Annotated in this window: 46 protein-coding genes and 1 riboswitch (2 of these 47 running past the window's edge); of the genes, 29 read left to right on the top strand and 17 right to left on the bottom strand. The window is 64.3% G+C overall.

Annotated features, from left to right (window positions below; genetic code table 11):
- Both aguA and IEX85_RS10225 read right to left on the bottom strand, forming a co-directional pair.
- Positions 1 to 177, bottom strand: partial view of an agmatine deiminase gene (gene aguA / locus IEX85_RS10220; RefSeq protein WP_188860477.1) — the start only. The gene continues 918 nt to the left of window position 1, outside the view; only the first 177 of its 1,095 coding nucleotides appear in the window; its start codon is at positions 175 to 177; the stop codon falls past the left edge of the window.
- Between the two features lie 86 nt (positions 178 to 263).
- On the bottom strand, positions 264 to 1,661 hold the full coding sequence (locus IEX85_RS10225) for an aminotransferase (RefSeq protein WP_188860478.1): 1,398 nt from the start codon (positions 1,659 to 1,661) through the stop codon (positions 264 to 266).
- Positions 1,662 to 1,935: 274 nt separating this feature from the next.
- On the opposite strand from IEX85_RS10225, the gene IEX85_RS10230 reads away from it, so the two are divergent.
- Positions 1,936 to 2,745, top strand: coding sequence for a response regulator transcription factor (locus IEX85_RS10230; RefSeq protein ID WP_188860479.1), 810 nt, complete (start codon positions 1,936 to 1,938; stop codon positions 2,743 to 2,745).
- 275 nt (positions 2,746 to 3,020) lie between these two features.
- On the opposite strand, the gene IEX85_RS10235 is transcribed toward IEX85_RS10230, so the two are convergent.
- The gene (locus IEX85_RS10235; protein ID WP_188860480.1) at positions 3,021 to 4,514 is read right to left on the bottom strand and encodes an aldehyde dehydrogenase; all 1,494 of its coding nucleotides are present in this window, start codon (positions 4,512 to 4,514) and stop codon (positions 3,021 to 3,023) included.
- A 416-nt stretch (positions 4,515 to 4,930) separates the two neighbouring features.
- On the opposite strand from IEX85_RS10235, the gene IEX85_RS10240 reads away from it, so the two are divergent.
- Positions 4,931 to 6,166, top strand: coding sequence for a M20 family metallo-hydrolase (locus tag IEX85_RS10240; protein ID WP_188860481.1), 1,236 nt, complete (start codon positions 4,931 to 4,933; stop codon positions 6,164 to 6,166).
- A 159-nt stretch (positions 6,167 to 6,325) separates the two neighbouring features.
- On the top strand, positions 6,326 to 7,066 hold the full coding sequence (locus tag IEX85_RS10245) for a sulfite exporter TauE/SafE family protein (RefSeq protein ID WP_188860482.1): 741 nt from the start codon (positions 6,326 to 6,328) through the stop codon (positions 7,064 to 7,066).
- Between the two features lie 19 nt (positions 7,067 to 7,085).
- On the opposite strand, the gene IEX85_RS10250 is transcribed toward IEX85_RS10245, so the two are convergent.
- On the bottom strand, positions 7,086 to 7,640 hold the full coding sequence (locus IEX85_RS10250; protein ID WP_188860483.1) for a glutathione peroxidase: 555 nt from the start codon (positions 7,638 to 7,640) through the stop codon (positions 7,086 to 7,088).
- Between the two features lie 117 nt (positions 7,641 to 7,757).
- Here IEX85_RS10250 and IEX85_RS10255 point away from each other — a divergent pair, with 117 nt between their 5' ends.
- Complete coding sequence (locus tag IEX85_RS10255) at positions 7,758 to 8,093, top strand: DUF2956 domain-containing protein (RefSeq protein WP_188860484.1); 336 nt, start codon at positions 7,758 to 7,760, stop codon at positions 8,091 to 8,093.
- A 186-nt stretch (positions 8,094 to 8,279) separates the two neighbouring features.
- On the opposite strand, the gene IEX85_RS10260 is transcribed toward IEX85_RS10255, so the two are convergent.
- The 8 genes from IEX85_RS10260 to fadB form a co-directional block, all read right to left on the bottom strand.
- Positions 8,280 to 9,737, bottom strand: coding sequence for a cobyric acid synthase (locus IEX85_RS10260; protein WP_188860485.1), 1,458 nt, complete (start codon positions 9,735 to 9,737; stop codon positions 8,280 to 8,282).
- On the bottom strand, positions 9,734 to 10,717 hold the full coding sequence (gene cobD / locus IEX85_RS10265; protein WP_188860486.1) for a threonine-phosphate decarboxylase CobD: 984 nt from the start codon (positions 10,715 to 10,717) through the stop codon (positions 9,734 to 9,736). The genes IEX85_RS10260 and cobD overlap by 4 nt, the downstream gene beginning before the upstream one ends.
- On the bottom strand, positions 10,710 to 11,633 hold the full coding sequence (cbiB, locus tag IEX85_RS10270) for an adenosylcobinamide-phosphate synthase CbiB (RefSeq protein WP_188860487.1): 924 nt from the start codon (positions 11,631 to 11,633) through the stop codon (positions 10,710 to 10,712). The genes cobD and cbiB overlap by 8 nt, the downstream gene beginning before the upstream one ends.
- Positions 11,630 to 12,280, bottom strand: a complete 651-nt coding sequence (gene bluB / locus IEX85_RS10275; RefSeq protein WP_188860488.1) for a 5,6-dimethylbenzimidazole synthase — start codon at positions 12,278 to 12,280, stop codon at positions 11,630 to 11,632. Before bluB ends, cbiB begins: the two co-directional genes overlap by 4 nt.
- Before the next feature lie 54 nt (positions 12,281 to 12,334).
- Positions 12,335 to 12,931, bottom strand: a complete 597-nt coding sequence (gene cobO / locus IEX85_RS10280) for a cob(I)yrinic acid a,c-diamide adenosyltransferase (RefSeq protein ID WP_188860489.1) — start codon at positions 12,929 to 12,931, stop codon at positions 12,335 to 12,337.
- Complete coding sequence (locus IEX85_RS10285; protein ID WP_188860490.1) at positions 12,928 to 13,515, bottom strand: hypothetical protein; 588 nt, start codon at positions 13,513 to 13,515, stop codon at positions 12,928 to 12,930. Before IEX85_RS10285 ends, cobO begins: the two co-directional genes overlap by 4 nt.
- A 12-nt stretch (positions 13,516 to 13,527) precedes the next feature.
- Positions 13,528 to 15,312 carry a TonB-dependent vitamin B12 receptor gene (gene btuB, locus IEX85_RS10290; protein ID WP_188860491.1) on the bottom strand — a complete coding sequence of 595 codons (1,785 nt, stop codon included), beginning with the start codon at positions 15,310 to 15,312 and terminating at the stop codon, positions 13,528 to 13,530.
- A 118-nt stretch (positions 15,313 to 15,430) separates the two neighbouring features.
- A riboswitch (cobalamin riboswitch) is annotated at positions 15,431 to 15,688 on the bottom strand.
- A 178-nt stretch (positions 15,689 to 15,866) separates the two neighbouring features.
- A complete protein-coding gene (gene fadB, locus IEX85_RS10295; protein WP_188860492.1) occupies positions 15,867 to 17,990 on the bottom strand; it encodes a fatty acid oxidation complex subunit alpha FadB in 2,124 nt (707 codons plus the stop codon).
- 206 nt (positions 17,991 to 18,196) lie between these two features.
- Between fadB and IEX85_RS10300 the strand changes: the two genes are divergently transcribed.
- The 5 genes from IEX85_RS10300 to IEX85_RS10320 all read left to right on the top strand — a co-directional run bounded on the left by IEX85_RS10300 (position 18,197) and on the right by IEX85_RS10320 (position 24,324).
- A complete protein-coding gene (locus tag IEX85_RS10300) occupies positions 18,197 to 19,210 on the top strand; it encodes an AraC family transcriptional regulator (protein WP_188860493.1) in 1,014 nt (337 codons plus the stop codon).
- 100 nt (positions 19,211 to 19,310) lie between these two features.
- The gene (locus IEX85_RS10305; protein ID WP_188860494.1) at positions 19,311 to 20,579 is read left to right on the top strand and encodes an imelysin family protein; all 1,269 of its coding nucleotides are present in this window, start codon (positions 19,311 to 19,313) and stop codon (positions 20,577 to 20,579) included.
- 75 nt (positions 20,580 to 20,654) lie between these two features.
- On the top strand, positions 20,655 to 22,124 hold the full coding sequence (locus IEX85_RS10310) for a di-heme oxidoreductase family protein (protein ID WP_188860495.1): 1,470 nt from the start codon (positions 20,655 to 20,657) through the stop codon (positions 22,122 to 22,124).
- Positions 22,121 to 23,182 carry an imelysin family protein gene (locus IEX85_RS10315; RefSeq protein ID WP_188860496.1) on the top strand — a complete coding sequence of 354 codons (1,062 nt, stop codon included), beginning with the start codon at positions 22,121 to 22,123 and terminating at the stop codon, positions 23,180 to 23,182. The genes IEX85_RS10310 and IEX85_RS10315 overlap by 4 nt, the downstream gene beginning before the upstream one ends.
- A 32-nt stretch (positions 23,183 to 23,214) precedes the next feature.
- Positions 23,215 to 24,324: a DUF1513 domain-containing protein gene (locus tag IEX85_RS10320; protein WP_188860497.1), complete on the top strand. Its 1,110-nt coding sequence runs from the start codon at positions 23,215 to 23,217 to the stop codon at positions 24,322 to 24,324.
- Between the two features lie 34 nt (positions 24,325 to 24,358).
- On the opposite strand, the gene IEX85_RS10325 is transcribed toward IEX85_RS10320, so the two are convergent.
- Positions 24,359 to 27,154: a hypothetical protein gene (locus tag IEX85_RS10325; RefSeq protein ID WP_188860498.1), complete on the bottom strand. Its 2,796-nt coding sequence runs from the start codon at positions 27,152 to 27,154 to the stop codon at positions 24,359 to 24,361.
- 227 nt (positions 27,155 to 27,381) lie between these two features.
- Here IEX85_RS10325 and IEX85_RS10330 point away from each other — a divergent pair, with 227 nt between their 5' ends.
- The 9 genes from IEX85_RS10330 to IEX85_RS10370 all read left to right on the top strand — a co-directional run bounded on the left by IEX85_RS10330 (position 27,382) and on the right by IEX85_RS10370 (position 34,229).
- Positions 27,382 to 27,594 carry a DUF3820 family protein gene (locus IEX85_RS10330; RefSeq protein WP_188860499.1) on the top strand — a complete coding sequence of 71 codons (213 nt, stop codon included), beginning with the start codon at positions 27,382 to 27,384 and terminating at the stop codon, positions 27,592 to 27,594.
- A 70-nt stretch (positions 27,595 to 27,664) separates the two neighbouring features.
- Complete coding sequence (locus IEX85_RS10335) at positions 27,665 to 28,000, top strand: putative quinol monooxygenase (protein WP_188860500.1); 336 nt, start codon at positions 27,665 to 27,667, stop codon at positions 27,998 to 28,000.
- 38 nt (positions 28,001 to 28,038) lie between these two features.
- Positions 28,039 to 28,404: a glyoxalase superfamily protein gene (locus IEX85_RS10340; RefSeq protein WP_188860501.1), complete on the top strand. Its 366-nt coding sequence runs from the start codon at positions 28,039 to 28,041 to the stop codon at positions 28,402 to 28,404.
- A 77-nt stretch (positions 28,405 to 28,481) separates the two neighbouring features.
- Entirely contained in the window at positions 28,482 to 29,141 is a 660-nt protein-coding gene (locus IEX85_RS10345) for a class I SAM-dependent methyltransferase (protein WP_229721870.1), read from the top strand.
- Between the two features lie 138 nt (positions 29,142 to 29,279).
- Positions 29,280 to 29,693, top strand: a complete 414-nt coding sequence (locus IEX85_RS10350; protein ID WP_188860503.1) for a lysozyme inhibitor LprI family protein — start codon at positions 29,280 to 29,282, stop codon at positions 29,691 to 29,693.
- 206 nt (positions 29,694 to 29,899) lie between these two features.
- Positions 29,900 to 31,852, top strand: coding sequence for a putative bifunctional diguanylate cyclase/phosphodiesterase (locus IEX85_RS10355; RefSeq protein WP_188860504.1), 1,953 nt, complete (start codon positions 29,900 to 29,902; stop codon positions 31,850 to 31,852).
- Between the two features lie 511 nt (positions 31,853 to 32,363).
- Positions 32,364 to 33,410, top strand: a complete 1,047-nt coding sequence (locus IEX85_RS10360; protein WP_188860505.1) for a sensor domain-containing diguanylate cyclase — start codon at positions 32,364 to 32,366, stop codon at positions 33,408 to 33,410.
- Between the two features lie 78 nt (positions 33,411 to 33,488).
- Complete coding sequence (locus IEX85_RS24230; protein WP_373290906.1) at positions 33,489 to 33,596, top strand: helix-turn-helix domain-containing protein; 108 nt, start codon at positions 33,489 to 33,491, stop codon at positions 33,594 to 33,596.
- Between the two features lie 48 nt (positions 33,597 to 33,644).
- Positions 33,645 to 34,229 (top strand): GNAT family N-acetyltransferase, encoded by a 585-nt coding sequence (locus IEX85_RS10370; RefSeq protein WP_188860506.1) that lies wholly within the window; start codon positions 33,645 to 33,647, stop codon positions 34,227 to 34,229.
- A gap of 76 nt (positions 34,230 to 34,305) precedes the next feature.
- Here the strand turns inward: IEX85_RS10370 and IEX85_RS10375 are convergent, their stop codons facing one another.
- Complete coding sequence (locus IEX85_RS10375; RefSeq protein ID WP_188860507.1) at positions 34,306 to 34,833, bottom strand: hypothetical protein; 528 nt, start codon at positions 34,831 to 34,833, stop codon at positions 34,306 to 34,308.
- 229 nt (positions 34,834 to 35,062) lie between these two features.
- Here IEX85_RS10375 and IEX85_RS10380 point away from each other — a divergent pair, with 229 nt between their 5' ends.
- The 7 genes from IEX85_RS10380 to IEX85_RS10410 all read left to right on the top strand — a co-directional run bounded on the left by IEX85_RS10380 (position 35,063) and on the right by IEX85_RS10410 (position 49,754).
- A complete protein-coding gene (locus IEX85_RS10380; protein WP_188860508.1) occupies positions 35,063 to 35,848 on the top strand; it encodes an efflux RND transporter periplasmic adaptor subunit in 786 nt (261 codons plus the stop codon).
- Positions 35,845 to 37,164, top strand: a complete 1,320-nt coding sequence (locus IEX85_RS10385; RefSeq protein WP_188860509.1) for an efflux RND transporter periplasmic adaptor subunit — start codon at positions 35,845 to 35,847, stop codon at positions 37,162 to 37,164. The genes IEX85_RS10380 and IEX85_RS10385 overlap by 4 nt, the downstream gene beginning before the upstream one ends.
- Entirely contained in the window at positions 37,165 to 39,261 is a 2,097-nt protein-coding gene (locus IEX85_RS10390; protein WP_188860510.1) for a site-2 protease family protein, read from the top strand.
- 198 nt (positions 39,262 to 39,459) lie between these two features.
- Positions 39,460 to 40,011: a GNAT family N-acetyltransferase gene (locus IEX85_RS10395; protein WP_229721871.1), complete on the top strand. Its 552-nt coding sequence runs from the start codon at positions 39,460 to 39,462 to the stop codon at positions 40,009 to 40,011.
- A gap of 26 nt (positions 40,012 to 40,037) precedes the next feature.
- Complete coding sequence (locus tag IEX85_RS10400; RefSeq protein WP_188860511.1) at positions 40,038 to 40,604, top strand: phage tail protein; 567 nt, start codon at positions 40,038 to 40,040, stop codon at positions 40,602 to 40,604.
- 105 nt (positions 40,605 to 40,709) lie between these two features.
- Positions 40,710 to 48,077, top strand: coding sequence for a DUF4347 domain-containing protein (locus IEX85_RS10405; protein ID WP_188860512.1), 7,368 nt, complete (start codon positions 40,710 to 40,712; stop codon positions 48,075 to 48,077).
- 180 nt (positions 48,078 to 48,257) lie between these two features.
- Positions 48,258 to 49,754, top strand: a complete 1,497-nt coding sequence (locus tag IEX85_RS10410) for a TolC family protein (RefSeq protein WP_188860513.1) — start codon at positions 48,258 to 48,260, stop codon at positions 49,752 to 49,754.
- A 38-nt stretch (positions 49,755 to 49,792) separates the two neighbouring features.
- Here IEX85_RS10410 and IEX85_RS10415 read toward each other — a convergent pair whose 3' ends face one another.
- Positions 49,793 to 52,303, bottom strand: coding sequence for an ABC transporter permease (locus tag IEX85_RS10415; RefSeq protein ID WP_188860514.1), 2,511 nt, complete (start codon positions 52,301 to 52,303; stop codon positions 49,793 to 49,795).
- Positions 52,287 to 52,973 carry an ABC transporter ATP-binding protein gene (locus tag IEX85_RS10420; protein ID WP_188860515.1) on the bottom strand — a complete coding sequence of 229 codons (687 nt, stop codon included), beginning with the start codon at positions 52,971 to 52,973 and terminating at the stop codon, positions 52,287 to 52,289. Before IEX85_RS10420 ends, IEX85_RS10415 begins: the two co-directional genes overlap by 17 nt.
- Before the next feature lie 185 nt (positions 52,974 to 53,158).
- Between IEX85_RS10420 and IEX85_RS10425 the strand changes: the two genes are divergently transcribed.
- Complete coding sequence (locus IEX85_RS10425; protein ID WP_188860516.1) at positions 53,159 to 53,623, top strand: phosphate-starvation-inducible PsiE family protein; 465 nt, start codon at positions 53,159 to 53,161, stop codon at positions 53,621 to 53,623.
- Between the two features lie 10 nt (positions 53,624 to 53,633).
- The gene (locus tag IEX85_RS10430) at positions 53,634 to 54,257 is read left to right on the top strand and encodes a MarC family protein (protein WP_188860517.1); all 624 of its coding nucleotides are present in this window, start codon (positions 53,634 to 53,636) and stop codon (positions 54,255 to 54,257) included.
- Between the two features lie 52 nt (positions 54,258 to 54,309).
- Here the strand turns inward: IEX85_RS10430 and IEX85_RS10435 are convergent, their stop codons facing one another.
- The gene (locus IEX85_RS10435; protein WP_188860518.1) at positions 54,310 to 55,485 is read right to left on the bottom strand and encodes a cytochrome-c peroxidase; all 1,176 of its coding nucleotides are present in this window, start codon (positions 55,483 to 55,485) and stop codon (positions 54,310 to 54,312) included.
- 260 nt (positions 55,486 to 55,745) lie between these two features.
- Between IEX85_RS10435 and rsxC the strand changes: the two genes are divergently transcribed.
- Both rsxC and IEX85_RS10445 read left to right on the top strand, forming a co-directional pair.
- Complete coding sequence (gene rsxC / locus IEX85_RS10440) at positions 55,746 to 57,095, top strand: electron transport complex subunit RsxC (RefSeq protein WP_188860519.1); 1,350 nt, start codon at positions 55,746 to 55,748, stop codon at positions 57,093 to 57,095.
- Positions 57,092 to 57,671: the 5' portion of an RnfABCDGE type electron transport complex subunit D gene (locus IEX85_RS10445; protein ID WP_188860520.1), read on the top strand. It continues 365 nt past the right edge of the window; only the first 580 of its 945 coding nucleotides appear in the window; the start codon lies at positions 57,092 to 57,094; the stop codon falls past the right edge of the window. Before rsxC ends, IEX85_RS10445 begins: the two co-directional genes overlap by 4 nt.

Below are 57,671 nucleotides of genomic sequence, written 5' to 3' on the forward strand. Positions count from 1 at the left end.
CTCGCTGCGCGAAATCGCCTCGGCGACCGCCACGAAGGCGCGCTGGGCAGGCTTGGCGCCGAGACGCCAAACATCGCCGCGCTGCGGCCACAGCATCCAGCAGGCCTCATGGGGTTCGAACTCGCCCGGCATCCGGAAACCGGCGGCTTTCGGGCTATGACTGTTATTGTCGATCATTGCTTGGACCCTGTTCGTCACTTTCACTATAGATGCAGGCGCTGGCGACCGGGTGATCATTGCCCAGCCGCCGACCGCCCAGGCCCTCATGCCTGGGGCTGGTAAAGTCCGTCTTCGATCAGCGACTCGACGGTGGCCAGGATGCTCTGGCGCAGGATGCCGACCACCTGGTCGACGGTCTCGCGAGTCCAGATCAGCGGCGGCGACAGCACGTTCAGGTGTGCGATCGGGCGCACGATCAGACCACGCTTCTGGCACTGCTCGGCGATACGCTTGCCGACGTTGGCCTCGAGCGGAAGCAGTTCCTTGGTGTCCTTGTCGGCAACGCTCTCGATGCACATCATGAAGTGGCTGCCGCGCACATCACCGACGATCGGCAAATCCTTCAGCGTGGCCAGCTGCTGCTCGAGGTAGGGACCGACGTCGCGCACGTTCTGGCAGATGCCTTCACGCTCCATGATCTCGATATTCTTCAGGGCGGCTGCGCAGGCGACCGGGTGACCGGAGTAGGTGAAACCGGTGCTGAAGACAGCGCCTTCACGCTGAGGCTTGCTGATCACTTCATAGATCTCGTCGCTCAGCAGGGTAGCGCCCAGCGGGATATAGCCCGATGTCAGACCCTTGGCGCAGTTGATGATGTCCGGCTGCACGCCGAAGACATCCTCGGACGCGAAGAAATGACCGAGGCGACCGAAGGCGGTGACGACCTCGTCGGAGATGAACAGCATGCCGTACTTCTTGCAGACCTCGTACATGCGGCGGTGGTAGCCTTCCGGCGCCACCAGCACGCCACCGGCCCCCATGATCGGCTCGGCGATAAAGGCGGCGACCTTCTCTTCGCCACCCAGCTCGCTGATGCTGTTTTCGAAATCTTCGACCAGGTAATCGCAGTACTCGGCTTCGGTCATGCCGGCCGGACGACGGTAGCAGTTGGCTTCCTTGACGTGGTGCACGAACTGATGCGCGGTATCGAAGCCCCAGTTGTTGCTCTCGATGCCGGTCAGGGTCGCGGACACGTAGGTGGTGCCGTGGTAACCGTTGTTACGCGAGATGATGATCTTCTTGTCCTGCTTGCCCAGCTGGTTGAAGTAGTAGTGGACAATACGGATGGTGGTGTCATTGGCCACCGAACCGCCGCAGCTGTAAAAGACGTGATTCAGGTTGGACGGGGCCAGCTCCGCCAGCTTGGCGGCGAGCTGAGTTGCCGGCACGTTGGACAGGTTGTTGAACGGCGAGTAGTAGGCCATCTTTTCGGCCTGCTCGGCCATGACCTGCCCCATTTCCTTGCGGCCGTGGCCGATATTCACACACCAGAGTCCGGCGATGCCGTCGAGATATTTATTGCCCTTGCCATCGAAAACATATTCGCCGTTGCTTTCGGTGATAATGTCGCAGCCCTCTTCCTGAAAGACCGAGAAATCGGTAAAGGGATGAACGAAATGAGCTTTATCCTGTTCCCAGAGCTTGTTGATATCCCAAGACATAATGTGCCTCTCCGGTTGTGCGTTATTAGGGTGATTCCGATCCGGCGCCGCCGTCGGCGACACCCCGTTTCATGTCACCTAAAGTACTACCGGGGTCGAAAACCCATCTATACCCCCGAAGGGATAGCAACTGGATTTTTTTGGCATTTCTTGGAAATACATTAATAAATATCTAATATTCAATAAGTTAGGACAAAGACTCCAGCCCGATATGTGCTAAGGTTAAGGAACCTTAAAATAGTTTCCGTCCCAGAACCTCGACGAAGACTCACATATGAACAAAGTCGGCCTCGGCATTTCACCCTCGGAGAGCTGGCACAGGGACCTTGCCAAGCTGATCGAACATATCCGGATGCGGAACTTTCCGGATATTCTCAACGAAACCCTCAGACATCTTACGAGTTTCAATACCAGTCTCATTGCCACCTACAAACACAGCTACAAGCCGATCGTGGTACTCAGTACACACTCCCAGCGGCTCGGCCCGACGCTGACGAAATACATCAACGAGGTATACATTCTCGATCCGCTGTTCAACGCCATCCAGCAGGGTCTTGGCGCCGGCGTGCACCGGCTGCGCGAGATCGCGCCGGACTCCTTCGAGAGCACCGAGTACTATCGCTCCTGCTATCACGAGTTCGACCTGGTGGACGAGATTATCCTGGTGATTCCGCTCGACAACGACGTCGTGTTCACCATCTCGCTCGGACGCAAGTCCAATCTCGGCACCATCACGCGCGCCGAGCGCAATACGCTCAACAGCGTGTTCCCGGTCATCAGCGCGCTGGTGCACCAGTTCTGGCTCGCCCAGTCCTCCGAATACGTCCACGACGAGCAGGCCCACAACTCGATGGAGCACGCGCTTTCGACCTTCGGCAGCGGCGTCCTGACCAGGCGCGAACAGGAGATCACCGGCCTGATCCTGCAGGGCCACTCGTCGAAGTCGATCGCTCAGTTGCTGGATATCAGCGCCGGTACCGTCAAGGTGCACCGCAAGAACATCCACGCCCGGCTCAACACCTCGACCCAGTCAGAGCTGTTTTCGATGTTTCTCAATCACCTCAACAATCTGGCGAGCGGTTGAGCGCCGGACGGGTGACGGGTCACCGCCAGGGATGGCGGCAGTGCTGGCAACGCAGGAGCAGTTGTCAGTGGACGGGTGACGGGTGACGGGTGACGGGTGACGGGTGACGGGTGACGGGTGACGGGTGACGGGTGACGGGGAATTGTAGGAGCCCACTGCGTGGGCGCAAACCCCGTGCCAACGAGATTCGCCCACAGAGTGAGCTCCTACGAAAAGCACAAAATAGGGCGCTGCCACCGGCAGCGCCCTATTTTACGTGCAGGGAATGTCGGTGATTACAACCGGAACCAGATGGTCTTGAGCTCGGTGTATTTTTCGAGCGCGTGCAGCGACTTGTCGCGGCCGTTGCCGGAGCCCTTGACGCCGCCGAAGGCTACGGTCTGATCACCGTCACCCCAACCGTTGACCCACACCATTCCGCTCTGGATCTTGCGGCTGACGCGGTGTGCGCGTTTCAGGTTGGAGGTCCAGACACTGGCACCGAGGCCATACTTGCTGTCGTTGGCCAGGCGGATCGCTTCCTCTTCGGTCTCGAACTCGCAGACCGCCAGCACCGGACCGAAGATCTCCTCGCGCACCATCGTCATGTCGTTATTGGCGCCGGTGATGATGGTCGGCTGGGCGAAATAGCCCTCACCTTCGCGGTGCTGCCTCACGCCCCCGATGAGCAGCTCGCCACCCTCGTCGAGGCCGGACTGTACGTATCGGTTGACGGTATCGAGCTGAGTGCCGTCCACCATCGGTCCCATGGTCGTCGCCGGATCGAGCGGATCGCCGGGCTGGAATGCCTTCGCCGCCTCGGCAAGCGCCGCCAGAAACTCGTCCTTGATGCCCTTTTGCAGATACAGGCGCGATGCCGCGATACAGACCTCGCCCTGATTGCCGAAGATCGCCACCGCCGCGTTGGCCGCCGCTTCCTTGATATCGTCGCAGTCATCGAACACGATGTTCGGCGACTTGCCGCCCGCCTCGAGCCAGACCCGCTTGAGATTGGACTGACCGGCGTATTCCATCAGCATACCGGCGACACGGGTGGACCCTGTGAACACCAGCACGTCCACATCCATGTGCAGCGCCAGCGCCTTGCCAGCGGTGTGACCGAAGCCCGGCAGCACGTTGAGGACACCATCCGGCAGACCGGCCTGCTGCGCAAGCTCCGCCAGGCGCAATGCGCTCAGCGGCGACTTCTCGGACGGCTTCAGTACCACCGAGTTACCGGCAGCCAGCGCCGGCGCCAGCTTCCAGGTCGCCATCATCAGCGGGTAGTTCCAGGGCACGATGGCGCCGATCACGCCGATCGGCTCGCGCGTCATCAGTGCCAGCGCGTCGTTACCGGTCGGTGCGATCTCGCCGTAGACCTTGTCCACCGCTTCGGCGGTCCAGCGCCAGCAGCCGATGCTCGAGGGGATATCGAGGCCGCTGGTTTCGCTGATCGACTTGCCCATATCCAGGGTATCGAGCAGCGCGAACTCGTCCTGGTGCTGCTCCAGCAGTTCAGCCAGCTTCAACAGTACCTGCTTGCGCTCTGCCGGCGAGCGTTCGGACCAGACGCCACTGTCGAAGGTCTGGCGAGCACTGGCGACCGCAATATCGACATCGGCGCTATCGCATGACGCCACCTCAGCCAGCGTCGCTTCGGTGGCCGGATTGACACAGACAAAGGTTTCCCCACTCTGAGCGTCCTGGAAGCGGCCATTGATCCAGGCCTGGTTACGGAACGTCAGCGCCCCCGCCAGGGCCTTCCAGTCGTCGTAGTTATGCTTCGCCATAGTCGTTTCCTGTTCGGATTACCAGTGATTCACTACCAGTCTACGCCTTGCACCCGGCGTGCTGTATATCCCGCAAGAGGTATTTTTACCGGCTGTTGCTTGCGAGCCGGGCGCGGCCTACTCCCACGGGTATATGGTGCAAACACCGATCTGACCCGACAATTTTCTGCGCTTTTTTGCATTCCACTCAGATGGCTCGCCGCCCCGAAAAGGGCGGCTTTTTTTATGGACGTTGCGCTGAAAAGGCCGCAGATCTATAACCAAGGTCTGGGCAAAAGGGCGACCGTATAAAAGGGATTCGAGTTATCGAAGCTATCCCCTTGAGGGTATATCGACCGCCGACCGGGCCTTTTATATTGATCGAAAACCACAGCGACCGACCCGCTGATAAGACAGAATCCGAGCGAGGAGACGCCATGCCTGTAAAAAACATCAATGCCCAGCGTATCTGGAATACCCTGATGGAGATGGGTGAAATCGGCGCCACCGAAGCCGGCGGCAGCTGCCGGCTGGCATTGACCGAACTGGACCGCCAGGGGCGCGACCTGTTCGTGCAGTGGTGCCGCGATGCCGGCTGCGAAATCGGCATCGACCGGATCGGTAACATCTACGCGCGCCGTCCCGGTACCGACCCGGACGCGCTGCCGATCAGCACCGGCAGCCACCTCGACACCCAGCCCACCGGCGGCAAATTCGACGGCATTTACGGCTGCCTCGCGGGCCTTGAAGTCATTCGCACCCTAAACGATGAAGGCATCGAGACCCGCCGTCCGGTCGAGGTTGTGATCTGGACCAACGAGGAAGGCTCCCGTTTCGCACCGGCCATGGTCGCCTCCGGCGTCTACAGCGGTAAGTTCACACTGGACTACGCACTCAACCAGACCGACGCCCAGGGCATCCGTCTTGGCGACGCCCTCAAGACCATTGGCTATGATGGCGACATCGAAGTGGGCGCACGCAGGTTCGCCAAGTTTTTCGAACTGCATATCGAGCAGGGACCGGTGCTGGAGCGCGAAGACGAGGAAGTGGGTGTGGTCACCGGCGTGCTGGGCATGCGCTGGTACGACGTCAAGGTCAAGGGCGTTTCCGCCCATGCAGGCCCGACCCCGATGAGCTACCGCAAGGACGCCCTCGGCGCCGCAGCGCGTATGATTACCGCCATGATCGACCTGGCGTCCGAGCGCGCCGACGAGGACGGTCGCTGCACCGTGGGAGAACTGCATATCCCGAAAGGCTCGCGCAACGTCATCCCCGGCGATCTCAACTTCACCCTGGATCTGCGTAACGCTACCCTCGACGGTCTCGAAGCGATCGAGCGTGACGCCATGGCACTGATCGACCGCATCGCCGCCGAAACCGGCGTCGAAGTCGCCGTCGAACGCATCTGGGACTCCCCGCCGATCGCCTTTGACGCCGAGTGCGTCGCGGCCGTCGAGAAAGTCGTCGCCAAAAGCGGTTACAGCTATCGCCGCATGACCAGTGGCGCCGGCCACGATGCCGTCAACATATCCCAGGTCGCCCCGACCTCGATGATTTTCGTACCATCCGTCGGCGGCATCAGCCACAACGAGGCCGAGTACTCGACCCCGGAACAGATCGCCGCCGGCGCGCAGATTCTGTTCGAAGTGATGCGCGACGAGGCACTTGCCTGATCCACACCAGTAGGAGCGGCGCCCCGCCGCGAACCGCTCCGGCATGGCGTCAAACCGATTCGGCGCGAGGCGCGACGCCTGCGGGTTCTCATTGCCTGCAGTCAGTGCCGGGGTTAGGCTATCGCCGCCCACGCCACCGTCTCACGCAAGGATGCCGCCATGTCTGTTCTCGACTATGCCCTGCTGATCGTCGCCGGTTATCTCGCAGGTGTGCTTAATACCATCGCCGGCGGAGGCAGCTTTCTCACCTTCCCGGCGCTGGTTTATGCGGGGATTCCACCGATTGCCGCCAACGCCACCAGCGCCGTAGCCGTGCTGCCGGGCTATCTTAGCGGCGCTCTGGGATTTCGCCGTGAAATCGCGACCCAGGGCCGCGCTGAACTGCTGCGCTACAGCCTTATCGGGCTGGCCGGGGGCGTCCTCGGCGCGCTGCTGCTGCTGGTGACGCCGGCGGACGTTTTCGACGCCGTGGTTCCGCTATTGCTGCTGGGAGCAACGCTGCTGTTCGCCTTCGGCAACCGGCTGATTTCGGCTCTGCGCCGCGCAGGCCATCCCCTCCCGATGGCGCCGGGCCTGATGGCGGTCGCGGTTTACGGCGGCTACTTCAACGGCGGACTCGGTATCATGCTGCTGGCGCAGTTCTCCGCCGCCGGCATGCAGCAGCTGAACCTGATGAACGGCCTGAAAAACCTGCTGTCGTTCGTGCTGTCGTCGATATCCGTCGCCACCTTTGCCTTCGCCGGAATCGTCGAATGGAACGAAGCCCTGGTGATGATGGTGGCGGCAACCGCCGGCGGTTACAGCGGTGCCGCAATCGCCCGCGCACTTCCCGCACGCGTGGTACGCGCTATCGTGATCGCCGTGGGCCTGATCATGACGCTGGTCTTTCTGCTTCGGTAGCAGGCCAATCGATGCAGCGCTAAGGCTGGTCTACGTCGGCCAATAACTGCCGGATCCTGTCCATCAGCTCGGGATCGTCAGGCTCGGTGCGGCTGCCGAAAGCCGCGACGAAATTTCCGTCACGGTCGATCAGGTACTTGTAGAAGTTCCATCGCGGCGGGCTGTCGCTGGCCGCCACCAGATCGCGCCAGAAGGGCGAAATCTCCTCGCCGCGCACCACCGTCTTGGCGAACATCGGAAACTGCACGCTGTAGGTCGAGCGGCAGAAATCCTTGATCTCGGCCTCGGTTCCCGGCTCCTGACCGGCGAAGTCATTGGATGGAAAGCCCAGCACCACCAGCCCGCTCGTCCCGTATTCATCGTAGAGTGCTTCGAGGCCTTCGTACTGATCGGTAAAGCCGCACTTGCTGGCGGTGTTGACCACCAGCAGCACCTTACCGCTGTAGGCCTCGCAAAGGTTGACGGTCTCTTCCCCCGCAAGCTTTCGCAGATCGTGATCGAGCAGCGCCGGGCATCCGGCCATCAGCGGCCCGCTGATCAGTCCCATCAGCAAGCCCGTAAAGAGTGCATGCATTATCCAACCCCCCGGTTAGCCTCAATTCACGTACGCCAGTTTACTGCAGTTTGGACCATTTTGACGCCGCACCGGACGATCGGGATAATCAAGCGAACCTCAGCGCAAGAGCAGAACATGGTCCGATATTCCAAACAGCAGTCCCCTTCCGCGGAAACCCAGGACGAGGCGATGAAAATCGCGCGGGCCAACCAGCGTCCGGGGCAGACCAAGGAACAGACAAAGCTCATCGCCCAGGGCATACAGAAGGGCATCGCCGAGTACAAGAAGCAGCAGAAAGCCAAGTCCCGCGAGGCAGACAAGCAGCGCAAACAGGCCGCACGGCACGACAGTGACGACGCGGCCCCGGATGCACTGGAAGCACCGCAGTTGCGGCCGAGCCCCCTGCCCTGGATCCTGCTTATCCTGTCCTGGCTGCTGTTCGGAGCTTATTTTATTGTCCGGCCGTTCTGACCCGGCTGCGGTGAATCGATCCAGGATCAGGGATTGTTCGCAGGGAGGTCCCGCTCCTACGCAAGCCGCCGGTGCCAAAACGGTTCGCCTGTAGGAGCCCGCTCCGCGGGCGAACATTCTCCGGTGCCTCACGGGTTCGCCCACGGAGTGGGCTCCTACCAAAGAAAAGAAGCCGCGCTGCCCGGGTTAGTCCAACCCCAGCAACCGGTCGATGGCGGCCAGGTCCAGGTGCTGCTCCAGGGTATCCGCCAGGCGATCGATACCCGCCTCCCGCAGTGCGTCGTAGTCCGGCGTTGCGGCATCCATCAGCCCCGCCCAGCACAGCAGGCTGTCGCAGGCGACACTGCTGTCGAACAGGCCGTGCAGATACGTCCCCATCACCTGGCCATCCTCACTGACGGCACCATCGGGCCCCTGCTCCAGCTTCAGCGCGGGGCGCGTCAGGGCTGCCCCCTCGGTGACACCTGCGTGGATCTCGTATCCCCTGACCGGCGTCCCGTCCAACGCCAGCACACCCGCGACGTTGCGCAGCTGCTTGTGCGGCTCCAGCCGGGTTTCCAGTGCCAGCAGTCCCAGCCCGTCGCAGCTGCCTGGCGCGCCTTCGACGCCGTGCGGGTCGTGCAGCCGGTTGCCCAGCATCTGGTAACCGCCGCAGACACCGATGAGTTTGCCGCCATAGCGCAGATGGCGACGGATATGTGCCTCCCAGCCCTGATCGCGCAGCCAGGCCAGATCGCTGCGCACAGACTTCGACCCCGGCAGCACGATCAGATCGGCAGGCCCGGGGGTGGCGCCGGGTCCGATGTATTCGAACTCGATCCTGGGATGCAGGCGCAGCGGGTCGAAGTCGGTGTGGTTGCTGATATGGGGCAGCGCCGGTACCTGCACGCGGAAAGATGCCGCGGGCTTCGGTTGCGCCTCGCGCGGCAGCGCGTCTTCGGCTTCGAGGTGCAGCCCGTGCAGATAGGGCAGCACGCCGAGCACCGGCTTGCCGGTGCGGGCCTCGAGCCAGTCGAGGCCGGACTGCAGCAGCGCGATATCGCCGCGAAAGCGATTGATAACGAACCCCGCGACCCGATCACGCTCGGACTCGCTCAGCAGCTCCAGGGTACCGACCAGATGCGCGAAGACACCGCCACGGTCGATATCGGCGATCAGGATCACCGGGCAGTCGACCGCCTCGGCAAACCCCATATTGGCGATATCGCGATCGCGCAGGTTAATTTCCGCCGGCGAGCCCGCGCCCTCGACGATCACCGCCTGGTATTGCCGACACAGGCGCGCGTGGGACTCGAGCACCGCCGTCATCGCCACCCGCTTGTAGTCGTGATAGAAAGCCGCTTCCATATTGGCCACCGCCCGGCCATGAATGATGACCTGGGCGCCGGTATCGCTGTTGGGTTTCAGCAACACCGGATTCATGTCGGTATGGGGCGCCAGTCCGCAGGCCTGCGCCTGCACAGCCTGGGCCCGCCCGATTTCGCCACCATCGACCGTGACGGCGCTGTTGAGCGCCATGTTCTGCGGCTTGAACGGCGCCACCTGCAGGCCGCGCCGCGCCAGCACCCGGCACAGTCCTGCGACCAGGGTGCTTTTGCCGGCGTCGGAGGTGGTGCCCTGCACCATCAGGGTGGTTGCTGTCATCCTGCTATATTCCTCAGTGCGTTTTGCAGCCGGCACCAGCCGGTCTCGTCGGGCGGCAGACCGAAGCGCAGGCTCGCAGGCCTGTCGAACAGGCGGGTCAGGATGGCCCTGACCGCCAGCTGCTCGTGAATTGCGGCGGCATCCGCGTGCCGGACCCATTGAAAGAGACTGCAACCGCCGGCCGGGGCCAGCCCGTTTTCGGTCAACAGGCGCCGCAGTCGCCCGCCCTCGACGACAAGGCGCTCGCGGGTCTGTCGCTGCCAGTCAAGATCGGCAAGCGCCATACGCGCCGCTTCACGCCCGGGGCCCGAAACCGCCCAGGGCCCAAGCCGTTCCTTCAGGGCCTCGAGCAAAGAAAGGTCGGACAGTACGAAACCGACTCGAATGCCGGCCAGTCCGAAAAACTTGCCGACCGATCGCAGCACGATCAGCCCTGGCCTGCCGGTCGCTGCCGCCAGGCTCAGCCCGGGCTCGGTGTCGATAAAGGCTTCGTCGACCACCAGCCAGCCGCCACGCCCGGCCAATACGCCATGCCAGTCGAGCAGCTCGTCACGGCCGAAGCGGCTGCCGTCCGGATTCCCCGGATGAATCAGCACCAGCACGTCGCTGTCCGGCAGCCGCCGGCGAAGCTCCGCCACAGAGACGCCCTCGACCTCATGGCCGGCGCGCCGCCAGCTCTCGAAATGCTCCCGGTACCCCGGCTCCATCACGGATACCCTCGAGCGCGACCTCAGCCAGGGCAGCATCTGTATCGCCGACTGCGACCCCGCGACCGGCAACAGGGCGTCGCAACCGTAGTAGTCCCGCGCAACATCTTCGAGGCCGTCGTCCGGTTCGGGCAACCGCGCCCAGCTCGCCGGCGGCAGCGCCGCTACCGGATAGCCGTGTGGATTGAGCCCGGTGGACAGATCCAGCCAGTCCGCCGCTACACCGCCGTAACGCGCCACCGCCTGACGCAGCCGGCCGCCGTGCTCAAGCATGGGTACTCCAAGTCATATAACCGGCCAGCACCAGGCCGACACTGAGCCACAGCAACAGCGCATTGCGCACCAGCTTCAACGCACGCTCGATATCCTCCGCCTGCGGCGCGGCTCCGTTCCCCAGCCAGGGCTTGGCCTTGAGTATCCCGTGGTAGCAGGCCGGCCCGCCGAGGCGCAACTCCAGGGCACCGGCCCCCGACGCCATAACGGGCCCGCCGTTGGGGCTCTCGCAGCCCGGCGCCTGCTGCCGCCAGCAGCGAAGCGCCGTTCCGGTCGAGCCGAGCAGAGCATAACTCAGTGCCGTCAGCCGCGCCGGCACCCAGTTGAGCAGATCATCGATACGGGCCGCGCACCAGCCGAAGTATCGGTACCTTGGCGTTCGATATCCCCAGCGTGCATCCAGGGTATTCGCCAGGCGGTACAGCACGACACCGGGCAACCCGGCAACGACGAACCAGAACAAGGCACCGAATACGGCATCGAGACCGTTCTCCAGAATCGACTCAATCGTCGAGGCCTCAATATTCATTTGTGAAGCATCTCGACTAACTATAAGCGATGCACGATCCCTAGCCATCGTCTCATTACCACTTTTCAAAGCAGCAATTACGGGTTGTGCATGTTCATGCAAACTGCGAAAACCCAGCGCCCAATAGAGCCCCAGCACCGACGCCGGCAGGTACAGCGCCGGCCAGCGCAGCAGCAGCGCCGCGAGCAACGTCCAGGGGGCGACCAGCAGCAGCCAGCCGAGAAAACCGGCGAGCGTCTGCCGCCAGGGCCCCTGTGCCGGTCGCAGCAGCAGCGCTTCGACCCGGTCGACGAGGCGCCCGAACGCCACCAGCGGATGCCAGCGCAATGCAGGCTCGCCAAGCCGCCAGTCCAGCGCACAGCCGACCAGCATCAGCAGTACGGTCATCGCCCCCAGCCATCGGTGAACAGCAGTTCTTCCAGCGGACGTGGCTCGGCCCATCCCTCCTCGACCAGCATGGGCCGGGTGTAGAAGGCATCCACATGGCCAAGACAGAGCAACGCCACCGGCTGGCTGCCCGGGGGCATTTCCAGCAACGCCGCCAGGGCCTCGGGATCGAACAGCGAAACCCAGCCCATGCCGAGGCCCTCGGCGCGGGCGGCAAGCCAGAGGTTCTGAATGGCACAGGCCACCGAGGCCAGATCCATTTCCGGCAGGGTACGGCGACCGAATACATGACCTTCGCGCCCGTCCATCAAGGCGGCCACCAGCAGCTCACCGCATTCGCGCACGCCCTCGACCTTGAGGCGCAGGAACTCTTCCTCCCGCTCGCCGAGTGCCCGGGCGGTGCACTGCCGTTCCAGATCCACCAGCTCGGCCAGCTGCTGGCGCAGCTCCGCATCGCGGATACGGATAAAGCGCCAGGGCTGCATCAGCCCGACACTCGGCGCACAGTGCGCGGCCTCGAGCAGACGCGCCAGCACGGCGGGCTCGACCGGATCCGGCTTGAAGTGCCGCATATCCCGGCGTTCGCGGATCGCGCGGTAAATGGCGTCACGCTCGTCCTGTGTGAAGGCGGTATCGTCGCAGGTCATGCCGGAGTCGTCCTTGTGCGTCGCCGTTCGGCAGGCGATGGGTTCGCCATACCCTCAGAGCTCGATGCCCGGCTGAGCCGCGACCCCGGCGCGAAAGGCATGCTTGACATCGCCCATCTCGGTCACGGTGTCGGCCAGTTCGATCAGTTCGGCGGGCGCGCCGCGACCGGTGATCACCACGTTCTGATGCGCAGGTCTCGCCTGGAGCGCGGCAATCAGGGCGTCGATTTCAAGGTAGCGGTATTTCAGCGCTATGTTGAGTTCATCCAGCACCACCAGGTTGATGGCAGGGTCGCGCATCAGCTCACAGGCCGTCGCGAACGCCGCCTGGGCTGCCTGCACGTCACGCTCGCGGTCCTGGGTTTCCCAGGTGAAGCCCTCACCCATCACGTGGTAGCGTACAGCCGGCAGGCGGCGAAAGAACGCCTCCTCCCCGGTGCTGAAAGCCCCCTTGATGAACTGCACCACCCCGACCTGCTGATCGTGCCCGAGCGCCCTGGCCACCATGCCGAAGGCGGAGCTGCTCTTGCCCTTGCCGTTGCCGGTCAGCACCAGCACGATACCCCTTATCTCATCGGCGCGGGCGATGGCCGCATCGACCACCGCTTTCTTGCGCTGCATCCGTGACTTGTGCTTTTCAGTTTCGCTCATGCGTCGGACTCCCGGCGTGCATTGGGCGCCCCGCTACCCGTCGCCGCGAGTACGGCGGCGTGGAGCAGCGCGGCGGTACCGATATAGAACCCCATCGACGCCAGACTGCGGGGGCCGTAACGCAGCAGTCGCTGCCCGAGCTCCGCCAGCGTCGGGTCGGCGAAGCGCCCCGAAAAGAAGTAAAAGGAGCCGCTGGAGATCAGCTGACACAGGCTGGACGCCACCAGCACCGAGAGGACCAGCGGCAGCAGCGCAGACAGCTGCGGCCGGTATTGGCCGGCAAACCAGCGACCGCCGAGAAACAGGGCACCGTAGGCCGGCAGCAGCATCGGGTAAGCGGCGCTGACGCAGAAGTCGGAGACACCCTGGAATCCGACGGCCACAACGTCGAGCAGTACAGCCTCGACCATTAGCGCCAGGAAGGCCCATTTCGAGCGCAGGTAGAAACCGGCGAGAAAGAACACCGACCAGGACGCGCTGGGCAGATTTTCCAGGCTGGCGAAGTGATGCCCGCGGGTCGCGAGCATCAGCAACGCCAGCCCCAGGCCCAGACCTAAGCGGGCGCGGGAACTGAGTTGCAGCATGGGAACCGTCCTTTATCGGGGCGCGTAGCCGAGGGTGACGTAGTAGGCGCGATCGTCCTGGTTATACCCGGCAGCGGTCTCGTAGTCCTTGTCGAACAGGTTCGCTACCCTGGCACCGAAGGTCCAGTCGGCCGCCAGGCGGTAGTTCGCGCGCAGATCGAAGGTGCCATAGCCTGCGAGGGTGACGCTGCCATCCGGGCGCCGGCTCTCGGCATGAAAGACACCGCCGACCGTCAGGTCGCCGAAGCGGCGGTCCAGATCGACGTTCAGCACCCGTCGGGCGCGCCGGCGCAGCTGCGAGCCGTCGTCACGGTCCTCGGGGTCGCTGAGCAGCAGGTTGGCGCTCAGGCTCCAGCTTTGGTACGCGACCGCATACACCGCCTCCAGGCCGCGAATACGGGCGGAATCGATGCTCGCCGCACGATAGCTGTAGGTCGCCGGATCGACCAGCACCGAGCTGATCAGGTTGTCGATATCGTTCTGAAACAGCGACAGAGACCAGGAGCCATAGGCATGACGCCCCTGCAGGCCGACCTCGAGGTTCTCCGACTCCTCCGGCGGCAGGTCCGGCGTACCGTAGTTGGGGAAGTAGAGCTCGTTGAAGCTCGGCGCTCTGAAGGCGGTACCGTAGCTGGCGACCAGTCGCAGCGACCGGTCCAGGTCGTATCCCCAGCCCAGGCTGCCGGTGCTCTGGTGGCCGAACTGCTCGTTGTCGTCGTACCTCAGCGCAGCGATCAGTTCGTGAGCGCCAAGGTCGAACTGGTACTGACCGAAGGCGCCGCGGTTATCGCGCTCGCGGGTATCGTAGGCTTCGCTGCTGTCGAGCTCGTCGTTCTGGTAGTCCAGCCCCAGGGTCAGCAGATCGTCGCCAACGGCGATGTCGTTCTGCCAGCTGGCGCTGTCGCGGCGCGTGTCGTAGCGCGACATGAAGACGCCATCGCTGAAATTGTCCGACTCGTCCCAGCTGCGCCCCAGTTGCAACGTCGAGTCCCAGCGCTCGCTGAGCATCGTTTTGAGGCGCGCGCCCAGCACCTGCTGCTCGGATTCGGACTCGTTGTAGAAGCCATCGTATTCGACGTCCGCTTCGGTACGAAGCCAGTTCATCTCGACCTCGGTGCGCTCGCCGAGCGTGCGTCCGGCCCGCAGCGATACCGACTGGTTGCGGTAGCCATCGTCGTCGGGTTCGGCATCGCGCCTGGCGTCGAAGCCGTCGGTGTCGAGACCGCCGAGGCCAAGGTTGAACCAGCCCGCATCGCTGCCGCCGGACAGTCCCAGGCTGCCTTCAAGAGTGTCGTGCGAGCCCAGTGTCAGGCTTGCGCGCGGCTTGAGATCACCGCCGCCCCTGCGTGTGAAGATCTGAATCACGCCGCCGATCGCTTCGGAGCCGTAGAGGCTCGAGCGCGGACCACGTACGAGCTCGATGCGCTCGACCTGGCTCAGCGGCAGATCCTGGATCGCCACCTTGCCGGTGGTGACAGAACCGACCTTGATGCCGTCGATCAGCACCAGTACGTGATTGGAGTTGGTGCCGCGCAGGAAAATGGACGTTTCCTTGCCCGGACCACCGGTGTTGCTCAGCGTCAGACCGGGTACGCCTCGCAGAACCTCCGGCAGCATCTGCGCCGAACTGCGTTCGATTTCCTCACGGGTGATGACGGTGACCGGCGCCAGGGTCGCGTCGGCGGTCTGGGCGGTTCGGGTGGCGGTCACGACGACCGGAGCGAGGGCGGTACCGGTATCGGCAAAAACGCCGCTGGAGCCAAGCAGCAGCACCGCCGGCAGCGAAAGTTGTTTCATCTGGAGGTTTCCTTTCCGTGCTCACCCGCACGGCATGCATAGAAGATCCGGCGGCGGAAAGGACAGACGCGGGCACGCGGACACCGAAAGCGCCGCGCGTCGCAGGCAGCCCTCCGCTGCGCCGACAGTGCTTGTGGCCGGTCTCCGGACTTGCGAACGACCCCAGGGGATCCCTTGGGCCCGGAACCGCGCCTTCCCATGCACAGGAGCACAGTGGCATATCACGGTTCCTGAAAGCGGCTAGCTTTCGGTTCGCCTACCGTTGCGGGGGCAGTGCCGGCTTTGTCATACGTGGCAAAAGACACGACAGACGCACCGGCTTCCCGATTAAACCCTTATCGCAAGCGACAGGGGTACCAGAAGCAGGGGCGCATTGTAGAGAGGGCCGGGCTCGAAAGCAAAGGGGACTGACTGGTGAGTGGTGAGTGGGCGGGTTACGGGTTGTGGGTTACGGGTTACGGGTTACGGGTTACGGGTTACGGGTTACGGGTTACGGGTTACGGGTTACGGGTTACGGGTTACGGGTCACCCGTAACCCGTAACCCCAGACCGGATCACCCGAAGAAGCGTTCTCCCTTCGCGGCCTTTTCACGCAGACCGTCGGTGACACGGTACAGCGGACCGCTGCCGGCGTGGCGCTCGACCAGGTCGCAGAAGTTCTGCAGACCCAGGCTGTCGACGTAGCGCAGCGCACCGCCACGGAAGCGCGGGAAGCCCAGGCCAAGAATCAGACCCATGTCGACTTCGGCCGCGGTATCGGCGATGCCGTCCTCGAGGCAGCGAACCGCCTCCATGCACATCGGGATCATCATGCGGTCGATGATGTCCTGGTCGCTCAACTCGACGACCGGCCCCTTGGCGGCATCGATCAGCTGCTGGGCGCGGTCCGACGGCTCGCGGGTACGGCGGCCGTTCTCGTCGGTGCCGTAGGTGTAGAAGCCGCTGCCGCTCTTCTGACCGAGATCGCCGCCCTCGACCAGCTGCTCGCAGATCACGGCGCCGTCGTGACCCATGCGCTCCGGGAAGCCCTCGATCATCACCTCGTCGGCGTGGACGCAGGTGTCCAGACCGATCACGTCCATCAGGTACGCCGGTCCCATCGGCCAGCCGAAGGCCTCCATGACCCGGTCGATACGCTGGAAGTCGACGCCGTCGAGCAGCAGACGGTTGAAGCCGTTCAGGTAAGGGAACAGGATACGGTTGACGAGGAAGCCCGGGCAGTCATTGACCACGATCGGCGTCTTGCCCATCGCTACCGCGTAAGCAACGGTGGTGGCCAGCGTCTGCTCGCTGGTATCGCGGCCGCGAATCACTTCGACCAGCTGCATCAGGTGTACCGGATTGAAGAAGTGCATGCCGCAGAACTGCTGCGGACGCTGCAGCGACTCGGCCAGGCGGTTGATCGAGATGGTCGAGGTATTGGAGGTCAGAATGGCGTCGGCGGCCAGCGCGTTTTCCACTTCGGACAGCACCGCGGCCTTGATTTTCGGGTTCTCGACCACCGCCTCGACCACCAGGTCGACGTTGTCGAAACCGCTGTACTCTAGCGTCGGCTCGATCGCGGCCAGTACCTTTGCCTTGCCCGCCTCGTCCAGACGCCCCTTCTCGACCTGCCGGTCGAGCAGCTTGCCCGCGGTGCGCATGCCAAGATCCAGCGCCTCGTCGCGGATATCCTTCATCAGCGCCGGAGTGCCGGTGCTGGCGGACTGGAAGGCTATGCCACCGCCCATGATACCGGCGCCCAGCACGCCCGCCCTGGCGACGGTCGAGGCCTTTTTCTGCGCCTGCCTGGCCTTGCGTTTGAGCACCTGGTCGTTCAGGAACAGACCGATGAGCGCCTGGGCCGAATCGCTCTGCAGCAGCTCGAGGAAGGCATCGCGTTCAGCGGTCAGCGCTTCGGCGAACGGCAGCGCCAGATGACGCTGCACCAGCGCCAGCGCGGTCGGGGCGGCAGGATATCTCGGGTCCAGCTTGGCGCCGAGACTCTCGCCAAGCGCCGCGTCCAGGTCCCTGGGCTCCTGCTTGCGCGCCCGCACCGGCGCCAGGTCGACAGCGCCGGCGATCTTTTCGCGCAACAACTCCAGCGCACGCCCGATGAGCGCCTGCGGTTCGGCAACGGCGTCCACCGCGCCCTGCTGTCGCGCACTTTCCGCCTTCTGCGGGCGGCCACCGAGAATCCAGGACAGTGCAGGCTCGGCGCCGATCAGACGGCTCAGGCGCACGGTACCGCCCCAGCCCGGGAACAGTCCCAGATTGACTTCGGGCAGACCGACACGGCCGTCGGCGGCCAGCACGCGAAAATCCGCCGCCAGCGCCACCTCGAAGCCGCCGCCGAGCGCCAGACCGTTCATGGCTGCCACGGTCGGGTACGGCAGGCTCTCGATATCACAGAGTATCCGGTGCACCTCGTCCATCCAGGGCTTCAGCGCGGCGCTGCCCTGCCGGGCACGGCCGGCGAGCTCCGGGATATCCGCACCGACAATGAAGTTGGATTTTTCGCTGCGGATCAGCAGGCCCTGGATACCGCTGGCGCCCTTGAGCTGCTCGAGCGCAGCCGCGACCTCCTCGAACACCTCGCTGGTGAGGGAATTGACAGACGCACCCTGGGCGTCGAATACGAGTTCGGCAATACCGGCTTCGGCGATTTGCAGGCTTACCGCCCGTCCTTGATACATCATGATGCTCTCCACCCTTCTTGTTAACCAGGCAATCAAACAGCCGTCCCTGCCTGTTTATACGGAACAAAAACCAGATTCGAGTCTGCCCCAGGGTTAAGGAAGCAACAATGACAAACAAAGCCGATTAGTTAACATATACGGACACAGCGATTAAACTTGGCTGCAGGAAACGCCCTCGAAAATCACTACAGATACCCGATACGGACATGAGCTTTTCCCGTTATTCAATTTCGATCCATTATGCCCGCACCTTTCTCTCTGCGCTGGAGCGTCAGGGCTATGATGGCGAAACGGTGCTGGCGCAGGCCAACCTGTCCCGCGACCTGCTGCATAACGAGCAAGTGCGTATCACCCCCCATCAGCTGGCGGCACTGGTCCAGGGATTGTGGCGCCTGGGCGATGACGAGTTCCTGCACCTGACCCGACGCCGCAGCCGCTTCGGCACCTTCGCGCTGATGGCCAGCCACGCCCTCGGCGGAACCAGTCTGAGATCGGTCTACCACCGCAGCAGCCACTTCTACAACCTGATCAACGAGAGTGTGCGTTTCCAGTTCGAGGAACGGGAAGACCGGGTGCGCTTCAGTCTCGAGCTGGCCGCGCCGGAACTGGACCGGGACCATACCCTGACCGAATTCCTGCTGATGATCTGGCACCGCTTTCCGAGCTGGATGATAGGCAGGCGCATACCGCTGCAGCGGGTCTGTTTCAGCTTTTCACAGCCGGCCCATGCCGCCGAGTATCGCCTGATGTACCCGGCTCCCGTGTTCCATAACCAGACCTTCAACGGCTTCGAATTCGACAAGGAATATCTCGACTCACCGGTGGTTCAGACCATCGCCAACCTGCGCAGCTACCTGCAGCGCGCGCCGCTGGACTGGTTCAGCCGGCAGGCGTACTACCCTACCTGCACGCGGCGGGTGCTGGGGCTGCTGGAGGAATCCGAATCCCTCGGCACGGCCACCATGGACGAGATCGCCGACGCCATGCATACCACCACCCGAACCCTGCGCCGCAAACTGACCGAGGAAGAAACCAGCTTCCAGGAGATCAAGGACAGCCTGCGCCGCGACACCGCCATCCACCTGCTCAGCCAGCCCAACGAACCGGTTGCCAGTATCGCGCGCCAACTGGGCTTCTCCGAGCCTTCGGCATTCACCCGCGCCTTCAAGCACTGGACCGGCGTCGCCCCCAGCGCTTACCGCAAGCAGGGCGAGGACTGAACGCAATATAACGTCATCGAAGCGCCAAAATCTAATTGATAACGATTTGCATTAGTTTTAGACTGCTGATCACCTTTACGGACTGCAGGAGATTTTCAGCATGCTCAAGCGCACCCTCGTCGCAGTGGCGGTCGGCCTGACCACCCTGTCCCAGGTTCAGGCGGCGGACACCGTTGCCGCCAACGCCGTGGTGAAAAACTACGCCGACATCGCCCTGGCCGGCTACGAAGACAGTTTGACCCGCGCGCGCGCACTGCTGGAAAAGATCGATGCCCTGCTGGCCGAACCGACCGATGCCAACCTCAAGGCCGCCCGCGACGCCTGGATCGCGGCACGCGTACCCTACCAGCAAACCGAGGTTTACCGCTTCGGCAACGCCATCGTCGACGACTGGGAGGGCAAAGTGAACGCCTGGCCGCTGGACGAAGGCCTGATCGACTACGTCGCCACTGACCGTTACGGTGAGGAATCCGACGAAAACCCGCTGTACACCGCCAACATCATCGCAAACCCGACGCTGACCCTGAACGGCGAGTCCGTCGATGCCGCCGAAATCACCAAGCAACTGCTGCAGCAGCTGCACGAGGCCGAAGAAGTCGAGGCCAATGTCGCCACCGGCTACCACGCCATCGAATTCCTGCTCTGGGGGCAGGACCTGAACGGCACCAATCCCGGAGCCGGCAACCGCCCCGCCAGCGACTTCGACCACGCCAACTGCAGCGGCGGCAACTGCGAGCGTCGCGGCCAGTACCTGAGAGTCGCCACCGAACTGCTGATCGACGATCTCGCCGACATGACCACCGCCTGGAGCGCCGACGGCGACGCCCGCAAGGCCCTGCTCGAGAAAGGCGAAGCCGGTGGCCTGTCGACGATGCTGACCGGCATGGGCTCGCTCTCCTACGGCGAACTGGCCGGCGAGCGCACCAAGCTCGGCCTGATGCTGCACGACCCGGAAGAGGAGCACGACTGCTTCTCCGACAATACCCACTGGTCGCACTTCTACGATGCCAAGGGCATCCAGAACGTGTACCGCGGCGAGTACAGCCGCATCGACGGCAGCAAGATCGAAGGCGCCAGCCTGTCGGACCTGATCCGCTCCGCCGATCCCGAGCTCGATCGCGAGATCATCGCCAACCTGGAGGCCACCCAGCAGGCCGCCCAGGCCATGGTCGACGCCGCCGGCAAGGGCCAGACCTTCGACGTGCTGATTGCGGCCGGCAACGACAGCGGCAACCAGCTGGTGCAGAATTTCGTCGACGGGCTCACCAACCAGACCCGCTCGCTGGAAAAGGCCGTCAAGGCCATCGGCAGCGGCGAGATCAGCATCGAAGGCTCCGACAGCCTGGACAACCCGTCCGCTGTCCAGTAAGCCCGTTCCGCAACCTCAGCACGCCCGGGCGCCGGTTTTTCCGGCCCCCGGGCGACGCTTTTTCGCTCCCGGCCCATGACGCGACCGTTATCCCGCAGCTCCCGCCTGTGCCTCGCCAGGATCAGCCCCTGGCTGCTGGCGCCGCTACTGCTGAGCACGCCCTTAGCCCTGGCCCTGCCGCCGGCGCCCGCAGCGGGCGAGGAACAGCCCGGCGGCACCACCAGCCAGCCGGTGACCAGCATCCGCGCGGCGTTTTCCAACCCTTCCGCCACTCTGTCGCTGGAGCAGAAGCTGGATTTTCTCGTCGGCCAAAGCCTGTTCGAGAAGCTCTGGATCGCCTCGCCCTCCTCGACCACCGCGAGTGACGGCCTCGGCCCGCTGTTCAACGCCCGCGCCTGCAGCGCCTGTCATGTGCGCAACGGACGCGGCCACCCCCCGAAAAACCCGGACGACCCCGCCGTCTCCCTTTTTCTGCGTCTTGGCCGTACGCCCGATGCCGAACAGCGCCGACAGATGGAAGCCGGCCTCCTCGCCGCCGTTCCCGACCCCAATTACGGCCGGCAGCTGCAGACATTCAGCGTGCAGACAGTGCCGCCGGAGGGACGCCTGGGTATCGCCTACCGCGACTTCAGCCTGCGGCTCGCGGACGGCACCGAGGTGGCGATGCGCCGCCCCTCCTACCGCATCCTCGACCCCGCATACGGCGCACCGGCGCCGGATCTGCAGCTGTCACCGCGACTGGCACCGCCGATGATCGGGCTGGGTCTTCTGGAAGCGGTGCCGCAGGCCGCGCTCGATGCGCTGGCGGACCCGGATGATCGCGACGGCGACGGCATTTCCGGACGGCAAAACCTCGTCTGGAGCACTCGCGAGCAGGCCGTTCTGCCGGGACGCTTCGGCTGGAAGGCCGGCAACGCCACCCTCGCCGATCAGAACGACAGTGCGCTGGCCGGGGACATCGGCATCGGCAACGCCCTCTTCCCGTCGCCCTGGGGCGACTGCACCGAGGCGCAGCGCCCGTGCCGCGAAGCCCCCCACGGCAATACCGACGCCCAGCAGGGTCTGGAAGCCGCCGCCACCGTCACCGACCTGATACTCTTTTACAGCCGCCACCTGGCGCCGCCGGTGCGCAACGACGCCGCGGATCCGCAGGTGCTGGCCGGCAAGGCCCTGTTCCACCGGGCCGGCTGCGCCGCCTGTCACCAGCCCAGCCTGCATACGGCCGAAGACGCGCCCCAGGGACTGGGCGGCCAGCGTATCTGGCCCTACAGCGACCTGCTGCTGCACGATATGGGCCCACAGCTGGCAGACGGCTTCGGGGAATACGGCGCCAGCGGCAGCGAATGGCGCACGCCGCCGCTCTGGGGGCTGGGCCTGGCGCAACGCCTGGATCCGCGCGCGGGCTACCTCCATGATGGCCGCGCACGCACCCTGCTGGAGGCGATTCTCTGGCACGGCGGCGAAGCCGACGCCGCCAGGCAAAAGGTCGTGAATCTCGGCGCCGATGAGCGCCGGCAGTTAATTCGATTTCTGGAGTCACTATGACAATCAAAGGTTTGCTGACGGGCGCCTCGCTCTCGCTGCTCATGTTCGGTGCGGTAAACGCCGCGGCGTCGGTCGACCCGGAACGCGAACGCGTGCTCAGCACGGATCTCGCCCGGCAGCTGATACAACCGGCCTACCAGCGCTTTTCAGGCGACAGCGAAACCCTTGCCGCCAACCTGAACGCCTACTGCAGCGGCGGTGACGCCAGCACGCTCGACGGCGTGCGCGACGCCTACCGCCGGACGCTGCACGACTGGATGTTCCTGCAGCCGATCAACTGGGGGCCTGCGGCCGAACAGAACCGCCATCCGGCGCTGTACTACTGGCCCGACAAGAAAGACATCGGCTCACGCCAGCTGCGGGCACTGATTGCCGATGCCGACCCCGCGACACTGGAGCCGGCCTACTTCGCCGACGCCAGCATCGCCGTCAGCGGTCTCAGCGCGCTGGAGCGACTGCTGTTCGACGATACGCCGCCGGCGCCCGGCAGCTATCGCTGCGATCTGGCTGCCGCGATCGCCGGCAACAGCCACCGCATCGCCGCCGAACTGGCGGCACTATGGCCGGCATTCGCCGACCAGTGGCGGCTGGCGCTGGACCCGCGCGGCGGCATCAAGCTGATGATCAAATCCATGGACGAGATCGCTCAGATCATCAGCCAGCAGAAAATCGGCATGCCGCTGGGTTCGGATATCGATCACGCCCGCGACCGTCGCGCCGAATCCTGGCGCAGCGCCCGCTCGCTGGACAACATCCGCGCCAATCTCGACTTTATCGCCACGCTGCTGCACGGCAACGACGGCCAGCCCGGCCTGCTGTCGCTGATCGCCGAACAGGACGGCGACCTTGCACTGATCCTCGAAACCCAGCTGCAAACCACCCGCGAAATGCTCGCCAGCATCGAGCAGCCGCTGGAAAGCGCCATCGCAGAGCCGTCGGCCCGCAACCGCCTGATCATGCTGCAGGCCAATACCGACACCCTGCAGACGCTGCTCGCCGGCGATGTCAGCGCCGCGCTCGGCATCAGCCTCGGCTTCAACAGCCGCGACGGCGACTGACCGCCCCGGCGCTAACGGAGGATACGAACCGCATGCTGACCAGACGCGACTTTTTGGCCCGAACCCTGATGCTGGGCGCGGGTCTCGCCCTGACACCCGTCGTCGGGGCTGGCAACAGAAGCCCGCTGCTGCTGTCCGCCAGTGACGACGGCAACGGCGGCCACTTTTTCAGTGCCATCGACGAGATGGGGGCGCCGCGCTTCAGCCACCCGCTGCCCGACCGCGCCCACGGTATCGCACTGCATCCCGCCCGGACCCGGTGCGCCGTGGTGGCCCGCAGGCCCGGCACTTTCGTCGACCTGTACAGCCTGCCCGACGGCAGGCAGCTGCAGCGCCTGCACAACCCCGACGGGCGTCGCTTCTGCGGTCACGCGGCCTTCAGCGCCGATGGCCGCACCCTGTACACCACGGAGAACGACTTTGACGGCAGGCGCGGCGTCATCGGCGTCTGGCGCCTGCGGGACGGCCTGATGGTAAGGGAGACAGAATGGGCCTCGGGCGGCGTCGGTCCCCATGAGGTGCTGCTGCACCCCAACGGCTCCCTGGTGGTGGCCAACGGCGGTATCCTGACCCACCCCGACCGCGGCCGCGACAAGCTCAACCTCGACAGCATGCAGGCGAATCTGACCTACCTCGACAGCGAAACCGGTGCGATTCTGGGCAGCTACGGGGTAGCGGCCGAACTGCATCAGCTCAGCATCCGGCACCTGTCGATCAGCCCCGACGGGCGGGTCGCAAGCGTGCTTCAGTACCAGGGCCCCGAAACCGAGGAAGTCCCACTGCTGGTGCTGCACAGCCCGGGCGACGGGGCGCTGCAGCTGCTGAGGCTGCCCGAGGGGCCGGAGCGGCATCGCAACTATCTCGGCAGCGTCGCCTGGGATCTGGATGGCCGCTGGCTCGCCATGAGCGCGCCCCGGGGCAGCCGGATCTATTTCTACCACCGGGACAGCGCTGCCTGGGCGGATCCCGTCACCTACAGCGACGGTTGCGGCCTCTATCGCGACAGCCTGCCGGCCACCTTCCTGATCAGTTCGGGCGCAGGCGGTGTTACCAGCTACTGTCCGGAAGACGGCAGCTGGCAGCCGATGCCGGACCGCTACGCCAGTCGGCAGCACTGGGACAACCATATGGTGGTTGGTTAATTCCGGCCTCCGGCCCGCACTGCAAGCCAGAGCCTCATTGTGACTTATTCGCAGGCTCCCTAGGGGTGAAGACCCCGGTTTCGCCGGGCACGTAGTCGGCGAACTTCTGTTGGGCGCCGAAGACGTCGAAATTGCGTTCGCCGTCCTTCACCTTGAGTACGCCTCTGAGTTTGCGATAGCGGACGAACAGCATCCCTTCCCGACCCAGCCCGGTCATCACCCCCTTGGCCCCCAGATCGATCTTGTCACTGCTGGCGAAGGCATAGGGAATCGCAACAGTGTCGCCGGCGGCTCTCAGCTGTGCCCGGCCCGCGATGCTCCCGGTCGTCAGCAGCTTCTCGATCCAGCCATACCTGCCGCGCTGATTGGCCAGCAGCGCGACGATCGGCCGGGAATCCTGCAGGCTGATGCGACCATCGGCATCGAGCCGCACTGGCTCTTTCCACACCACCTGTCCACGGTCGAGATCGAAACGGGCCGCCCAGCCGACCTCATCGAAGCGCTGCTCCTCCCCGGCGACACGGAAATCATCGAGCTGCAGCGAAGAACCCGAAATATCGAACGCCATGTTCGCCGGAGCGCCTCCGGCGAGATTGACGTCAAGGGTCAGCTCACCCGATATCGACTGATCGTCGAGCCGGCTCTGCAACCCTTCGGTCACCAACCGGACGTAGCCGCTCGCCGCCTCCCGCTCGAGGCGGATATCCGCGCTCAGCTGCGCCTCACCCGCCGACAGGCGCAGCGGCACGGCCTCCGGGATATAACGGTTGTAGACGGTCATGTCGCTGACGCGAGCAGACGGAATCCGCACGTCGATCGCGGACAGCCGGGCCTCGCTCCCCAGACTGACGCTCTGGGCCCTGCCCCTGAGTTCCAGCTCCACCTGCTCGATGACCGCCTGCGTTTCGTTGCGCCGGCGCAACCGGCTGTCCATTAACACGGCCTCGAGTGCCAGGTCGGGTGTTTCGCCTCCGCGTTCCACCGCAAGCGTCACGGAGCCCTCGCCCTCTGCAACATAGTCGAGCAACTGCACCTGCAACGCCCGCGGCCGTATCGCCACCCGGGTTCCCTTGGCCAGCCAGCCGGAACGCATGCGCAGCTGCGCCTGGGCTTCGCCGGCACCGGACACCTCGAGCCCGAGTGGATTTCGAAACAGCAGGTTCAGCCACCCCAGATCGGAAACATCCAGGTTCACCTCCAGCTCGGCATCCGAATCCGCCAATACATCCCGAAGCTGGCGTCCTTTCAGCTCTCGCGCCAGGTCAGCGAAGCGCTGCTGCCCCGCCCCGGTAGCGTCCATCGAAATGCCCAGCACGCCCCTCGGGATGCTCAGGGACGCATTCCAGGCCGAATATTCCTGCCGTGCCGGTACGGGCAAAGCCGCCGTCTTCGCAGGCTCCCGTACCAGCCGCGCGTCGTCGAGCCGCAGATAGGAGCCCGACAGGTCGATACTGGCCGTTTGCGAAGCCCCGGCGCGCGCCCGGACGCCCAGATCGAGGGTGGTAGCGAAGCGATAGTCGCTCAGAGCCACATCCGCGTCATGGGACAACAGTCGCAGGTCGGCGCTGAACTGCGTGGCAGAGAACGTCGCCTCTGCCGCCAACTCGCCACTGCCGCCGTTGAGCCGCGCCGGCCAGCGCGTCGGGAGCAGATACTGAAATGCGTTCAGATCCGGAACCGTCACGCTGGGGATCCGCACGGTGACCCGTTCATGCCCGGAGCGCCACTGCTGATCCGGCAGAATCCTGTTATCGCCACGAATCTCGATGGCCAGATTCTGTCCGCTGAACAGCGGCGTTCGGGTACCGCCGTGGAAGGTGCTCAGGTCCCCGAACAGGATACCGACCGACAGAGACGCCGGATCATCCTGCGCCGATCCGAAACGGATCTGCCCGCTGCCCGCAACCCGGTAGGGTGAGGCGTTGAGGTCCAGCTCGGACGCCGACACCGTCATTGCCGTCCCGTCCAGCAGTTCGCCCTGGCCGTAACGCAACCGGCCGCGCCAGTTGCCCCTGCCATCCAGTTCCATGCCGTTGAAGCGGCGCAGGTAAGTATCCAGAAAGTCCAGGCTTTCGACCTCGAGATCAACGTCGGCATCGACGTTCAGAAAGGCCAGCCACTTCGCACCGCGATTCTGCGACGGTACGAAAGGCGCCATCTCGAAGCTTCCACGCACGGTCCCCCCCCGGGAGACGGCTGGCTGGCCGTTGATCGACAGCGAGCTCAGTCCAATATCGGCGGCACCATGCGCCAGCGAAAACGGACCGCCGCGAAAGCGGTAGTTCGGCTTCGCGGACAGCACACCGCTCAGCTCGCCCTGCACCTGACGGATCCAGAGCCGGTGATCGCCATTGGCACGCAAGTCCTCCACCACAAGGTTCCAGCCGGGCCCCGGTTTGCGCACCCGGGGGACCGCGAGCAGGTCCGGATCCCACCCCGGGATCGTTGGATAGAACGCCCGCACCGCCGAGTCGTCCCTGTCAGGTCTGAGTCTTGGGCGAAGGCGGAAATCGACGTCCTCTACCTGCGCCGCGCTGATGCGCAGGGTTCGCCGCAACAGGGAGACGGCCGATACCGATGCGCAAGCTTTGCTGACCTCTATCTGCCACTGTTGGGACGAGGTCTGCCCGCCGGCGACAATGCCGCGGGCATAAACCCTGAAGGGATACCAGGTCCAGGCCCGCTCCCACTGCACCCGGTACTTGTCCGGCCGGTGCTGGTTCAACAGCGCCTGGGTCAGGGGCAGATTCAGGGCGAGGTTTGCCAGCACCAGGTAGGCGACCTCGACAAGCACCAGGACTCGCAGAATTCGCAGCGCTCTATGCTTCATGGTCGATTGCAAGCTTCCTCCTTGGGAAGAAAAGGTTCCTTCAGACGCCTCGGAATCGGTCAGCCGGCGCGAAAAGCCCCGGCAAAAGGGGCCCGCTCGGCCGTCCGGCCCCATCAGCAGCAGCCGAATACTCGCCGGCCAATCATTAGCCGCAGTGTACCTGCCTGCAAAGGCGGGTACACTGTTGGCCCCGTACACGGCCGGCGAAACCGACAGGAGGCAGCCAAATGTTCGACAAGCAGGACCTGCTGGATATCGCCCGCACCGAAATGCCGTTCGGCAAGTATGCCGGGCGCGCCCTGATCGACCTGCCGGAGCCCTATCTGCTGTGGTTCCGCCAAAAGGGCTTTCCGCCGGGCCGCCTCGGCCAGTTGCTGGCACTGACGCTGGAAATCCGGATCGAGGGGCTCGAGAGCGTAATCCGGCCACTCAAGCGTTGATCACGACCCCATGCCGCACGCCGGCGTGCCTATACTCCGATACTGAAAACAGCCCTGCAGGGAGGCGCACATGTCATCGCTCGTTTACTGTACTGCCCAGTTCAAACCCCGCCCCGGACGGGAGCGGGAACTCTTTGCGACTCTTCAGTCCCTCGAACCCAATACCTTGCGCGAGGACGGCTGTATTCAGTACCGGGTGACGCGCAAGATCGACAGCGCCTTTGCCGCCGGCCAGAGCTTCCCCATCGTCTTTCACGAAATCTGGCGCGACATGACGGCCTTCGAACAGCACTGCCAGCGCGACGAGATCGTCGACTTCTTTCAGCGTTGCTGCGAGGCGCCGGACGGCCTGGCCGAGGACTGGAACGTCTGCGTCTACAGCGACGAGCCCGAAGGCGGTATCTGAACGCCCGGCAGGGATTCGCGAATCGACAGGAAACGACGATGAAATGTCAGACCATTCCGGTGTTCCGGATCTTCGACGAAACCAGAGCCCGGGAGTTCTATCTCGGTTTTCTCGGCATGCAGGTCGACTGGGAGCATCGCTTCGACGACCAGGCCCCGCTGTACATGCAGGTATCCAGGGGCGAACTGGTCCTGCACCTGAGCGAGCACCACGGCGACGGCACACCCGGCAGTCGGCTGTTCGTCAATGTCGACGATCTCGACGGCCTGTTCCGGAACGTCGGCGCCCGAAATTATCGCTATAGCAGGCCCGCCATCGAACGCGCGCCCTGGGGCGACCGCTGTTTCGAGGTAACCGACCCCTTCGCCAACCGCATCCTGTTCAACGAAGTCAGACCGGACTAGCCGCCAACAATCGACGCCCGTAGAATGCGGCCACAAGGAGTACTCAGACCGCCATGCCATCCAGGGAGGGCATTGCCTTGAAACCCACCGCCGCGGAGGTGGACGCCGGCCAGGCCGTCTACACCCGCAATATTCTCTCGGCCTACGACCTGCTGGTACTGGGCATTTCCAACCGCTGGATCTGGAAATGTCCGACGCCCCGTATCGAGGCCCACTACAATAGTCAGCTGTCAGCCAATCACCTCGATGTCGGCGTCGGCACCGGCTACTTTCTCGACCGTTGCCGGTTTCCAGGCGCAAGCCCCCGGATCGCGCTGATGGACCTCAACGACAACTCGCTCGCCTTTGCCGCCAACCGCATCGCGCGCTACCGGCCCGAAGTCTGGCGGCAGAACGTGCTGGAACCGATCCAGGCGCAGATACGGCCTTTCGACTCCATCGGCATCAACTATCTGCTGCACTGCCTGCCCGGCACCATCGCCGAAAAGGCCGTGGTATTCGATCACCTGCAGCCGCTATTGAAGCCCGGCGCCCGACTGTTCGGCTCGACGATCCTGAGGCAAGGCGTAGAGCCCGGAGCGACGGCGCGCGCACTGATGTCGATCTACAATCGCAAGGGTATCTTCAGCAATGAAGCCGATGCCCTCAACGACCTTCGCGGCGCACTGGAGAAACGTTTCGCCCGGGTCAGTATCGAGGTGATCGGCTGCGTCGCGCTCTTCTCGGCGCAGAACTGACGCCGCACCGGAACGACCCGGGGCGCAGATTCACCAACCCATAAAGGGCCAATCCGATCATGGACGGGAAATACCGCTAACCCACGGCCTGGCGGAAACACGACCGGTCTAAGGCGAGACCGGAGCAATGGAGCGACGATGAACAGAATCCTGCCTCTGATATTCGCGCTGGCAGCCGCCTCCGCCTCTCTGGCCGACGAAAGCCACCCTCTCGATCGCCGGCTCGACGACTGCCTGTCGCTGGAAGAGAACGCGTCGACGGCCGGTATGCTCGACTGCATCGACGACGCGGCCCGACGCTGGGATACCGAGCTGAACAACAACTACCGACGACTGTTGAGTCAGTTGACCCCGTCCCGGCAGGAGAGGCTCAGAGCCTCGCAGCGCGCCTGGCTGCAGTACCGTGACCGGGAACGGGATGCCGCCGACGCCATCTACGGCGGCCTGGAAGGCACAATGTACCTGCCAATGCACGCGATGCGTGTGCTGCGTATCACCAGCACCCGGGCGCTGGAGCTCGACGACTACCTGTCACTGCTGCAGGGACGCTGACAACCGCTGCGGGGTATATACTGCAAAACGATGCGGATATGCATTCGAACTGTAAGCCGGGCAAGGAGAGCAGCCCCGTGACTCTGGCAAGGACCCTATCAAAGAGGCGCAAAGCTCGGCGACTGGCGACGATTACCGGCGCAGGCGCGGGGTTCCCCGCTCGCCTTCTCACCCGGCGGCAGCCGGCCTGACAGGTGCTGAAAACCATGCAGGTCAGCCGCAGCAGGAAGTACTGGCTATCGCTTGTCAGCGTGGGGCTGGTGCTGTCATTCAGCGTGGTGCTTGCGATCCAGTTCCGCCAGACCCGGCTGCTGGAAAACGCCATCGAGCTGAGCGAGAGCGAGGTGAGCTGGGGCGTATTCCAGCTCGAACGCGAGGCGCAGAACTTCCAACTTGGACTGAAAACAGCCCTCGCCACGCCGGATGACGAACAACAGTCCCAACTGCATCTGCGTTACGATATTTTCTGGAGCCGGTTCGATGTGATCGTAATGCGGCCGCAGGCGCAGCAGCTGCTTGCCAGCGCGGAGTACGACCGCACAATCGAACAACTGGCGCGCTTCTTCGAGCGCACCGAGCAATACTTCCCCCCCGCCGCTTCCCCGCGACTGACCCGCGACGAGCTCAAGGGCATCAGCGTAGCTCTGGACCCCGTGCTGTTGCAGATCCATGCGCTGGCCAACCTGTCGATACACCGCGCGGTGGGGGTATCGGAGCAGCGCAACCTCCAAATCCGCGACCAGATTCGCATCAGCACTCTGCTCGTGCTGTTCCAGCTCGTGCTGACCCTGACATTCTTCGCCATGACCATCCGCCTGGTGCGAAAGCTGCAGGCCTCCCATGACGATCTCACCCATATGGCCACCTTCGACCAGCTCAGCGGCCTGCCCAACCGCCGGCTATTCTACGACCGGCTGGAAAGGGAGATTCGCGTGTGTGAGCGCAGCGGCAAACGCCTTGCCCTGATGTATATCGATCTCGACAACTTCAAGGACATCAACGATACCCAGGGGCATGATGTCGGCGACGCACTGCTCAAGGAGGCCGCGCAGCGCCTGTTGCGCTCGGTACGCAGATCCGATACCGTCGCCCGCCTCGGCGGCGACGAATTCACCGTCATACTGCCCGGACTCGAAAGTACGTCCGCCGTGGCGCGGATCGCCGAAGCCGTACTGACGGCACTGCGGGAACCCTTTCCCGCCCGTGGCCGCAGCAACTTCGTCAGTGCCAGTATTGGAATCACCGTCTTTCCCGACGATGCACAGGACGTGCACGACCTGCTCAGGCAAGCCGACCAGGCCATGTACGAGGCCAAGAAATTCGGACGTAACCGCTATCACTACTTCACACCCGACATGCAGGCCCAGGCCCAGGCGCGCATGCAGCGCATCGGCGACCTGCGCCTGGCGCTTTCCCGCCGGGAACTCTGCCTGCGCTACCAGCCCATTGTCGACCTCAGGTCGGGCAAAATACGCAAGGCCGAAGCGCTGGTTCGCTGGCAGCACCCGAGCCTTGGCTTGCTGAGCCCCCAGGAATTCATCCCGCTGGCCGAGGAAACCGGACTGATCGTGGAGCTGGGCAACTGGATTTGCGAGCAGGCGCTGGAGCAAACGGCCAGCTGGCGCCGGACGCTGGACCCGGCGTTTCAGATCAGCATCAACACCTCGCCGGTACAGCTGTGCGACAACGGTACCCGGCTGGATGCCTGGCTGACCTGGCTGGACCGACTGCAACTGCCGGGCAGCGCCCTGGCACTGGAAATCACTGAAAGCATTCTGATGAGCGAGGCCGCCTCGGAACGCCTGCTGGCGATTCAGTCCATGGGGCTGGAGGTTTCGCTGGACGATTTCGGTACCGGCTATTCGACCCTTTCGTATCTAAAGAAATTCGACATCGACTACCTTAAGATCGACCGATCCTTCGTGCAGTCGTTAAGCCCCGGGTCGAGCGATTTCGTGCTATGCGAAGCCATTATCCTGATGGCGCACAAACTGGGCATTCAGGTGGTCGCCGAAGGCATCGAAACCGACACACAGCACCGCTACCTGGTCGAAATGGGCTGCGATTACGGCCAGGGCTACCGCTACTCGAAACCGGTCAGCGCCGATGAATTCGAGCGTCTGGTCGCCGGCATCCATCGTGCCGGCAACGGTAACTGATGCGATAGCGGCTAAGGGCAGCCTGCCATCGAGGGCGCCGTCCTGCCGGTCCCGAAATGGCATGATCTCCCCACTACCGCCGAAAAAGTCGCCAATAGCAGACATATTTTTCTGGTACTTCCGACTGCGGTCGATATCGCCAAAAGCGGCCAGACCGCCGTCGTCTACCAGCCGGCGGATGTTTCCAGCTCCCACCAGGACATCGCGACCTGGGCGCTCTGGTTCTCCTCGCTGCCGCTGTAACGGGGACCGAGAAGCCCGCAGGCCTTTACGGGCGATTCGAGGCCGGCATGGATCGGTGCGCAGCACCTGTGGCCTCGGGCTTCACGCAGGGGTATAGTCGAAACATGCCCGCCTGAATGCAGTCTGGGCGACCTCGCGCAACGGACAGCGGAATCGGTATGACCGGCACTCCTCCTCTTGTATGGGTCCACAAAACTCCCCGCAGGCCATCCACCTCCTCACCCCGGCGCCGCTTCTGCGACGCAGATAACAGCGCCGGGGAGACCTGATGCATTCGACCTATTGCCACTCCAGTGCCGAAGCGGCCGACTTCACCCTCAATCAGCTGCTGGATCTGATAAGCGAAGGCAGCTGGGACTGGGACGGCCATACCGGAAAGGTGCGTCGAAGTCCGGGCTGGTACCGCATGCTGGGATACCAGCCCGGAGCGTTTCGCGAGGATGTTTTTACCTGGGAGAACCTGATCCACCCGGATGACTACTCCGCCGTAATGCAGCACATAGACGCCTTCATCAAGGGCGAGCGTCCCGACTACCGCATCGAGTACCGCTGCCGCCGCGCCACTGGCGACTTCATCTGGATCCTCGACCGGGCCAGGATCGTCGAGCATGATCCGGACGGCCGCGCCGCCCGCATTATCGGTGTTCACCTCGACATTCAGCGCGAAAAGCAACTGCAGCAGGAACTGGAGCAGAAGGTTCAGCTGCTGCAACGCGGCAAGGTCCGACTGGAACAGCTGGTTAACGAGAAGACCCTGGAACTGGAGTCCCGAAACGAGGAGCTGCACCGCCGCATCGCCGAGATCGAGTATTATTCCAATACCGATACCCTGACCGGCATCGCCAACCGCAAGCGCTTCGAAGAGGCCCTCACCAACGAGATCTCCCGCGCACGCCGCTACCAGCACGCGCTCAGCCTGGTGATGTTCGACCTCGACTTTTTCAAGCAGATCAACGACTCCCGCGGGCACTCCGCCGGCGATCGCGTACTGCGGGAAATGGCGGGCCTGGTCAGGGCCAACCTGCGGGATATCGACATCTTCGCACGCTGGGGTGGCGAGGAGTTCACCCTGGTCCTGCCCGACCTCGAGCTCGAAAACGCCTTCCGTGTCGCAGAAAAGCTGCGCCAGCTGATCCAGGACGCAACCTTCGGCGACGGCATCAAGATCACCGCCAGTTTCGGCGTCACCGAATTCGACGAAGACGAAATCGACGAAATACTGCGGCGCGCCGATATCGCGCTTTACCAGGCCAAGCAACGGGGCCGCAACAGAGTAGAACAGAAAACCAAAAGCGGTCTTGCGGTCCAGAGCTGAACGTCATTCGTTTCATCCCGGCGCGCCACTGGCATCGCCAGCGGCGGTCGCCGTGATGATCAGAGCGGGCATCGCAAGGTGGCGGCAGTGGCGGCCGCTGTGGGCTACGATTCGGAAGCGGCCTTCAGCCGTGCGTTCCGAAAATTCGCCGGTCGGTCGCCGGTCCAGTGGCGCCAGGAGAATTGAGTGACGCCACTTCGCCGGGGATCATGAACACTGAAGGAGTCTCTGGCCATGCCAACCTCGCACCCAGCCCCGGTCTTTCGTCCGGCCCGAAAGTCCGACTGTGCCGAAATCGCCGCGCTCTACGCCATCTCGTCCGACGGCGTCGCCAACTATGTATGGACGAAACTCGCCGCGGACGGCGAGGATATCCTCGATGTCGGCCGGCGCCGCTACGAGAACGAACAGTCGCTCTTCAGCTACCGCAGCTGCACCATTGTCGAGCTGGACGGGCGCATTGCCGGCATGCTGGTCGCCTTCCCGATGCACGTCGACCCGGCAGCGACCGAAGCCGATCCGGTCCTGGCTCCCTACAGCAGGCTGGAAGAAGACAACAGCTATTACATCTGCGGCATGGCGCTGTTTCCCAAGTACCGCGGGCGCGGCATCGGCAGCGAGCTGCTGGCTCTGGCCGAGCGCCAGGCGCGCGCCCAGGGATTCGACAAGACCAGCCTGATCGTATTCGAGCAGAACGAAGGGGCGTACCGGCTGTATCAACGCAGCGGCTACCGGGAGGTGAGCCGGGCGGCGGTGGTCCCCCATCCGCTGATCCACTACAGCGGTGACGCCATCCTGATGGTGAAAACGTTGCAGTAACGGAGGCCGGGACGATGCCTCGCGTGGCCATGGCTTCCCGGGCCCGTCCCGCCTGATAGGGTACCGCCGGCAAACGTTATTCTTCGTCGCCGATCCGCACCATGATGTGTGCGTAAGGCGTGTCTTTCCACATCACATACACCGGATCCCTGGGATCGGTCGACAGCCCTTCCAGCAGCGCGGGATCAGGCAGGATGATCATCAGGTGCGGACCTTCCTTCACCCAGTCGTCCGCCGTCTGATCCGTGGCATAAGGGTCGCTGTTACTGACCCCGGGGGCGGTACCCTCGCCCGCCAGCATATAGGACACTCCGAGCTTGCCGGGAGAATACTCCTGCTTCGCCATCAGCGCACCGATCATCGCCTCCCACTCTGCATCGTTGCACATGGGGCCAGTCGTCGGCATCTGCGGGTGACAGGTATAACCGTTGCTGCCCTCCTGCAACACCGAGCCGTCGAGCGCCACTATGGTGGCGTTCGCGGTAACGGAGCCGGGTGCCGCGCTTTTGGCATTGGCGATCGTTTCTTCGGGGGACTGGGCCTGGGCTGCGCCGGACAAAATGAAACCAAGGCTGGCACAGGCCAGCGCGTATCTGCTATTCATCGTCTTACCTCGTTCGCGTTCTCGGAATTGAGCGCTCAAGGTGCTCAGCCAGAGTATAGGCCGCATTGCCCGGGCACCGGGAAAGCCGACGACCTGGCCGACCCGGAATATACCCCGAGGATTACCAGTATCGCCTGAATCGGAACGCCCGGTTGCGCGCCGGGCGAATAGTTGCGCAACGGACCTTCTCCCCTACACTGAAGCTATCCGAATTGCAGGGAGCGCAACCATGGGGCGAACGTCTGGCCTGATCCTTGCGGCGTGGTGCATTGCATCGGTCGTCGCAGTGCCCGTACAGGCCGCGGATGACCGTCTTGCAACCACGCCTTCCAGGAGCTCGGATGCCGTTACCGCACATCAGGCACGGGGGGTTTTACGCGCCCGTGACAAGGCCGTTCTATCCAGCGAACAGGCGGGGCGGATCCTTGCCATGCCGTTCGGCGATGGCCAGCCGTTCGACGAGGGGCAGGTCCTGGTCAGCTTCGACTGCAGCGCCTACCGGGCCCGGCTCAAAGCCGCGCAGGCGTCGGTCAGAGTCGCACAGGAAGAACTCGGCCATGCACGGCAACTGGCCTCGCTCAACTCCGTCGGGCGCTTCGAAGTCACGCTGGCCGAAGCCCGGCAAGCCCAGGCTCGGGCTGAAGCCGAAATTTACGCGGTTCAGGTCGAGCGCTGCGAAATCAAGGCGCCCTTCAAAGGCCGGGTGGTGGAGCGCCTGGTGCAGCCACACGAAAGCGTGGCCGCCGGTGCGCCTTTGCTGGAGATCGTCGACAATACGAGTCTTGAAGTACAACTGCTGGTCCCTTCGGGCTGGCTGGGCTGGCTCAGGCCCGGACAGTCCTTCCGCTTCGTGCCGGACGAGACCCGCCGCCCCCTGCAGGCGCGGGTCGAGCGCCTTGGCGCCGCCATCGACGAAGGCAGCCAGACGCTGCTGCTGATTGGCACCCTGCCCGCAGATGCGTCCGGTCTGCTGGCCGGCATGAGCGGAAACGCCGAGTTCGGAGATACCCCATGACGGTGCAGGTGCCGGGACCGGCGGAGCGCCTGTTTGCCCAGATGCTTTCACTGCAACGCAAGGCCCGGGCCGCCGGGGATGCCGGCAGCCTCGCCTATGCGCTGGTCAACGATGCCCAGCCACTGTTCGACTACCGTCACGCCGCGCTTGTGATCGACGGTCGTGTCCGGGCCGTCACAGGAATCAGCCAGGTCGAACCCAACGCCCCCTTCGTCGCCTTCATCGAAAATGCCGCACGTCAGTGGCTGGCCTGCGGTCCGTCAGCGACACCCGGCCGCGTCGATGCCGAGGCGCTGCGCCCGGACACCGTCGCCGACTGGCGGCAGCTTTCCGCCGGGGACGCATTCTGGCTGCCTTTCCTCGACCGCCGGCGGTTGCCGATCGGCGGCCTCTGGATCGCGCGCGACCGCCCCTGGACGGACTCCGAGGGGGCACTGCTCAGCGAGCTTGGAGACTGCTACAGCCACGCCTGGCAGGCGTTGCACCCCCGCAGCGGCAGGCGTCTTGGGAGCCGGCGCTGGACGCTGCCGGTTGCAGCCGCCCTCGCTTCCCTGTTGCTGCTGGTGCCAGTCCGTCAATCGGTACTGGCGCCGGCCGAAGTGATACCGCTGAACGGTCAGGTGGTCACCGCGCCGCTGGACGGTGTCATCGCCGGATTCGAGGTCAAACCCAATCAGCCGGTACAACGCGGCGATACGCTGCTGCGTTTCGACTCCACCAGCCTTGAAGCCCGTGCCGCTGTCGCCGAGCGCAGCCTGGATGTCGCCCGGGCCGAACTGCGCAGCAACACCCAGCGCGCCTTTTCCGATACCGAGGCCAAATCCAGGCTGGATCTGCTTGCGGCCCGGGTGGAACAGAAACGCGCCGAGCGGGACTATGCGCTCGAGCTGCTCGCCCGCACCGAACTGCTCGCCGATCGCGACGGCATCGCCGTATTCGCCGACGCCGACCGCCTGACCGGCAAACCGGTGCAGACCGGCGAGCGCCTGCTGGCAATAGCAGCGCCCGACCGGGCCCAGTTGCGAATCGACCTGGCGGTGGGCGATGCGATCGAACTTGCGCCCGGTGCCAAGGTCACGCTGTTTCTGGACAGCGACCCGCTGACCCGCCATGGAGCCAGACTCGAGCGCCTTGCCTATGAAGCCGAACGTACGCCGACCGGACAGCTCGCGTATCGGCTCGACGCCCGCTTCGACGCCGCCCCGCCCCGCATCGGTCTGCGCGGTACCGCCAAGCTCTATGGCGAATCCGTGCCCCTCGCCCTCTATCTGCTGCGGCGGCCGCTATCGGCACTGCGCCAGGGGCTGGGCATCTAGATGCGGCTACCGGCACTGCGTTCCGACCTGCAGCTTTCACCGACCGCCGCGGCGCTGGACGGATCGCCGCAATGGACGCTCGCCGATCCGATACGGGGTCGCTACTTCAAACTGGGCGAAACCGCACTGCGGCTTCTGCGCCACTGGTCTCTGGGCGATCCGCAGCGGGTGCTGGCCGCCGCCAACGCGGAACCGGGCGCCACCGTCAATGAAACGGAACTCGCCCGCCTGCTGCAGTTTCTTCGCAACCATGACCTGATCGGCGCAGCTGACGACGAACAACGCGCCAGTTACGGCATCAAGGCCGCAGCCAGACGCAGAACCCTGTGGCAGGTGCTGCTGCAGCAGTACCTGTTCTTCCGCATACCCCTGTGGCGCCCCGATACCTTTCTCAACCGTACCTGGCCCGGCCTTGAACGCTACGGCGCGCGGTTGCTCAAGACCGGTTTGCCCCTGGTGCTGGCACTGGGTCTTTTTCTGGCGCTGCGCGACTGGGAGCGTTTTCTCGCCACCTTCCCGTACCTTTTCAGCCTTGGCGGCGCCCTGGCGTTCGGGGCGGCATTGCTGTTCGCCAAGCTTTGCCACGAATTCGGCCACGCTTACATGGCCAAGCGAGCCGGCTGCCGGGTCCAGAGCATGGGCGTGGCCTTTGTCGTGCTGTTTCCGCTGTTCTATACCGACGTCAGCGATGCCTGGCGGGTCACAGACCGGCGCACGCGACTGCTGATCGGCGCAGGCGGGATCCTTGCCGAACTGCTGCTGGCAGCCGTGGCTCTGCTGGCATGGTCACTGTTGCCGGACGGTCCCTGGCGCACAGCGGCCTTCATGCTTGCCAGCGCCACCTGGCTAACCACGCTGGCGGTCAACCTCAACCCTTTTCTGCGTTTCGATGGCTACTACCTGCTTGCCGACCTCTGGCGTGTGGAGAACCTGCACGAACGCGCCTTTGCATTGTGCCGATGGCGCCTGCGCGAGGCGCTGTTCGGTTATGGCAACCCGATGCCCGAGCCCTGGTCGCCGCCGCTGTATCGGCGGCTGCTGACCTGGGGCTATTGCGCCTGGCTGTGGCGCGCCGCGCTGTTCCTGACCATCGCGCTGCTGGTCTATCACCTTTTCTTCAAACTGCTGGGAACTGTACTGATGGTTGTCGAGCTTAGCTGGTTCATCGGTCGACCGGTGACGCAGGAGATGCGCGAATGGTGGCGCGGCCGAAGCCGGGCAAGCCCGGTTCGAATGCTGCTGACCGCGTTGGCGCTGACCGGCGGCCTGATACTGCTGGTCGTCCCCTGGCGCAGCGATGTCGACATCCCGGCGCGCCTCGCCGCCGTTCATGCCAGCGCACTGCATGCCCCGATGCCTGCCCGCCTGCAGAAGCTTTTTGTCGAGGACGGCCAGGCCGTCAGGTCGGGCGATCCGTTGCTGCAGCTCGAGTCCCCGGACCTGGATGCGCAACAATTAATCGTCGACAGCCGGATCCGCATTCTCAGACTGCAGTTGCGACGTCAGGCGGCGAGGCCACAGACAGCGGCGGACGCCGGTATTCTGGAACGGCAGCTGGCCGAGGCCCTGGCCGAATCCGACGGACTGGCGGCACAGCGCGCGCGGCTGCTGGTTCGCGCGCCCCATGACGGCGTAGTACGGGACCTGATGGACGGCCTGGCGCCCGGCCGCTGGCTGGAGCCGCAATCAGGGTTGTTGCGCGTGGTGGGGCAACAGCTTCGCCTGCGCGGCTACCTGCCCGAACAGGCCCTGTGGCGTGTCGAAGCCGGTGCGCCCGGCCTTTTCATCGCCGACGATCCTCTTGAGCCTGCGCTTTCGGTACGCCTCGACGACATCAGCACAACCGGAGTCGCTTATCTGGACATCGAATCGCTGGCGTCGGACCGCGGCGGCCCGCTGGCGGTTCGCCGCGACAAACAGGACCGGGCCAACCCCATTCAGGCACAGTACGCCGTCAACCTGACACTGCTCGAGCCTATCCCGGTGCCTGCGCAGACAAGGCGGGGGCTGGTGGTTGTACAGGGCCGCCAGGAATCGATCATTGGCGGGCTGATTCGCCGCGTGGCTGCACTGGGCATCCGGGAAAGCGGGTTCTGAGCCGGCGCCGGGGCAAGACCCAGATACGCGAAACAGCGGGTCCCGGTAGCGGGCGGTGGACTCGAGCGAAATTATGGGCCAGATTTTCAAACGCCTGTTGGTGCGTTTGACAACCACCTGCCATGGGCTAGTCTGACTCCATGCGGTGGATGTCGTTGGCCACTGACCTCCAGCCTTTTATCGCAAGGAAGCCTATAGGTGACGCCCATCGACTGTGACCTTCGCCGTCAGCAGGATGCCGACTACCCCTTTATCGAACGCCTCTATGCCTCCACCCGCGCAGCGGAAATGGCCTCCTGTGGCTGGCCCCCGGTTGCCGTCGCGGAGTTTCTCCGCCATCAGTGCCAGTTGCAGTACCTTCACTATCGCGATCATTTTCCCGACGCCGAATTCTGGATTGTCGAACGCCAGGGTACGGCGATCGGCCGTCTGTACCTGTCCTGGGGCGACACCACTTTGCAGCTGATCGATATCGCCCTCCTGCCCGAGCACCGCGGCAAGGGGATTGGCAGCGCACTGCTCGACATGCTGCTGACCCGCGCGGATAAGCATCAGCTAGCGGTGGGGCTTCACGTCGAAATCGACAACCCGGCCCGCCTGCTTTACCTGCGTCTGGGGTTCGAGACCCTGAACGACGAGGGCCTGTATCTCAGGATGCAGCGTGCAGCCGCATCTCGAGGCTGTAATACATCGCGCGATTCAGGAACCCGCACAGCAACAGAACAGGGTCGCCACCGAGGCGCCCGCTAGAAGCGATAACGACAAGGAGAAAGATCATGAGCGAACCCTTTATCGGCGAAATACGCATGGTGGGTTTCAACTTCGCCCCGCGAGGCTGGGCCTTCTGTCAGGGACAGCTGCTGCCGATTGCCCAGAATCAGGCGCTGTTTTCCCTGCTAGGCACGACCTATGGCGGTGACGGACGCTCCACCTTCGCGCTGCCGGACCTGCGTGGCCGCAGCCCGGTCGGTCAGGGGCATGGCCCAGGCCTCAGCGACATCCGTATCGGCGAACAGGCCGGCACCGAGTCCGTGACTCTGACCCAGGCGCAGATGCCATCGCATAGTCACAGCGCCGAGGCCAGCGTCGCCATACCGGCCAACAGCAGCAGTACTGATACCAATCCGGCGCCAGCCAGCAATACCGTGCTCGGCCCCGCCAGCAACAGTGGTCGCGCCGGCGCCCTCTATACCACTGATGCGGCTAACACCACCCTCGCTCCGTTCAATAATCCGGTCAACGTCCAGCCCGCGGGCGGCAACCAGTCCGTCGGTATTCGCAATCCCATGCTCGGTATGAATTTCATAATCGCTCTGGAGGGTATTTTCCCTCCCCGCAACTAACGCTGGAGGCCGCCGCTGCCTGGCAGTTTAACGGTGGCGCCATGTAACCCGCCCTTCCCGAGCCGGCTGTACCAACCGCCGCTCGGGCAGGCCCGGAGGTCACTTATGAAGTGGTTCCGCCGCGCAGCAAAACATCAGACCAGAGCTCCTGCGGTATCGGAGGCTAAACCACCCTTGGCGCTGGCGCTGGAGCCGCGCATGATGTTCGACGGCGCGGTCGCCGCTACGACCGCCGAAACCCTTGTCGACACCCAGAACGCCGCTCCGGATAACACCAGTACACCCGATGCGGACGCAGCGCCTGCAACGGCCACCATCGACAACCGCCAGGAAGTGGTCTTCGTCGACAGTCAGGTTCGCGATTATCAGCAACTGCTGGCACAGCTGCCGCAAAACGCCGAGGTGGTTGTCTTCGATGCCGGCGACGATGGCCTTCAGGTGATCGCCGATACGCTGGGCGGCCGCCATGATATCGACGCCATCCACGTACTGAGCCATGGCGATATGGGCCAGCTGCAGCTGGGCAGTGACTGGTTGGACAGCAGCGAGATCACCGCCCGCAGCGACCTGCTCACTGCCATCGGCCAGTCGCTCGGCAAGGACGGCGATATTCTGCTGTACGGCTGCAGCGTGGGTGCCGATGGCGCCGGCTTCGATTTTGTTCGTTCGCTGGCGAGCGCGACGGGCGCCGATATTGCCGCCTCCAGCGATCTCACGGGCGCGGCAAACCTGGGTGGGGACTGGGAGCTGGAAGTGGCATCGGGCACTATCGAAGCGGCCGCGCTCGAACTGGGAGATTACGCGGGCCTGCTCACCGCCTTTACCGACCCGCTGAATACCGATATCAGCCCGGGACTTGGCGGAGTCACAACCTTTACCAGTAACCTGGGCGGCATCTCCTTCACCTATACCTTTACCGGTGACGGTGACGGCGGCGATATGACCTGGGAAAGCCAGTTCGGCGACGGCGATTCGGCATCGGTCAACCTGCTGTCCGGCACTTTCGATACCGGCACCACCGAACGCGTGACCATCGCCCGCACCGATGCCGCCGACTTCACCTTCAGCAGCCTCTATATCAACAATACCGCCGGGCAAACCGTGACCGTTCAGGGCTACCTCGATGGCACCCCGACTGGAAGCAGTCAGACAATGGGAACTGCGGTATCTGGGACGCTGAACTTTGGCGCGCTCCAGGTGGATGAAGTCCGCCTCACCAGCACTGATTTTATCAACACCAATATCGACAGTTTCAGCGGCAATACCGATCCGCCGGCGCCTCCTGCGCCCACCATCACCAGCGCCACCTACAATGCCGCGACCGGCGTCCTGATCGTGACCGGCACCGATTTGTCGGCCCTGGCCGGCGCCGCCAACGATATCGACGCCAGCCGGCTCACCCTGACCGGCGAAGGCGGCTCGACCTACACCCTGACCGATACCAGCGATGTCGAGATCAGCTCCAGCACCAGCTTCTCCCTGACCCTGAGCGCCACCGACCAGGCCGCCATAAATCCGATTTTCAACAAGAACGGCACCAGCTCGACCGGAGCCACCACCTACAACCTGGCGGCAGCCGATGACTGGAACGCTGCCGTTACCAGTGGCGATACCTCGGACAGCGCCAACGCCGTAACGGTCAGCAATGTAGCCGCACCGACCATCACGAGCGCCACTTACGATGCTTCAACCGGCGTGCTGGCCGTGACCGGCACAGGCATGCTGAAACTGGCTGGCGCCAACAACGATATCGACGCCAGCCAGCTCACCTTCACCGGTGAAGGGGGTAGCACCTACACCCTGACCAATACCAGCGATGTCGAAATCACCTCGGGTACCAGCTTTACCCTGGGCCTGAGCGCCCTCGACAAGGCTGCACTGCAGGCAATCCTCAACAACAATGGCACCAGCTCGGCAGGCGGCACCCTCTATAATCTTGCCGCTGCTGATGACTGGAACACCGGCGCCGATTCGACGGTTGTGATTGCGGATACCTCTGGCAACACCATAACCGTCAGCAATTTCAATGCAGCACCCGTCATCAGCAACCTGAACGGCGACAGCGCCAGTTATTTGGAAGGGGCCTCCGCCGTACTCCTGGATAACGGCGGCGATGCAACGCTCACCGATGCGGACTCCGCCGATTTCAACGGCGGCAACCTGTCAGTTGCCATTACCTCTGGCGAAGATGCGGCGGAAGACCTGCTCGGCATCGACACTTCGGGTACGGTCTCGCTCGCCGGCACCTCAGCAGGCAGTAACCTAAGTGTTGGCGGTACAGTCATCGGAACCCTGGGCAACAACATCACCGCCGGAAATGATCTGCTGGTCAACTTTAACGCCAATGCCACGCTGAGTAGGGTACAAACTCTGGTGCGGGCGCTCACCTATCAGAACAGCGATACTGCCGAGCCAACGACCGGTGCCCGCAACGTCAGAGTCACCGTCAACGACGGAGATGGTGGCACCAGTGCCAACGCCGACATCACGGTCAGCGTCACCGCTGTCAACGACGAGCCGACGCTTACGGCCACCGGCAGCAACCCCACCTTTACCGAGGGCGGTGCCGCGGCCAGCCTGTTCAACGGCACCTCGATCTCCACCGTCGAGGCCGGTCAGACGCTCACGGGCTTCAACTTTACTGTCACCAACGTCAGCAACGGTACTGACGAAGTTATCAATCTCGACGGCACGGTGATCGTACTGACCGACGGCGCCAGCGGTACCACCGCGGGCAACAGCCTCACCTTCGGCGTCGCGGTTAGCGGCACCAACGCCACGATATCGCTGACCGGCGGCACGATGACGACCGCGACCGCCCAGACGCTCATCGACAACATCAGCTACCAGAACAACAGCAACACCCCGAGCACCAGCAACCGGGTGGTAACGATCACGAGCTTGCGGGACAGCGGCGGCACTGCCAACGGCGGCGTCGATACCGCCAGCCTGTCGGTCGCCTCCACCGTGACGGTGGTCGGCGTCAACGACGCGCCGACCCTGACCGCCACCGGCAGCAACCCGACCTTTACCGAGGGTGGCGCCGCGGCCAGTCTATTCAGCGGGGTCTCGGTCAGCACCGTCGAACCCGGCCAGTCGATTACCGCGCTGACGCTGACGGTAAGCAATCTCGCCAACGGCAGCGATGAAATCCTCGATATCGACGGTACCCAGGTCGCGCTGACCCATGGCAGCAACGGCACCACGGCCACCAACGCGCTAAGCTACAGCGTCAGCGTCGTTGGCACCACCGCCACCGTCTCACTGAGCGGCGGCAGCCTGTCGACGGCGGCAGCCCAGACGCTGGTCGACAACCTCGGTTACCTGAACAACAGCGAGGATCCCGGTGCCGCCAACCGGGTCGTCACCCTCACCAGCCTGACCGACAGCGGCGGCACCGCCAACGGCGGCGACGATACCGCCAGCCCCGCCATTGCCTCGACGGTGTCCATCAGCGCGCTCAACGATGCACCGACCCTGTCCGGCGGCCCCTTGGTGCTGACGGGTACCGATGAGGACAGCACCGGCAGCGGCACTCTGGTCTCCACCATTCTCGCCGGGCTGTCCCACGGCGATGTCGACAACGGAGCCCTTTCAGGTATCGCTATCCGGGATTCCAGCGGCAATGGCACCTGGCAGTACTCCACCGACGGCATCGGCTGGAACGCGGTCGGCAGCGTGAGCGATGGCGCAGCCCTGCTGCTCTCCTCGAGCACCCAGCTGCGCTACATACCGGACGGCATCGATGGCGAAAGCGCTACCCTGAGCTTCCGCGCCTGGGATCAGACCAGCGGCACCGCCTCCACCAATGCCTTGCGCAGCACGGCCGATACCACCACCAACGGCGGCACCACAGCGTTTTCATCCGGTACCGCTCAGGCGAGCCTGGCGGTTACGGCGATCAACGACGCGCCAACGCTTACGGCAACCGGCATCAACCCAACCTATATCGAAGGCGACAGCGCCACCGACCTGTTCAGCGGGGTCGCGGTCGACAGCATCGAGCCCGGCCAGAACATCTTCGAAGTGACGCTGACGGTGTCCAGCCTGGCCGATGGTGCAGACGAAATCCTGCGGGCCGATGGCAGCGATATCGCGCTTATCGACGGCAACACCGGCGCCACCGCCGGTACCAGTACCTTTTACAGCGTCAGCGTCACCGGGACGACCGCGACGGTCGAGCTGCGCAAGCTCGGCGGTATCGACTCCTCGACGGCAGCGACGCTGATCGACGGCCTCGGTTACCGTAACAACAGCGAAACTCCCTCGACTGGCGGCCGGACCGTGACGCTAACCGGCATTACCGACGTCGGCGGCACGACGAACGGAGGCAACGACTCGACCGCCCTCGCCATCGCCTCGACGGTAACGGTAACCGCGGTCAACGACGCGCCGACCCTGGCCGCGACCGGCACCAACCCCACCTTTATCGAAGGCGGTTCCGCGGTCGATCTTTTCAGCGGGGTCTCGGTCAGCACCGTCGAGGCCGGGCAAACCCTCAGCGGACTGACGCTGACGCTGACCAACCTCGCCAACGGCAGCGATGAGATTCTCGATATCGACGGCACCCAGGTCGCGCTGACCCATGGCAGCGCCGGCACCACGGCCACCAACGCGCTGAGCTACAGCGTCAGCGTCGTTGGCACCACCGCCACCGTCTCACTGAGCGGCGGCAGCCTGTCGACGGCGGCGGCTCAGACGCTGGTCGACAGCATCGGTTACCTGAACAACAGCCAGGATCCCGATACCAGCAACCGCACAGTTACGCTCACCAGTATCAGCGACAGCGGCGGCACCGCCAACGGCGGCGACGATACCGCCAGCCTCGCCATTGCCTCGACGGTGTCCATCACCGCGCTCAACGATGCACCGACCCTGTCCGGCGGCCCCTTGGTGCTGACGGGTACCGATGAGGACAGCACCGGCAGCGGCACTCTGGTCTCCACCATACTCGCCGGGCTGTCCCACGGCGATGTCGACGGCGGCGCGCTTTCGGGGATTGCCGTCAGCGCCTCGAGCGGCAATGGTACCTGGCAGTACTCCACCGACGGCATCGGCTGGAACGCGGTCGGCAGCATCACCGAAAGTGCAGCCCTGCTGCTCTCCTCGAGCACCCAGCTGCGCTATGTACCGGACGGCATCGACGGCGAAACCGCTACCCTGAGTTTCCGTGCCTGGGATCAGACCAGCGGCACCGCCTCCACCAATGCCACCCGCAGCACGGCCGATACCACCACCAACGGCGGCACCACAGCGTTTTCATCGGGCACCGCCCAGGCGAGCCTGGCGGTTACGGCGATCAACGACGTACCGACCCTGGCCGCGACCGGCACCAACCCCACCTTTATCGAGGGCGATTCCGCGGTCGATCTTTTCAGCGGGGTCTCGATCAGCACCGTCGAGGCTGGTCAAACCCTCAGCGGTCTGACGCTGACGGTGAGCAATCTCGCCAACGGCAGCGATGAAATTCTCGATATCGACGGCACCCAGGTCGCGCTGACCCATGGCAGCGCCGGCACCACGGCCACCAACGCGCTGAGCTACAGTGTCTCGGTTGCCGGCACCACCGCCACCGTCTCACTGAGCGGCGGCAGCCTGTCGACGGCGGCGGCCCAGACGCTGGTCGACAACCTCGGTTACCTGAACAACAGCGAGGATCCCGGTGCCGCCAACCGGGTCGTCACCCTCACCAGCCTGACCGACAGCGGCGGCACCGCCAACGGCGGCGACGATACCGCCAGCCTCGCCATTGCCTCGACGGCGTCCATCAGCGCGCTCAACGATGCACCGACCCTGTCCGGCGGCCCCTTGGTGCTGACGGGTACCGATGAGGACAGCACCAGCAGCGGCACTCTGGTCTCCACCATACTCGCCGGGCTGTCCCACGGCGATGTCGACAACGGAGCCCTTTCAGGTATCGCTATCCGGGATTCCAGCGGCAATGGCACCTGGCAGTACTCCACCGACGGCATCGGCTGGAACGCGGTCGGCAGCGTGAGCGATGGCGCAGCCCTGCTGCTCTCCTCGAGCACCCAGCTGCGCTACATACCGGACGGCATCGACGGCGAAACCGCTACCCTGAGTTTCCGTGCCTGGGATCAGACCAGCGGCACCGCCTCCAGCAATGCCTTGCGCAGCACGGCCGATACCACCACCAACGGCGGCACCACAGCGTTTTCATCGGGCACCGCCCAGGCCTTTCTCAATGTGGCCGCGGTCAACGATGCCCCGGTCAACACCGTACCCGGGGCGCAGGCCACGCTTCAAAACCAGGACCTGGTGTTCGACGATGTCCACGACAACCGGATCTCGATAGCGGATGTCGATGCCGGCGGCGGCCCGATCCAGGTGACGCTCACAGCCAGCGCAGGGCTGGTGTCGCTCTCCGCAACAACCGGTCTCGCTTTCAGCAGCGGCGACGGCCGTGACGACAGCAGCATGACTTTCAGTGGCACCCTTGGCGATATCAATGCCGCGCTGGACGGGCTGACGTTCATGCCCACCCCCGGTTTTTCCGGCGCCGCGTCGTTGCAAATCACGACGGATGACCTCGGACGATCGGGAAGCGGCGGCTCCCGCAGCGACAGCGACACTGTCGCTATCACGGTCTTCGATGACGTGGCGCCGGATGCGGAAAGCCTGGCCTCCATAGACAGTTCGCCTGTAGCGGGCGGCGATGTGCACTTTGACCTCAGGTTCAGCGAGCCGGTAACCGGCCTCGACAGTGGCGACTTTTCCCTGGTGACCACCGGCAACGCCACCGGAGAACTGTCGACGATCACGGCGCTGGACGAGCGCAGCTACCGCATCACCGTTTCGAATGTCTCCGGCGGTGGCACCCTGGGCATAAGGCTGAACGCAGCCGGCAGCGGCATCAGCGACGCGGCAGGCAACCCGCTGTCGAACGGACTGACCAGCGCCAGCTACCAGATTGCCGGTAATGCCGGCGATCCCGAATTCAGGGCATACACCGGCACTCCCCCTGTGGGGACGCCGGCGCCGCTGCGGGTTCCCATCCCCCCGCCGGAGCCGCCATCGGATCGGGAGTCGCCATTATTGCCACCGGCACTGTTCGATGAGCCGACGCTGGGTAGCGGCGTACCCACACTCGGCGCCTTTTTCGATGCCGGCGGCACTCCCACGCCCAGTGTCATTGCCCAGGTGTTTGCCGGCCGTTACACGGGCTTCGGCGACGGCAGCGGTCGTGGCTTCCTCGGTTTTGGCGGTGGCGACGCCGGCGTTTTCGGCGTAAGTGGACTGTCGGAGGTATTCCAGCAAGGCGATGAGCCGGAATACCCGCCGATCGATGCCTTTGGCAGCGACGGCGGCGACCAGTCTCCGCCGATTCTCGGGGTCAGCGGTGCACCTACGCTCGAGCAGCAGCTATCCGGGCTGCAAAGTGCAGAAGACCGGGCTATCGGTCTGCTTGCGGAGGCCCTGGAGCAATTCCGGCCGGCGGATCCGAAAGCCTGATCGACGCCAGGCCCGCCGAAGCAAACTGCCGCTGGTGCCGGGACACAGCATCCACTGCCCGGCCCGGGCCGGTTCGAGCCCCTGAAAATCAAGGGGATACAGATTACCCGATATTCGGACCCGTCAGGCGGGGTGCCTGCGGGATCAACCAGTCAGGCGTGACAAGGGGACGTCCCAGGCATGAACAACAGTCGGAAACTTTTCAGCATCAGTCTGCTGACACTTGCGGTCAGCGGCTGCGCCGTCACCAGCGAACCGATCGACCTTGGCGTGAGCGAGCAACGCGCCAAAAGCGACCTGGTGAACATGTTCAGGGATCAGCAGCCACTCAGCGGTCCCCTGACGCTGCATGAGGCGATGGCACGGGCCATCAAGTACAACCTGGAGGGACGCCTCAAGATCATGGAGGAGGCACTGGCACGCCGGCAGCTGGACCTTGCCAGCTTCGATATGCTGCCGCGGATGGCACTGGAGGCCGGCTACGTCGGACGGGACAACGTCAGCGCATCCAGCAGCGAGAGCATCAGGACCGGAACCGAGTCGCTGGAGCCCTCCACCTCACAGGACCGGGATCGCGATGTGGCGGACCTGACCATGGTCTGGAACGTGCTGGATTTCGGCGTCAGTTACGTCAGTGCCAAACAGCAGGCGGACCAGCGACTGATCGTTCAGGAACGTCGACGCAAGGTGGTCCATACCATCGTGCAGGACGTGCGCTCCGCCTACTGGCGCGCCCTGGCCGCGGACCGCCTGCTGCAACAGATCGACAACCTGATGGCCCGCGTCGACAAGGCCCGCGCCGACAGTCAGCAGCTGAGCAGCCGGCGGATCGGCGATCCGGTCGAAGCGCTCGGCTATCAACGCGCACTGATCGAAGCCACGCGCCAGCTCGAAGCCCAGCGGCGCGCCCTGTCACTGGCCAAAACCGAGCTGGCGACGCTGATCAACCTGCCCATCGGCACGGACTTCAGCCTCGCCGCCAGCGAGGGCTATGCAGTCCCGCAGCTGAATATCGAACTGGGGCAACTGGAAGAAGTGGCGCTGAGCCACCGGCCGGAGCTGCGGGAGCAGGACTACCAGGCCCGCATCAGCGCTGCGGAAACCCGAAAGGCCATGCTGCGTCTGCTGCCGGGGCTCGAGTTTTCCGCTGGCGGTCATTACGACAGCAACTCTTTTCTGGTCAACCAGAGCTGGGCCGACTACGGCGTCAAGGTCACCTGGAACCTGTTCAACGTCATGTCGGGTCCTGCCGCCATCGATGTCGCCAGGGCCGGCGAAGCCGTCGCGGATGCGCGCCGACAGGCGATGTCGATGGCCATCCTGGCCCAGGTTCACGTCGCCAACGCCAACTTCAACGAGGCGGCCCGACAGTTCGAAACCAGTCAGCAGCTGTCACGTATCGATACACAGATCGCCGAACAGATGCGCAACCGCCACCGCGCCCAGGCGATCGGCGAGATCGAACTGATCCAGGCCGAACTGAATGCGCTGCAGGCGGATCTGCGCCGGGACCTTGCCTACGCCGAGCTGCGCAACAGCTACGGTCAGCTCTTTGCCAGTACCGGTCTTGACCCGCTGCCGGAGACCCTGCCCTCGACCGACCTCGACAGCATCGCCGAGGCGCTGGCCGATACCGAAGCACAGTGGCAGCAGGGTCGGCTGACTCCCGATTCCTGATCGCCGGGAACGAAACGGCCGGGGACGCGATTGATGTCTCAACCACCGCTTCGCAACAGCGCCGCAGGACTCAGTTTGATACGTCGCAGCAGGTAGCGTACCCCAAGGCTCAGGCAGCAGGCGCTGGCAACGAGCGCGGTCAGCGCGCCGGCCCAGAGCAGATCGGAGGCCGGCAGTTTGATGCGATACTCCAGCAGCGGCAGCGCCAGCGCCGCCCCCAGCAGTAGCGCCAGCGTCGAGCTGATCAGCCCGAGCAGCAGGAATTCCAGCAGCAGGCTGCGGCGTATCACCGCCAGCCGCACACCGAGGGTATGCATCAGCGTCGCAATGTAGACCTGGCGCGCCTGCGCCGTGGCCACCAGACTGACCAGCACCAGCAGGCTGGCGCCGAGGCTGATGGCGGCGACCAGCGACAGCCCTGCCGCGGCCTTGCCCAGCAGTGCCCGGGCCTCGGTCAGAATCGCCTCGGTGCGAACGGTCACGACGTTGGGCGCGATCGCGGCGATGCGGTTCTGCGTGGCGATCGCTTCGCCGTGATCCAGGTAAGCGGCGCCGACATAACGACTGATATAGGGGTCCAGCGCCCCCTCCGCCAGGATTGCCTCGAACCAGAACCGGGTTTGCATGCCTTTCTGTCGATAGATGCCGGTCAGCTCCGCCTCCAGCGGCTCGCCGCCGAACATGAAGGTCAGGCGGTCGCCCAGCCCGAGTGCCAGTTGATCGGCTTCCCGATCCTCCATCACCACGGCCGGCAGTCCGCCGTCACCACGCGAACGCCATTCCCCCCGCTCCAGTACCACCGCATCGATATTGTTGGCCCGATGGCTGAACTTGTGCTCGTCCCGCGCTTCGAGCGCCCGTTTGCGATCGCTACTGTCTTCCAGCCGCTCGCCGTTGACCGCGACCAGACGTCCGAGTACCAGCGGCGCCAGGTCGAGCCGCTCCAGGCTTCTGGCCTGCTCGATCGCCTCGACGACCGCTGCGCGCTGGTCGGTCGCGATATCATAGAACACCATCGCCGGAGCCTCCTCCGGCAGGGTGTCGTTCAGCGCCCGCATCAATGCGACCACCACCAGCGTGCACGCCACCAGCAGCGTCAGCGCCGAGCCCAGCGACAGCAGCATGGCGCGCAGCGGCGACCCGGGACGGCGCAGGCTGGCCAGCGCCAGCCGCAGCGCCAGGCGCCCCACCAGCAGCCGATGGTCGTCCAGACGCCCGGCCAGCTTTCGCAGCAGCAGGACCAGGCCGTCGAACAGCGCCGGCAGAATCAGCACCGCCAATACGAATCCCAGCCCGAACAGGGGATCCGGCAGCGTCAGGAGCACCAGCGCCAACACCAGCGTCGCCCCGACTCCGGCAGCCACCCAGTAGCCGGGAGGCGTGGCAGTGACTGCACCGGCGATACCGCGAAACAGCGTGGCGGGCGGCACCGACAGCGCTCGTCCCACGGCCGGGAGAGCGAAGGTGAAGGCTGTCAGCAGACCGAACAGGCCAGCCGTGGCCAGTGGCGCCGTCAGGTCGCCGACGCTGGCGGCCAGTTGCAGCCGCTGAGCGACGAGAGCGCTACCGGTCATCGCCAACGCACCCCCGACCAGCATTCCGGCCAGACTGGCGACACCGCCAAGCAGACCGACCTGCAGCAGATACACCGTTGCCAGCCGGCGATTGCGCAGGCCAAGGGCGCGTAAGGTGGCGATGGTCGGCAGCTTGCCCTGAAGATAGGCCTGGATGCTGTTGAACACGCCAAGACCGCCGATAAAGAGCGCGCTGAAGCCGATCAGCAGCAGTCCGGATGCGATCTGACCCAGCACTTCCGCCAGCCGTTCGCTGCGATCGCTGAAGGTATGGATTTCCCAGTCGCTGTCGGGAAAGGCATCGACGAAAGCGTCGCGCCACGCCGCAGGCGACAGATCGGTCCGAATGCGATACTCGTACTCGAGCCGGCTTCCGGGCCCGATCAGCCCCGAGGCGTTCAGCGCCGGTGCCGCCAGCAACACCGGTGGACCGCGCCAGTCGGCGCTGAGTCTGCGGTCCGGCTGGCGTCGGATCAGCGCGCGCACCTCAAGTGTCAGGGCACCGACCTCGACACTGTCACCGACTCCCAGCCCCAGCCGCTGCGCCAGCACCGGATCCAGCGCCACGCCCCAGCGACCATCCCGCAGCCCGGTGGCCGTCACCAGATCCTGCGCCGGCTCCAGCAGCAGTTCCCCGTAAAGCGGGTACTGGCGGTCGGCGCTCTGCAGCTCCACCAGCTGATAGTCCCCGTCCGAGTTACCGAGCATGGTACGCACTTCGATGAGCAGCGACAGGCTGCCACGGGCGCGAATCCAGTCGAGCACCTCGGGCGCCAGCGCCTCACGGCTCTCGACCTCGAGATCGCCGCCGAACAGCGCCCGGCTATCCGCCAGCAGACTGGCCTCAACCTGCCGGTAAAGACCGCCGGTTGCGGCGATCAGGGTAACACCGAGCATCAGGCACAGGCAGAATACCCACAGCGAGCGCCCGCTTTCGCGCAGATCGCGCCAGGCCAGTTCAGCGAGAAACCGCATCGTCCACTCCCGCATCGCTCAACTGCCCATCGCGCAAACGCAGTATCCGGTCGCAGCGCCGGGCAATGCTGTCGTCGTGGGTAACCAGTACCAGGGTGGTGCCAATCCGGGACTGGAGATCGAACAGCAGCCGGCTGATGCGCTCGCCGGTATGGGAGTCGAGATTGCCGGTGGGCTCGTCAGCGAGCAAAAGCGCGGGTTCGTGCACCATCGCCCGGGCAAGTGCGACCCGCTGCTGCTCCCCGCCGGAGAGCTGCGAAGGATAATGACGGGCCCGCGCCTCGAGCCCCACCTCCGCCAGCATCGTGCGCGCACGCAGGCGCGCATCGGACCGGCCGGCGATTTCCAGTGGCAAGGCAACGTTATCCAAAGCGGTCAGACTGGGCACCAGGTGAAAGGACTGGAACACGATACCGATCTGGTCCCGGCGCAGATCGGCAAGCCCGTCGGCATCGAGATGGTCCAGCGCGACGCCGTTGATACGAATGTCGCCCCGCTGGCGGGTTTCGAGACCAGCGAGCAACAGCAGCAGCGTGGTCTTGCCCGACCCGGACGGACCGACAATCGCCACCCGCTCGCCGGCACCGATCGAGAGGTTCAGATCATCGAGTACCCTGACGCTTTCGTCGCCGATGCCATAGGCCATCGACAGCCTGGAAAGTTCGATCATGCCCTGCCTGACTCCTTCTCAGAATGTTCGCGTCGAATCCAAACCGCGCGCCTTGCCGTAGGTAACACGGTGGCAGAATCACCAATATCAAATACGCTTACGTTAGCGGCTGCGGATTGGAGCCCCAAACGACAGGCCAGCCAAAATGCAACGCTCAGCTCCCCGGCAGGAAGCGACAGGACCCCATGACCGAAGACAACGATCACCACGAACTGATCCACGAGGAGCTGCCCGAAGAGCACTCGGACCCGCTGATCCGGTTCCTCCACCGTATCATCCGCGTCGCTATCAAGGTGCTCGCCGTGTTGATGGTGATGGTCATCATCTGGGGCATCGGTGATGTCATCTATGTACTCTATCAGCGCCTGAGTACGCCCCCTCACTTTTTGCTCAACATCAACGATATTTTCCAGACCTTCGGCGCCTTCATGGCGGTTCTGATCGCGGTCGAGATTTTTATCAACATCAGGCTTTACCTGGGCACCGATGTCCTGCCGATACGGCTGGTGACCGCCACCGCGCTGATGGCCATTGCACGAAAGGTCATAGTGCTGGATCTGGACAAGACCAGCGCCGATTACATCCTGGCGATCGCGGCGGTGACGCTGGCGCTGGGTATTACCCACTGGCTGATTTCGAAGAAGAGTTGAACGGACGGCGATGAACGATCTGATCTCCCAGTTCGTCCTGCTGTGGGCCGTAATCGACCCGATCGGCACCCTGCCGGTCTACATCGCCGTGACAGCGGCCATGCATGACCCCCTGTTGCGCCGAAAGATCGCCGTGCAGGCGACTCTGGTCGCGGCGGGCGTATTGCTGTTTTTCGTGGTCGCCGGCGAGTTTCTGCTCGGGGCCATGCGGATACCGCTTTCCGCCTTTCAGGTCGCCGGCGGCCTGGTACTGTTCCTGTTCGCCCTCAATATGATCTTCGGTGAAAGCAAGCCGGAGGGCGAACTGCATTTGATACGTCCGGGCGTCAACGGCGCCGTCTTTCCGCTGGCGATGCCATCCATCGCGTCGCCCGGCGCGATGATGGCGGCCATCCTGCTGACCGACAAGAACCGCTTCTCGCTGATCGACCAGGCCATTACCAGCCTGCTGATGCTGACAATACTGGCTCTGACGCTGGGACTGATGCTGCTCGCCGCACCGATGCAGAAACTCATCGGCGCAAGCGGCGCCAATATCATCAGCCGGGTGATGGGCTTGATACTGGCGGCCGTTGCCGTCAATGCCGTGCTCACCGGTATCGCGGACTATTTCGGCATCCGGGTCACGCCCTGAGTACCGCGACCGCCGCTAGTCGACACCGCCGGCAGCCACTCGACAGGCCCCGTTACTTCGACTGTTCGCGGCTCTCCAGCAACGGCTCGTATCGCCTGTCGGTAAGGGTGTCGAGGAAGGCGACCAGCGCGTCGATGCGGTGATCGTCGAGCGCCGGCCCGTGCTCCAGATCGGCCAGGGACAGGTTTTCCGCCACCTCCGGTTCTCCCCAGGGGTGCCCGGTTTCCGGGTTGATCTGGTTCTTGTCGCTTTTGCTGTTGTAGCGGTTATAGAAGCGAACCACTGTCTCCAGGTCACGGAAAACGCCGTTGTGCATATAGGGGCCGGTCACAGCCACGTTGCGCAGCGTCGGCACCTTGTAGCGCCCGCGCGCCTCCCAGTCGACGATATTCGGATTGTTCAGCAACCCGGGATCGACAAGGTCCGGGGCACTGCCGTTTTCGGCGCGCACTCGCTCGTTCACCGGCACGCCGATATTGTGGTAGCGGTAGTTGCTGAAGGTTTCACGCTCGGCCAGCGGCGAGCTTTCCAGCTGATGGCAGCGGTTGCAGTTGGTGAACTGCTGCGAGAAGAACAGGGTCCGGCCCAGCTCCTCCTGCTCGGTCATCTGATACTCACCGCGCAGATAGCGGTCATATTTGGAGTCGAACGGCGATACCGCCGCGGTGCGCTCGTAGGCGGCGATGCTCTCGGCCATGGCGCGATAGGCACCAGCTGCATCCTCAAGTGCCTCTTCGCCGAACAGTTCACGCAGACGGGTGACGTAGCCGGGGTTTTCCAGCAGCCGCTGACGCACCGTCTCCATATCGGGCATGCCCATCTCCCCCGGATTCAGCGGTGGCCCCATCGCCTGATCGGCAAGCGTTCTGGCACGGCCGTCCCAGAACAGGCCGCCCACGAACTGACCGTCCTGATCCCGGTGAAAGTCGGGCGCGAAGGCGGCATAGGCGACGCTCGGCGCATTGCGATCGCCCAGCGAGCGGCCGTCATCGCCGAGCGAGACCGCCCCGCCGGTGCTGTTCGTGCCAGGATCGGCAAAGCCCTTCGCCGGATCATGGCAACTGGCGCAGGACTGGCTGCGGTTGCGCGACAGGTTGGGATCGAAGAACAGCGCCTGGCCAAGCTGTTCCAGCGCCTGCTGGCGATCTGCCGTAGCGCCATGCCCAAGGGGAGCGACACCAAGCGCCACCAGCAATATCAACGAACGACCGGGTTTGAACCGCAACATCTACCCCTCTCACGCCAACTCGGTAAATTTTCCGCAACTGATAATTGTTTTTATTTACGCTTCTGTCAACAGCCTCGCGCGGTGCCGTAACCGGCAAACGGTCTTGCCAGCGGCCTGGCGTGCAGTAAGTCTGAGGTACGCGGGCATAACAAATCGAGCGGCATAAAAATAAATCTACATGAGAACGCTTTGCATTCGTCTTTGTGCTCTCGTAATATCACTGCCGCTCAATAATACAATAAGGTCCCGGCGTAGATACGATGTCCACCCCCTACCCCACCCAGTCACTCGATTCTTCACAGTATTTCGATACATTTGGCGACCTGCTGGGACGCCCCTGGCGGGGCGGGCTAAGGCTTCGCGACCACAAGCACCTGTCAAGCGGAAACGCCATTCGCCCCTTTCCGTCAGGGGCCACTGCCCTGGCAATCCCGCTGGAACAGGGCCGCAGTCGCGCACGTCCCTGTGTGGAACCGGGACAGCGGGTGCTGAAGGGCGAGGTGATTGGCGTCGGCGACGAACGCAACCTCTGGGTTCATGCCAGTTCGTCCGGAATCGTGAAGGCGATCGCGCCGGTAACAGTCGCTGACAGAGATGCGCCGGTCCAGGCGGTGCACATCGCGACGGATGGGCGCGACGAATGGATTGCGCGTCCAACGCCCGGCCAACCCCGAACGCTGGCGGAGCTGGCCGATTTTTCCATGCGCATGGGTCTGGCGGGACTCGGTGGGGCCGGCTTTCCCACCGGCGTGAAACTGGCGGGCGCCGGCCTGACCGACTTTCTCCTGATCAACGGAGCCGAGTGCGAACCCTTTATCACCTGCGATGATGCCCTGATGCGTGAACGCGCCGACATGATCGTCCGGGCAGCCGATTTCCTTGCCGACCTGCTCGGCGCAGGGCGGACGCTGATCGGGGTAGAAGGCAACAAGCCCGAAGCCGTCCGTGCCGTGAAACAGTCCATCACCCGGGCCGGCAGCCGGCTGAAGGTCCGGCGCCTGCCCGAACGCTATCCGGCCGGCGGCCAGCCCATGCTCATCCGGGCGCTCTGCGGTCGCCGCCTCGCCCCGGGGCAGCTGCCCGCCGCAATCGGGGTCCAGGTACTGAATGTCGCTTCGCTGCACGCCCTGGGGCGCGCTGTCTTTGCCGGCGAGCCCCTGATCAACCGCATCCTCACCTTGACCGGCAGCTGCGCACACCCCGGCAATATCGAGGCCCCCATCGGGCTTGCCGTACGCGACCTCGCAAGATTCGCAGGCGCCGAGACAACGGATATACATGTGGGTGGCCCCATGATGGGACGCGCGCTCGACGACGCCAGAGCGGTGATCGGCAAGACCACCGGCTGCCTGATCTACGGTGCGCGCGACTGGCTGCCTCAGCCGGAACCGGCAGGCGATTGCATTCGCTGCAACCGTTGCGTCGATGTCTGCCCGATGGCACTGCAGCCGATGTCGCTCTACGCCGCTGTCCAGGACGGCCAGCACCGGGCCCTGAAAACGCTGAATCTCGACGCCTGTATCGAATGCGGCGCCTGCAGCCTTTCCTGTCCGGCCCGACTGCCATTGCGCGACAGCTTTCGCCAGGGCAAACGGGATCTGCAATCATGAGACTGGTCAGAAGCCGGCGTCCCGACAGCGTCCGCGGCATCATGGCCACGATCAGTCTGGCATTGATCCCCGGCACACTGCTGCACGCCATGCAGTTCGGCGCCATCGTCTGGCTGCAGACGGGCTGGTGCCTGCTGCTTGCACTGCTGACCGAGGCCCTGTGCCTGCGGTTGCGCAACCGGCCCCTGCTGCTGGGACTCGGCGACCTCAGCTGGCTCGTCTGCGGTTTGTTGCTGGCGCGGGCGTTGCCGCTGCTGGTGCCGGTGTGGATGATGGCGCTGGCGATGCTGACGGCACTGGGCCTGGCCAAGCACAGCGGCGGCGGCCTGGGACGCAACCGCCTCAATCCGGCCATGGCGGGCCTCGCCGTCGTGGCGATCTGTTTCCATCAGTTGCTGTACCCGGCGCCCGACCCGCAGTTTCCCTGGACCGCCGAATTAACGTTAGAGGAACTGCTGTTGCTCGAGTGGCAACTGGCAGCGCGACTGGAGATCGACGCGCTGAGCGGCGCAACGCCACTGAAGACCGGGCTGCTGGATACCGCCGCCCCCTACCTGTCGTGGATAGGCTACCTCG

The organism is Marinobacterium nitratireducens (assembly GCF_014645375.1).
Lineage (GTDB): Bacteria > Pseudomonadota > Gammaproteobacteria > Pseudomonadales > Balneatricaceae > Marinobacterium_A > Marinobacterium_A nitratireducens.

Bases quoted from the DNA above. Each gene is read 5' to 3' on its own strand.
- btuB (WP_188860491.1), bottom strand. From the start codon at position 15,312: ATGAAACAACTTTCGCTGCCGGCGGTGCTGCTGCTTGGCTCCAGCGGC.
- IEX85_RS10390 (WP_188860510.1), top strand. From the start codon at position 37,165: ATGCGGCTACCGGCACTGCGTTCCGACCTGCAGCTTTCACCGACCGCC.
- IEX85_RS10420 (WP_188860515.1), bottom strand. From the start codon at position 52,973: ATGATCGAACTTTCCAGGCTGTCGATGGCCTATGGCATCGGCGACGAA.
- IEX85_RS10300 (WP_188860493.1), top strand. From the start codon at position 18,197: ATGAGCTTTTCCCGTTATTCAATTTCGATCCATTATGCCCGCACCTTT.
- IEX85_RS10250 (WP_188860483.1), bottom strand. From the start codon at position 7,640: ATGCATGCACTCTTTACGGGCTTGCTGATGGGACTGATCAGCGGGCCG.
- IEX85_RS10430 (WP_188860517.1), top strand. From the start codon at position 53,634: ATGAACGATCTGATCTCCCAGTTCGTCCTGCTGTGGGCCGTAATCGAC.
- IEX85_RS10230 (WP_188860479.1), top strand. From the start codon at position 1,936: ATGAACAAAGTCGGCCTCGGCATTTCACCCTCGGAGAGCTGGCACAGG.
- IEX85_RS10320 (WP_188860497.1), top strand. From the start codon at position 23,215: ATGCTGACCAGACGCGACTTTTTGGCCCGAACCCTGATGCTGGGCGCG.
- cobO (WP_188860489.1), bottom strand. From the start codon at position 12,931: ATGAGCGAAACTGAAAAGCACAAGTCACGGATGCAGCGCAAGAAAGCG.
- IEX85_RS10360 (WP_188860505.1), top strand. From the start codon at position 32,364: ATGCATTCGACCTATTGCCACTCCAGTGCCGAAGCGGCCGACTTCACC.
- IEX85_RS10405 (WP_188860512.1), top strand. From the start codon at position 40,710: ATGAAGTGGTTCCGCCGCGCAGCAAAACATCAGACCAGAGCTCCTGCG.
- IEX85_RS10330 (WP_188860499.1), top strand. From the start codon at position 27,382: ATGTTCGACAAGCAGGACCTGCTGGATATCGCCCGCACCGAAATGCCG.
- IEX85_RS10315 (WP_188860496.1), top strand. From the start codon at position 22,121: ATGACAATCAAAGGTTTGCTGACGGGCGCCTCGCTCTCGCTGCTCATG.
- IEX85_RS10235 (WP_188860480.1), bottom strand. From the start codon at position 4,514: ATGGCGAAGCATAACTACGACGACTGGAAGGCCCTGGCGGGGGCGCTG.
- rsxC (WP_188860519.1), top strand. From the start codon at position 55,746: ATGTCCACCCCCTACCCCACCCAGTCACTCGATTCTTCACAGTATTTC.
- IEX85_RS10310 (WP_188860495.1), top strand. From the start codon at position 20,655: ATGACGCGACCGTTATCCCGCAGCTCCCGCCTGTGCCTCGCCAGGATC.
- IEX85_RS10240 (WP_188860481.1), top strand. From the start codon at position 4,931: ATGCCTGTAAAAAACATCAATGCCCAGCGTATCTGGAATACCCTGATG.
- fadB (WP_188860492.1), bottom strand. From the start codon at position 17,990: ATGATGTATCAAGGACGGGCGGTAAGCCTGCAAATCGCCGAAGCCGGT.
- IEX85_RS10340 (WP_188860501.1), top strand. From the start codon at position 28,039: ATGAAATGTCAGACCATTCCGGTGTTCCGGATCTTCGACGAAACCAGA.
- IEX85_RS10385 (WP_188860509.1), top strand. From the start codon at position 35,845: ATGACGGTGCAGGTGCCGGGACCGGCGGAGCGCCTGTTTGCCCAGATG.
- cbiB (WP_188860487.1), bottom strand. From the start codon at position 11,633: ATGACCGTACTGCTGATGCTGGTCGGCTGTGCGCTGGACTGGCGGCTT.
- IEX85_RS10325 (WP_188860498.1), bottom strand. From the start codon at position 27,154: ATGAAGCATAGAGCGCTGCGAATTCTGCGAGTCCTGGTGCTTGTCGAG.
- cobD (WP_188860486.1), bottom strand. From the start codon at position 10,717: ATGCTTGAGCACGGCGGCCGGCTGCGTCAGGCGGTGGCGCGTTACGGC.
- IEX85_RS10375 (WP_188860507.1), bottom strand. From the start codon at position 34,833: ATGAATAGCAGATACGCGCTGGCCTGTGCCAGCCTTGGTTTCATTTTG.
- IEX85_RS10255 (WP_188860484.1), top strand. From the start codon at position 7,758: ATGGTCCGATATTCCAAACAGCAGTCCCCTTCCGCGGAAACCCAGGAC.
- IEX85_RS10350 (WP_188860503.1), top strand. From the start codon at position 29,280: ATGAACAGAATCCTGCCTCTGATATTCGCGCTGGCAGCCGCCTCCGCC.
- bluB (WP_188860488.1), bottom strand. From the start codon at position 12,280: ATGACCTGCGACGATACCGCCTTCACACAGGACGAGCGTGACGCCATT.
- IEX85_RS10425 (WP_188860516.1), top strand. From the start codon at position 53,159: ATGACCGAAGACAACGATCACCACGAACTGATCCACGAGGAGCTGCCC.
- IEX85_RS10435 (WP_188860518.1), bottom strand. From the start codon at position 55,485: ATGTTGCGGTTCAAACCCGGTCGTTCGTTGATATTGCTGGTGGCGCTT.
- IEX85_RS10380 (WP_188860508.1), top strand. From the start codon at position 35,063: ATGGGGCGAACGTCTGGCCTGATCCTTGCGGCGTGGTGCATTGCATCG.
- IEX85_RS10410 (WP_188860513.1), top strand. From the start codon at position 48,258: ATGAACAACAGTCGGAAACTTTTCAGCATCAGTCTGCTGACACTTGCG.
- IEX85_RS10225 (WP_188860478.1), bottom strand. From the start codon at position 1,661: ATGTCTTGGGATATCAACAAGCTCTGGGAACAGGATAAAGCTCATTTC.
- IEX85_RS10285 (WP_188860490.1), bottom strand. From the start codon at position 13,515: ATGCTGCAACTCAGTTCCCGCGCCCGCTTAGGTCTGGGCCTGGGGCTG.
- IEX85_RS10335 (WP_188860500.1), top strand. From the start codon at position 27,665: ATGTCATCGCTCGTTTACTGTACTGCCCAGTTCAAACCCCGCCCCGGA.
- IEX85_RS10260 (WP_188860485.1), bottom strand. From the start codon at position 9,737: ATGACAGCAACCACCCTGATGGTGCAGGGCACCACCTCCGACGCCGGC.
- IEX85_RS10355 (WP_188860504.1), top strand. From the start codon at position 29,900: ATGCAGGTCAGCCGCAGCAGGAAGTACTGGCTATCGCTTGTCAGCGTG.
- IEX85_RS10415 (WP_188860514.1), bottom strand. From the start codon at position 52,303: ATGCGGTTTCTCGCTGAACTGGCCTGGCGCGATCTGCGCGAAAGCGGG.
- IEX85_RS10245 (WP_188860482.1), top strand. From the start codon at position 6,326: ATGTCTGTTCTCGACTATGCCCTGCTGATCGTCGCCGGTTATCTCGCA.
- IEX85_RS10370 (WP_188860506.1), top strand. From the start codon at position 33,645: ATGCCAACCTCGCACCCAGCCCCGGTCTTTCGTCCGGCCCGAAAGTCC.
- IEX85_RS10400 (WP_188860511.1), top strand. From the start codon at position 40,038: ATGAGCGAACCCTTTATCGGCGAAATACGCATGGTGGGTTTCAACTTC.
- IEX85_RS10305 (WP_188860494.1), top strand. From the start codon at position 19,311: ATGCTCAAGCGCACCCTCGTCGCAGTGGCGGTCGGCCTGACCACCCTG.